This is a genomic window from Haloechinothrix alba (assembly GCF_900188115.1).
Taxonomy (GTDB): domain Bacteria; phylum Actinomycetota; class Actinomycetes; order Mycobacteriales; family Pseudonocardiaceae; genus Haloechinothrix; species Haloechinothrix alba.
This window is the reverse complement of the sequence record NZ_FZNW01000006.1, coordinates 1-51,754: the sequence shown is the minus strand read 5'-3', so window position 1 is coordinate 51,754 and position 51,754 is coordinate 1. Positions and strand designations below refer to the sequence as shown.

At 68.5% G+C, this 51,754-nt stretch carries 79 protein-coding genes, 3 tRNA genes and 1 pseudogene (1 of these 83 cut by a window edge); 61 read left to right on the top strand and 22 right to left on the bottom strand.

Annotated features, from left to right (window positions below):
• The 4 genes from infB to rimP form a co-directional block, all read right to left on the bottom strand.
• A protein-coding gene (infB, locus tag CHB84_RS06875) for a translation initiation factor IF-2 (protein ID WP_089300675.1) crosses the window boundary here: on the bottom strand, positions 1–833 show its beginning. It extends 2,179 nt beyond the left edge of the window; the window shows 833 of its 3,012 coding nt (coding positions 1–833); the start codon lies at positions 831–833; the stop codon falls past the left edge of the window.
• A gap of 87 nt (positions 834–920) precedes the next feature.
• Positions 921–1,235 carry a YlxR family protein gene (locus CHB84_RS06870; RefSeq protein WP_089300674.1) on the bottom strand — a complete coding sequence of 105 codons (315 nt, stop codon included), beginning with the start codon at positions 1,233–1,235 and terminating at the stop codon, positions 921–923.
• A gap of 82 nt (positions 1,236–1,317) precedes the next feature.
• Positions 1,318–2,373, bottom strand: coding sequence for a transcription termination factor NusA (gene nusA, locus CHB84_RS06865; RefSeq protein WP_089300673.1), 1,056 nt, complete (start codon positions 2,371–2,373; stop codon positions 1,318–1,320).
• A complete protein-coding gene (gene rimP, locus CHB84_RS06860; protein WP_089300672.1) occupies positions 2,370–2,966 on the bottom strand; it encodes a ribosome maturation factor RimP in 597 nt (198 codons plus the stop codon). Before rimP ends, nusA begins: the two co-directional genes overlap by 4 nt.
• Before the next feature lie 131 nt (positions 2,967–3,097).
• Between rimP and CHB84_RS22315 the strand changes: the two genes are divergently transcribed.
• Both CHB84_RS22315 and CHB84_RS06855 read left to right on the top strand, forming a co-directional pair.
• The gene (locus tag CHB84_RS22315) at positions 3,098–3,304 is read left to right on the top strand and encodes a hypothetical protein (protein WP_141134600.1); all 207 of its coding nucleotides are present in this window, start codon (positions 3,098–3,100) and stop codon (positions 3,302–3,304) included.
• The gene (locus CHB84_RS06855; RefSeq protein WP_089300671.1) at positions 3,294–4,247 is read left to right on the top strand and encodes a ferritin-like domain-containing protein; all 954 of its coding nucleotides are present in this window, start codon (positions 3,294–3,296) and stop codon (positions 4,245–4,247) included. Before CHB84_RS22315 ends, CHB84_RS06855 begins: the two co-directional genes overlap by 11 nt.
• A 33-nt stretch (positions 4,248–4,280) precedes the next feature.
• Here the strand turns inward: CHB84_RS06855 and CHB84_RS06850 are convergent, their stop codons facing one another.
• The 3 genes from CHB84_RS06850 to CHB84_RS06840 form a co-directional block, all read right to left on the bottom strand.
• Positions 4,281–4,997 carry a hypothetical protein gene (locus CHB84_RS06850; RefSeq protein ID WP_245818597.1) on the bottom strand — a complete coding sequence of 239 codons (717 nt, stop codon included), beginning with the start codon at positions 4,995–4,997 and terminating at the stop codon, positions 4,281–4,283.
• Between the two features lie 75 nt (positions 4,998–5,072).
• The gene (locus tag CHB84_RS06845; RefSeq protein ID WP_342743937.1) at positions 5,073–6,674 is read right to left on the bottom strand and encodes a PH domain-containing protein; all 1,602 of its coding nucleotides are present in this window, start codon (positions 6,672–6,674) and stop codon (positions 5,073–5,075) included.
• Positions 6,671–7,156, bottom strand: coding sequence for a PH domain-containing protein (locus CHB84_RS06840; RefSeq protein WP_089300670.1), 486 nt, complete (start codon positions 7,154–7,156; stop codon positions 6,671–6,673). Before CHB84_RS06840 ends, CHB84_RS06845 begins: the two co-directional genes overlap by 4 nt.
• Positions 7,157–7,430: 274 nt before the next feature.
• On the opposite strand from CHB84_RS06840, the pseudogene CHB84_RS06835 reads away from it, so the two are divergent.
• From CHB84_RS06835 to CHB84_RS06810, 7 genes and pseudogenes are all read left to right on the top strand, one after another.
• Positions 7,431–8,288: pseudogene (locus CHB84_RS06835) on the top strand (ABC transporter ATP-binding protein); the annotation flags it as partial.
• Between the two features lie 200 nt (positions 8,289–8,488).
• A complete protein-coding gene (locus tag CHB84_RS22790; protein ID WP_342743936.1) occupies positions 8,489–8,689 on the top strand; it encodes a DUF397 domain-containing protein in 201 nt (66 codons plus the stop codon).
• Between the two features lie 447 nt (positions 8,690–9,136).
• The gene (locus CHB84_RS06820) at positions 9,137–9,943 is read left to right on the top strand and encodes a TetR/AcrR family transcriptional regulator (protein WP_089300669.1); all 807 of its coding nucleotides are present in this window, start codon (positions 9,137–9,139) and stop codon (positions 9,941–9,943) included.
• Entirely contained in the window at positions 9,936–10,061 is a 126-nt protein-coding gene (locus tag CHB84_RS23770; RefSeq protein WP_281251735.1) for a hypothetical protein, read from the top strand. The genes CHB84_RS06820 and CHB84_RS23770 overlap by 8 nt, the downstream gene beginning before the upstream one ends.
• Before the next feature lie 84 nt (positions 10,062–10,145).
• Positions 10,146–10,703 (top strand): sigma-70 family RNA polymerase sigma factor, encoded by a 558-nt coding sequence (locus tag CHB84_RS23445; protein WP_245818596.1) that lies wholly within the window; start codon positions 10,146–10,148, stop codon positions 10,701–10,703.
• Positions 10,700–11,047 (top strand): nuclear transport factor 2 family protein, encoded by a 348-nt coding sequence (locus CHB84_RS23440; RefSeq protein ID WP_245818595.1) that lies wholly within the window; start codon positions 10,700–10,702, stop codon positions 11,045–11,047. Before CHB84_RS23445 ends, CHB84_RS23440 begins: the two co-directional genes overlap by 4 nt.
• Positions 11,019–11,651, top strand: a complete 633-nt coding sequence (locus tag CHB84_RS06810) for a peroxiredoxin-like family protein (protein ID WP_342743946.1) — start codon at positions 11,019–11,021, stop codon at positions 11,649–11,651. Before CHB84_RS23440 ends, CHB84_RS06810 begins: the two co-directional genes overlap by 29 nt.
• A gap of 21 nt (positions 11,652–11,672) precedes the next feature.
• Here the strand turns inward: CHB84_RS06810 and CHB84_RS06805 are convergent.
• From CHB84_RS06805 to CHB84_RS06795, 3 genes are all read right to left on the bottom strand, one after another.
• A tRNA-Leu gene (locus tag CHB84_RS06805) sits at positions 11,673–11,739 on the bottom strand.
• Between the two features lie 36 nt (positions 11,740–11,775).
• Positions 11,776–12,978, bottom strand: a complete 1,203-nt coding sequence (locus tag CHB84_RS06800; protein ID WP_176439821.1) for a tyrosine-type recombinase/integrase — start codon at positions 12,976–12,978, stop codon at positions 11,776–11,778.
• A 279-nt stretch (positions 12,979–13,257) separates the two neighbouring features.
• A complete protein-coding gene (locus tag CHB84_RS06795; RefSeq protein WP_176439820.1) occupies positions 13,258–13,656 on the bottom strand; it encodes a helix-turn-helix domain-containing protein in 399 nt (132 codons plus the stop codon).
• Positions 13,657–13,872: 216 nt separating this feature from the next.
• Between CHB84_RS06795 and CHB84_RS06790 the strand changes: the two genes are divergently transcribed.
• The 22 genes from CHB84_RS06790 to CHB84_RS06685 all read left to right on the top strand — a co-directional run bounded on the left by CHB84_RS06790 (position 13,873) and on the right by CHB84_RS06685 (position 23,990).
• A complete protein-coding gene (locus CHB84_RS06790; protein ID WP_141134598.1) occupies positions 13,873–14,136 on the top strand; it encodes a helix-turn-helix domain-containing protein in 264 nt (87 codons plus the stop codon).
• Positions 14,129–14,329: a helix-turn-helix domain-containing protein gene (locus CHB84_RS06785; RefSeq protein ID WP_089300664.1), complete on the top strand. Its 201-nt coding sequence runs from the start codon at positions 14,129–14,131 to the stop codon at positions 14,327–14,329. Before CHB84_RS06790 ends, CHB84_RS06785 begins: the two co-directional genes overlap by 8 nt.
• A 70-nt stretch (positions 14,330–14,399) precedes the next feature.
• Entirely contained in the window at positions 14,400–14,900 is a 501-nt protein-coding gene (locus tag CHB84_RS06780; RefSeq protein WP_089300663.1) for a hypothetical protein, read from the top strand.
• Between the two features lie 288 nt (positions 14,901–15,188).
• Complete coding sequence (locus tag CHB84_RS06775) at positions 15,189–15,767, top strand: hypothetical protein (protein ID WP_141134597.1); 579 nt, start codon at positions 15,189–15,191, stop codon at positions 15,765–15,767.
• On the top strand, positions 15,764–16,444 hold the full coding sequence (locus CHB84_RS06770; RefSeq protein ID WP_089300661.1) for an ERF family protein: 681 nt from the start codon (positions 15,764–15,766) through the stop codon (positions 16,442–16,444). The genes CHB84_RS06775 and CHB84_RS06770 overlap by 4 nt, the downstream gene beginning before the upstream one ends.
• Positions 16,441–16,794 (top strand): hypothetical protein, encoded by a 354-nt coding sequence (locus CHB84_RS06765; protein WP_089300660.1) that lies wholly within the window; start codon positions 16,441–16,443, stop codon positions 16,792–16,794. The genes CHB84_RS06770 and CHB84_RS06765 overlap by 4 nt, the downstream gene beginning before the upstream one ends.
• A complete protein-coding gene (locus tag CHB84_RS06760; protein WP_089300659.1) occupies positions 16,791–17,144 on the top strand; it encodes a hypothetical protein in 354 nt (117 codons plus the stop codon). Before CHB84_RS06765 ends, CHB84_RS06760 begins: the two co-directional genes overlap by 4 nt.
• Positions 17,128–17,610: a single-stranded DNA-binding protein gene (locus CHB84_RS06755; protein ID WP_089300658.1), complete on the top strand. Its 483-nt coding sequence runs from the start codon at positions 17,128–17,130 to the stop codon at positions 17,608–17,610. The genes CHB84_RS06760 and CHB84_RS06755 overlap by 17 nt, the downstream gene beginning before the upstream one ends.
• A 73-nt stretch (positions 17,611–17,683) precedes the next feature.
• Positions 17,684–17,962, top strand: coding sequence for a WhiB family transcriptional regulator (locus CHB84_RS06750; protein ID WP_089300657.1), 279 nt, complete (start codon positions 17,684–17,686; stop codon positions 17,960–17,962).
• The gene (locus tag CHB84_RS06745) at positions 17,959–18,843 is read left to right on the top strand and encodes a hypothetical protein (RefSeq protein ID WP_089300656.1); all 885 of its coding nucleotides are present in this window, start codon (positions 17,959–17,961) and stop codon (positions 18,841–18,843) included. Before CHB84_RS06750 ends, CHB84_RS06745 begins: the two co-directional genes overlap by 4 nt.
• Positions 18,840–19,301 carry a zinc finger domain-containing protein gene (locus CHB84_RS06740; protein ID WP_089300655.1) on the top strand — a complete coding sequence of 154 codons (462 nt, stop codon included), beginning with the start codon at positions 18,840–18,842 and terminating at the stop codon, positions 19,299–19,301. The genes CHB84_RS06745 and CHB84_RS06740 overlap by 4 nt, the downstream gene beginning before the upstream one ends.
• A gap of 53 nt (positions 19,302–19,354) precedes the next feature.
• On the top strand, positions 19,355–19,858 hold the full coding sequence (locus tag CHB84_RS06735) for a hypothetical protein (RefSeq protein WP_089300654.1): 504 nt from the start codon (positions 19,355–19,357) through the stop codon (positions 19,856–19,858).
• Between the two features lie 2 nt (positions 19,859–19,860).
• Positions 19,861–20,418 (top strand): crossover junction endodeoxyribonuclease RuvC, encoded by a 558-nt coding sequence (locus CHB84_RS06730; RefSeq protein WP_089300653.1) that lies wholly within the window; start codon positions 19,861–19,863, stop codon positions 20,416–20,418.
• Positions 20,419–20,442: 24 nt separating this feature from the next.
• Positions 20,443–20,667, top strand: a complete 225-nt coding sequence (locus CHB84_RS06725) for a hypothetical protein (RefSeq protein WP_089300652.1) — start codon at positions 20,443–20,445, stop codon at positions 20,665–20,667.
• 184 nt (positions 20,668–20,851) lie between these two features.
• Complete coding sequence (locus CHB84_RS06715; protein ID WP_089300650.1) at positions 20,852–21,031, top strand: hypothetical protein; 180 nt, start codon at positions 20,852–20,854, stop codon at positions 21,029–21,031.
• Positions 21,028–21,462: a helix-turn-helix domain-containing protein gene (locus tag CHB84_RS06710; RefSeq protein ID WP_089300649.1), complete on the top strand. Its 435-nt coding sequence runs from the start codon at positions 21,028–21,030 to the stop codon at positions 21,460–21,462. The genes CHB84_RS06715 and CHB84_RS06710 overlap by 4 nt, the downstream gene beginning before the upstream one ends.
• On the top strand, positions 21,459–21,743 hold the full coding sequence (locus CHB84_RS06705; protein WP_089300648.1) for a hypothetical protein: 285 nt from the start codon (positions 21,459–21,461) through the stop codon (positions 21,741–21,743). The genes CHB84_RS06710 and CHB84_RS06705 overlap by 4 nt, the downstream gene beginning before the upstream one ends.
• On the top strand, positions 21,740–21,994 hold the full coding sequence (locus CHB84_RS06700; protein WP_089300647.1) for a hypothetical protein: 255 nt from the start codon (positions 21,740–21,742) through the stop codon (positions 21,992–21,994). Before CHB84_RS06705 ends, CHB84_RS06700 begins: the two co-directional genes overlap by 4 nt.
• Before the next feature lie 162 nt (positions 21,995–22,156).
• On the top strand, positions 22,157–22,525 hold the full coding sequence (locus CHB84_RS06695) for a hypothetical protein (protein ID WP_089300646.1): 369 nt from the start codon (positions 22,157–22,159) through the stop codon (positions 22,523–22,525).
• On the top strand, positions 22,515–23,012 hold the full coding sequence (locus CHB84_RS06690) for a hypothetical protein (RefSeq protein WP_141134596.1): 498 nt from the start codon (positions 22,515–22,517) through the stop codon (positions 23,010–23,012). Before CHB84_RS06695 ends, CHB84_RS06690 begins: the two co-directional genes overlap by 11 nt.
• Positions 23,012–23,188, top strand: coding sequence for a hypothetical protein (locus tag CHB84_RS22785; RefSeq protein ID WP_176439818.1), 177 nt, complete (start codon positions 23,012–23,014; stop codon positions 23,186–23,188). The genes CHB84_RS06690 and CHB84_RS22785 overlap by 1 nt, the downstream gene beginning before the upstream one ends.
• Entirely contained in the window at positions 23,181–23,990 is an 810-nt protein-coding gene (locus CHB84_RS06685; protein WP_089300644.1) for a MerR family transcriptional regulator, read from the top strand. Before CHB84_RS22785 ends, CHB84_RS06685 begins: the two co-directional genes overlap by 8 nt.
• A 168-nt stretch (positions 23,991–24,158) precedes the next feature.
• Here the strand turns inward: CHB84_RS06685 and CHB84_RS06680 are convergent, their stop codons facing one another.
• The 5 genes from CHB84_RS06680 to CHB84_RS06660 form a co-directional block, all read right to left on the bottom strand.
• Positions 24,159–25,157: a DUF932 domain-containing protein gene (locus CHB84_RS06680; protein ID WP_089300643.1), complete on the bottom strand. Its 999-nt coding sequence runs from the start codon at positions 25,155–25,157 to the stop codon at positions 24,159–24,161.
• Positions 25,158–25,254: 97 nt separating this feature from the next.
• Positions 25,255–25,557, bottom strand: coding sequence for a hypothetical protein (locus CHB84_RS06675; RefSeq protein WP_089300642.1), 303 nt, complete (start codon positions 25,555–25,557; stop codon positions 25,255–25,257).
• A gap of 30 nt (positions 25,558–25,587) precedes the next feature.
• Positions 25,588–25,800, bottom strand: coding sequence for a hypothetical protein (locus tag CHB84_RS06670; RefSeq protein WP_089300641.1), 213 nt, complete (start codon positions 25,798–25,800; stop codon positions 25,588–25,590).
• Between the two features lie 118 nt (positions 25,801–25,918).
• Positions 25,919–26,257 (bottom strand): hypothetical protein, encoded by a 339-nt coding sequence (locus tag CHB84_RS06665; RefSeq protein WP_089300640.1) that lies wholly within the window; start codon positions 26,255–26,257, stop codon positions 25,919–25,921.
• Between the two features lie 70 nt (positions 26,258–26,327).
• A complete protein-coding gene (locus CHB84_RS06660) occupies positions 26,328–26,585 on the bottom strand; it encodes a hypothetical protein (protein WP_089300639.1) in 258 nt (85 codons plus the stop codon).
• Positions 26,586–26,680: 95 nt separating this feature from the next.
• Here CHB84_RS06660 and CHB84_RS06655 point away from each other — a divergent pair, with 95 nt between their 5' ends.
• From CHB84_RS06655 to CHB84_RS06515, 29 genes are all read left to right on the top strand, one after another.
• Positions 26,681–27,343, top strand: coding sequence for a ParB N-terminal domain-containing protein (locus tag CHB84_RS06655; protein ID WP_089300813.1), 663 nt, complete (start codon positions 26,681–26,683; stop codon positions 27,341–27,343).
• On the top strand, positions 27,340–28,059 hold the full coding sequence (locus CHB84_RS06650) for a hypothetical protein (RefSeq protein ID WP_089300638.1): 720 nt from the start codon (positions 27,340–27,342) through the stop codon (positions 28,057–28,059). Before CHB84_RS06655 ends, CHB84_RS06650 begins: the two co-directional genes overlap by 4 nt.
• Positions 28,056–28,946, top strand: coding sequence for a hypothetical protein (locus CHB84_RS06645; protein ID WP_089300637.1), 891 nt, complete (start codon positions 28,056–28,058; stop codon positions 28,944–28,946). Before CHB84_RS06650 ends, CHB84_RS06645 begins: the two co-directional genes overlap by 4 nt.
• 17 nt (positions 28,947–28,963) lie before the next feature.
• Positions 28,964–29,392, top strand: a complete 429-nt coding sequence (locus tag CHB84_RS06640) for a hypothetical protein (protein WP_089300636.1) — start codon at positions 28,964–28,966, stop codon at positions 29,390–29,392.
• The gene (locus CHB84_RS06635; RefSeq protein ID WP_089300812.1) at positions 29,379–30,635 is read left to right on the top strand and encodes a PBSX family phage terminase large subunit; all 1,257 of its coding nucleotides are present in this window, start codon (positions 29,379–29,381) and stop codon (positions 30,633–30,635) included. Before CHB84_RS06640 ends, CHB84_RS06635 begins: the two co-directional genes overlap by 14 nt.
• Complete coding sequence (locus CHB84_RS06630; protein ID WP_089300635.1) at positions 30,622–32,127, top strand: hypothetical protein; 1,506 nt, start codon at positions 30,622–30,624, stop codon at positions 32,125–32,127. Before CHB84_RS06635 ends, CHB84_RS06630 begins: the two co-directional genes overlap by 14 nt.
• A gap of 1 nt (position 32,128) precedes the next feature.
• Complete coding sequence (locus CHB84_RS06625; protein ID WP_089300634.1) at positions 32,129–33,238, top strand: phage minor capsid protein; 1,110 nt, start codon at positions 32,129–32,131, stop codon at positions 33,236–33,238.
• Positions 33,239–33,341: 103 nt separating this feature from the next.
• A complete protein-coding gene (locus CHB84_RS22780) occupies positions 33,342–34,121 on the top strand; it encodes a hypothetical protein (protein ID WP_089300633.1) in 780 nt (259 codons plus the stop codon).
• Between the two features lie 33 nt (positions 34,122–34,154).
• Complete coding sequence (locus tag CHB84_RS06615) at positions 34,155–35,072, top strand: major capsid protein (RefSeq protein WP_089300632.1); 918 nt, start codon at positions 34,155–34,157, stop codon at positions 35,070–35,072.
• Positions 35,073–35,162: 90 nt separating this feature from the next.
• Positions 35,163–35,486, top strand: a complete 324-nt coding sequence (locus tag CHB84_RS06610; protein WP_089300631.1) for a hypothetical protein — start codon at positions 35,163–35,165, stop codon at positions 35,484–35,486.
• 50 nt (positions 35,487–35,536) lie between these two features.
• Positions 35,537–35,770: a hypothetical protein gene (locus CHB84_RS06605; protein WP_089300630.1), complete on the top strand. Its 234-nt coding sequence runs from the start codon at positions 35,537–35,539 to the stop codon at positions 35,768–35,770.
• 3 nt (positions 35,771–35,773) lie between these two features.
• Positions 35,774–36,133 (top strand): thermonuclease family protein, encoded by a 360-nt coding sequence (locus tag CHB84_RS06600; protein ID WP_089300629.1) that lies wholly within the window; start codon positions 35,774–35,776, stop codon positions 36,131–36,133.
• A complete protein-coding gene (locus CHB84_RS06595) occupies positions 36,133–36,537 on the top strand; it encodes a hypothetical protein (protein ID WP_089300628.1) in 405 nt (134 codons plus the stop codon). Before CHB84_RS06600 ends, CHB84_RS06595 begins: the two co-directional genes overlap by 1 nt.
• A gap of 7 nt (positions 36,538–36,544) precedes the next feature.
• On the top strand, positions 36,545–36,856 hold the full coding sequence (locus CHB84_RS06590; RefSeq protein WP_141134593.1) for a hypothetical protein: 312 nt from the start codon (positions 36,545–36,547) through the stop codon (positions 36,854–36,856).
• A gap of 10 nt (positions 36,857–36,866) precedes the next feature.
• Positions 36,867–37,133, top strand: a complete 267-nt coding sequence (locus CHB84_RS06585; RefSeq protein WP_089300626.1) for a hypothetical protein — start codon at positions 36,867–36,869, stop codon at positions 37,131–37,133.
• Entirely contained in the window at positions 37,120–37,455 is a 336-nt protein-coding gene (locus CHB84_RS06580; protein ID WP_089300625.1) for a hypothetical protein, read from the top strand. Before CHB84_RS06585 ends, CHB84_RS06580 begins: the two co-directional genes overlap by 14 nt.
• A gap of 2 nt (positions 37,456–37,457) precedes the next feature.
• Positions 37,458–37,805: a minor capsid protein gene (locus CHB84_RS06575; protein ID WP_089300624.1), complete on the top strand. Its 348-nt coding sequence runs from the start codon at positions 37,458–37,460 to the stop codon at positions 37,803–37,805.
• On the top strand, positions 37,802–38,233 hold the full coding sequence (locus tag CHB84_RS06570) for a minor capsid protein (RefSeq protein ID WP_089300623.1): 432 nt from the start codon (positions 37,802–37,804) through the stop codon (positions 38,231–38,233). Before CHB84_RS06575 ends, CHB84_RS06570 begins: the two co-directional genes overlap by 4 nt.
• Before the next feature lie 28 nt (positions 38,234–38,261).
• Positions 38,262–38,708, top strand: coding sequence for a phage tail tube protein (locus tag CHB84_RS06565; RefSeq protein ID WP_089300622.1), 447 nt, complete (start codon positions 38,262–38,264; stop codon positions 38,706–38,708).
• Positions 38,708–39,154 carry a hypothetical protein gene (locus tag CHB84_RS06560; RefSeq protein WP_089300621.1) on the top strand — a complete coding sequence of 149 codons (447 nt, stop codon included), beginning with the start codon at positions 38,708–38,710 and terminating at the stop codon, positions 39,152–39,154. Before CHB84_RS06565 ends, CHB84_RS06560 begins: the two co-directional genes overlap by 1 nt.
• Positions 39,155–39,348: 194 nt before the next feature.
• Positions 39,349–41,118: a hypothetical protein gene (locus CHB84_RS06555; protein ID WP_089300620.1), complete on the top strand. Its 1,770-nt coding sequence runs from the start codon at positions 39,349–39,351 to the stop codon at positions 41,116–41,118.
• A gap of 16 nt (positions 41,119–41,134) precedes the next feature.
• Complete coding sequence (locus CHB84_RS06550) at positions 41,135–41,989, top strand: phage tail family protein (protein ID WP_176439816.1); 855 nt, start codon at positions 41,135–41,137, stop codon at positions 41,987–41,989.
• A 9-nt stretch (positions 41,990–41,998) separates the two neighbouring features.
• Positions 41,999–43,339, top strand: coding sequence for a glycine-rich domain-containing protein (locus tag CHB84_RS06545; RefSeq protein WP_141134592.1), 1,341 nt, complete (start codon positions 41,999–42,001; stop codon positions 43,337–43,339).
• Between the two features lie 12 nt (positions 43,340–43,351).
• Complete coding sequence (locus CHB84_RS06540; protein WP_089300617.1) at positions 43,352–44,491, top strand: hypothetical protein; 1,140 nt, start codon at positions 43,352–43,354, stop codon at positions 44,489–44,491.
• 102 nt (positions 44,492–44,593) lie between these two features.
• The gene (locus CHB84_RS06535; protein ID WP_141134591.1) at positions 44,594–45,259 is read left to right on the top strand and encodes a hypothetical protein; all 666 of its coding nucleotides are present in this window, start codon (positions 44,594–44,596) and stop codon (positions 45,257–45,259) included.
• A 36-nt stretch (positions 45,260–45,295) separates the two neighbouring features.
• Entirely contained in the window at positions 45,296–45,634 is a 339-nt protein-coding gene (locus CHB84_RS06530; RefSeq protein ID WP_089300615.1) for a hypothetical protein, read from the top strand.
• A gap of 11 nt (positions 45,635–45,645) precedes the next feature.
• Positions 45,646–46,326, top strand: coding sequence for a peptidoglycan-binding domain-containing protein (locus tag CHB84_RS06525; protein ID WP_089300614.1), 681 nt, complete (start codon positions 45,646–45,648; stop codon positions 46,324–46,326).
• Positions 46,327–46,336: 10 nt separating this feature from the next.
• Entirely contained in the window at positions 46,337–46,582 is a 246-nt protein-coding gene (locus CHB84_RS06520; protein ID WP_089300613.1) for a hypothetical protein, read from the top strand.
• A gap of 51 nt (positions 46,583–46,633) precedes the next feature.
• The gene (locus CHB84_RS06515) at positions 46,634–46,852 is read left to right on the top strand and encodes a hypothetical protein (protein ID WP_141134590.1); all 219 of its coding nucleotides are present in this window, start codon (positions 46,634–46,636) and stop codon (positions 46,850–46,852) included.
• Positions 46,853–46,942: 90 nt separating this feature from the next.
• On the opposite strand, the gene CHB84_RS06510 is transcribed toward CHB84_RS06515, so the two are convergent.
• The 4 genes from CHB84_RS06510 to CHB84_RS06495 form a co-directional block, all read right to left on the bottom strand.
• Positions 46,943–47,122: a hypothetical protein gene (locus CHB84_RS06510; protein ID WP_089300611.1), complete on the bottom strand. Its 180-nt coding sequence runs from the start codon at positions 47,120–47,122 to the stop codon at positions 46,943–46,945.
• Positions 47,123–47,144: 22 nt separating this feature from the next.
• The gene (locus tag CHB84_RS06505) at positions 47,145–47,330 is read right to left on the bottom strand and encodes a hypothetical protein (protein WP_089300610.1); all 186 of its coding nucleotides are present in this window, start codon (positions 47,328–47,330) and stop codon (positions 47,145–47,147) included.
• 166 nt (positions 47,331–47,496) lie between these two features.
• Positions 47,497–47,570: transfer RNA gene (locus CHB84_RS06500), tRNA-Ile, on the bottom strand.
• Positions 47,571–47,896: 326 nt separating this feature from the next.
• Positions 47,897–47,968: transfer RNA gene (locus CHB84_RS06495), tRNA-Asn, on the bottom strand.
• A 140-nt stretch (positions 47,969–48,108) separates the two neighbouring features.
• Between CHB84_RS06495 and CHB84_RS06490 the strand changes: the two genes are divergently transcribed.
• Entirely contained in the window at positions 48,109–48,321 is a 213-nt protein-coding gene (locus tag CHB84_RS06490; RefSeq protein WP_089300609.1) for a hypothetical protein, read from the top strand.
• Between the two features lie 6 nt (positions 48,322–48,327).
• Here CHB84_RS06490 and CHB84_RS06485 read toward each other — a convergent pair whose 3' ends face one another.
• The 3 genes from CHB84_RS06485 to dnaG are packed head-to-tail and all read right to left on the bottom strand — an operon-like array spanning position 48,328 to position 51,540.
• Positions 48,328–49,089 (bottom strand): trans-aconitate 2-methyltransferase, encoded by a 762-nt coding sequence (locus tag CHB84_RS06485; protein ID WP_089300608.1) that lies wholly within the window; start codon positions 49,087–49,089, stop codon positions 48,328–48,330.
• Positions 49,090–49,114: 25 nt separating this feature from the next.
• Positions 49,115–49,636 (bottom strand): hypothetical protein, encoded by a 522-nt coding sequence (locus CHB84_RS06480; RefSeq protein ID WP_342743933.1) that lies wholly within the window; start codon positions 49,634–49,636, stop codon positions 49,115–49,117.
• Complete coding sequence (dnaG, locus tag CHB84_RS06475) at positions 49,633–51,540, bottom strand: DNA primase (RefSeq protein WP_089300607.1); 1,908 nt, start codon at positions 51,538–51,540, stop codon at positions 49,633–49,635. Before dnaG ends, CHB84_RS06480 begins: the two co-directional genes overlap by 4 nt.
• Positions 51,541–51,754: the final 214 nt, after the last annotated feature.

Below are 51,754 nucleotides of genomic sequence, written 5' to 3'. Positions count from 1 at the left end.
CCGCCGGGTCCGCCACCGGGACCACCTCGGCCACCGCCGCGACCGCCACCGGGGCCACCGGCAGACTTGGCGGGCTTGGTCGGCATCATGCCCGGGTTCGGCCGGGGCGGCATGTTGCCCGGCGACGGCTTGTCGCCTGCCGGGGCCTCACCCTGCTGCGCAGCCGGCTGCTCGGTACCGGAGCGGCCGCCTCGGTCGCCACCACGACCGCCGGAGCGCTCGCCACCCTGGCCGCCGGACGGGCGCTGCTGCGGGGAACCGGCACCGACCCCGAACGGGTTGTTGCCCACACGGGGCTGCCGCGGACCGGGCTTCGGCCCGCCGGACTTCGGTCCCTGCGGCTTGGGCGGGACCACTCCCCCGCCGTCCTGGTCCTCCTTGGCCCCACCCGGAGGTCCGGGCTTGGGCGCGTTCCTGGCCGCAGGCTTCTCCGGCTCCGCCGGTGGTGTCTCCGGTTCGGCCTTCGGCTTCTGCGGCTCAGCCTTCGGCTTCTCCTGCTCGGGTTGCGCCTGCTCGGCCGCCGGGGCCGGGGGGCCCGGCTTCGCCTGGTCGTCCTCGGTCACCGAGGGCTTGTCCGCCACCGGTACCGCCTCCGACTGCTGCGCCTTCTCCCGGGCCGACTTCTGCCCCGACCTCGGCCCCGGCTTGCCCGGGGCGCTCTGTTTGGTGTCGGCTTCCGGGAAGGCTTCACGCAGCCGCCTGGCGACCGGTGCCTCCACTGTCGACGACGCCGACTTTACGAACTCGCCCTGGTCTTTCAGCTTGGCGAGTACTTCCTTACTCGTGACGCCGAGCTCTTTCGCGAGCTCGTGCACGCGGGCCTTGCCTGCCACTACTCTCCTCGTCCGGTGAGGTCGGCGGCTAGCCCCGCAGACCTCGTCCTATTGTCGCGCGTTCATGGCTTCAGCTTCACGGCTGACTCATGACGGGTCGACCTGCTTTCTCTCTTCCCGGCACGACGCGGGGGATCCCGCGCCACTGCTGTGGTACGGCGCGCTCGCGAGGCGGCCCCGGAGGTACTCTCCGACGGCCTCGCCGTCGAGCGGCCCAGGAACCCGTAATGCCCTGGGGAACGCTCGCCGCCGCGTCGCGGACTCCAGGCATCCGGGATCGGCGTGCAACCACGCACCCCGACCCGGGCGTCGCCGCCGTTCGTCGACGACGAGGCGCCCGTCTACCGCGACAACTCGCAGCAACTCGCCGACCAACGCCCGCCCCCGGCATCCGACGCACATACGAACGGGGCCAGCGGTCCCTTTCGAGCGCGCGCGATCCGCGGTAGAGCGTTGCACCACCTCGAGTCTATCGTCTGTCCCGTTACTCGGACGAACCGGTTATCACTGTCTGCTGAGGTTGTTCGCCAGGCTTGGCGTCGGCGGGGATCACATGGCCGCTACTGGTGTCGGCATCGCTGCGGATATCGATGCGCCACCCGGTCAGCCGGGCCGCCAGCCGGGCGTTCTGCCCCTCCTTGCCGATGGCCAAGGAGAGCTGGAAATCGGGCACGATGACCCGCGCGGTCTTGACCCGCTCATCGATCACGCGCACCGAGACCACCTTGGCCGGGGACAGCGCGTTGCCGACGAATGCGGCAGGGTCGTCCGCGTGATCGATGATGTCGATCTTCTCCCCACCGAGCTCGCTCATCACGTTGCGAACCCGGGCGCCCATCGGGCCGATGCAGGCGCCCTTGGAGTTCACGCCCTGCACCGTCGAGTGCACCGCGATCTTCGACCTGTGACCCGCCTCACGTGCCACCGAAGTAATCTCCACAGTGCCGTCCGAGATCTCGGGCGCCTCCAGCGCGAACAGCTTGCGGACCAGGTTCGGGTGGGTCCGCGACAACGTGATCTGCGGTCCACGCGCACCGCGCGACACACCGATCACGTACGCCTTGATCCGGCTCCCGTGCTCGTAGTTCTCCCCGGGCACCTGCTCGGCAGGCGGGATCACACCCTCGGTGTCGCCGAACGCCACCACGACCGTGCCCCGCGCGTTGGCCCGGGCGTCCCGCTGCACCACCCCGGCGATGATCTCGCCCTCCTTGGCGGAGAACTCGCCGTAGGACCGTTCGTGTTCGGCGTCGCGCAGCCGTTGCAGGATCACCTGGCGCGCCGTCGTCGCCGCGATCCGCCCGAACCCCTCGGGAGTGTCGTCCCACTCCTCGGCGACCTCACCGTGCTCGTCGAGCGAGTACGCGATGACGCGCACGATGCCCGTCTTGCGATCGATGTCGATCTTCGCGTGCCGCTGATGCCCCTCGGTGTGCCGGTAAGCGGTCAGCAGGGCGGACTCGATGGCCGACAGGACTGCTTCGAAGGGGATGTCCTTGTCTCGTTCGATCGCGCGCAACGCCGCGATGTCGACGTTCACCTCGGCTCCTCCTTCGACTGTGTTCGGTTCTTCCGGGGCCGGCCACCACTGGTACCCGCCGAGCCGGTCGGCAGGGCATCGGCGGCGTTGCCGATCTCCGCGGCGTCGTCGTCGAGCCGCTTGAGGTCCTCGCTCGGCGGTTGCTTGAACTCGACCTCGATCGTCGCATGAGCCACGTCCGCGTAACGCACGTCCCGAATCTGCGAACCGACAAGCAGCCGCGCCGCGTGCTCGCCGGCGTGACCGACCCGTCCGGTGAACTCCTGCCCCTGGTTAGGGGCCACCCGGACACGCCGGTACCTGGCACGACGCCAGTGCCGCTGAGCCGTGAGCGGCCGGTCCAACCCCGGCGAGGTCACCTCGAGGGTGTACGAACCAGCCAACAGGTGGTCGTGCTCGTCGAGGCGAGCCGAGACGGCGCGACTGATGTCGGCGACCTCGTCGAGACCGACACCGTCGTCCGAGTCGACGACAACCTTGACTACCTTACGCCGCGCCGCTTGCTGAACGTCAAGCGCATCCAGTTCGAACCCCACACCGCTGACGGCGTCAGCCACGATCGGTTCCAGTCGCCTGGCGAGATCATTCGGCACCTTCGACTCTCCCCTATTCAGCTACGTCGTCCGCGGTGGCTGACCGCTTCGCGATCGGGGTCAGCACTGTCGTAAGTCCAGCTTAGAACAACGACGCCAGAGGTTCCGGCCGGCTGCCCGGTGGCACGCCGGTGGCCAAGCGGGGGGCACGGCGCGGCACGGCGGGGCACGGCGCTGCCGCGGCATACCGCACCCGCGAGCGCGCCGGCCTCGCCGCCCAGGTCACGCGGCGGTCCGGTCCGCAGGGCGGCGCGTGCCACCCGGCACCCGGCGCGCTCGCCCCACCACTGCGGGCCGACACCATCTCACCTGGCAGGATGACGCCTCGTGGGGACTGAACCGAACCGGCGAGTGGCCCGTATCGGGCGTCGCCGCCTGCTCCGCGTCACCGCGCTCGCGGCCGTGTCCGGGTCGCTGGCTGCCTGTGTCGAGGGGTACGACGCGACGCCCGATCCGCTGGTGCCACTCGCCCGTGATGCCCGGTTCGACGCCGCGGCCGCCGATGACCTCGCAACCGCGTCGGCAGACCGGGACGCCGCGCTCGCCGGGCACGTGGCCCGCGTGCGCGCCGCCCACGCCGATGCGCTGCGCGCCGAGGTCCGCAGGGCGAACCGGCCCGCGCCGGAGCACGAGCCGGAACCTGCGTCCGAGGTCGCCGGGATCGGTGACCTCGGACGGCGGCTGGACGCCGCCGTCGACCGCGTACGCGACGTGCTCGGCGGCGTCCCCCGCCATCGCGCCGCCCTGCTCGGCTCGGTCGCCGGTGGCTGCGCCGCCGCGCGGGCGCTGGACGAGCGGCTCGGCGACGCCGTCCCTGACGAGTTCGCCGTGCGGGCACCGCAGGACGCCGGCACGGAGACGGTGCCTGCCGTGCAGGAGGCACTGGCAGCCGAGCACGCTGCCGTGTGGGTCTTCGACCTGGTCCGCGCGTTCCTGCCGCAGGACCTCGACACGGCCATCGACCACTCGATCGACCAGCACCGGAGGCGGCGAGCGGGGTGCAGGGAGCTGCTGGTCGCGCTCGGCGCGACACCGGTGCCGGCCGAGCCGGGCTACCGGCCGCCCGACCCGGTCACCGGCGCCGACTCGGCGACCCGGCTGGCGATGCAGGCCGGGGCAGAAGCGGGACGCGCGTGGCGCGGCGTGCTGGAACGTACGGATGACCAGGCTGTTCGCCGGTTCGCGCTGGACGCGCTGCTGTCCGCCGGGGCGGAGAGCAGCCGCTGGCGTCTGGTGGCCGAGGAGAACCCGCAGCCGGACGCTCTGGTCGGCCAAGCCTAAGCACGCACAGCAGCAGTGTCAGCTACGTGGCCCTCAGCTCCCGCGCAGCTCGGTGGCCAGCAGCAAGGCCTCGTCGGCGACGTCCGCGAGCTCGGTGCTGTTCCGGTGGCCGTCGAAGAACGCGGCCTCGACGATGGTCACGTCCGTCCCGGTCACGTCCGAGGCGTACTCGCCACCTGCGACCTGGGGCGCGTCGTCGATCCCCGCCGAACCGTCCCTGACCATGTCGGATACGTTCCCGGCTCCCGTGGTGTCGGTGAGCGCCCGCAGCTCGGCCGCACCACGCTCGTCCGGCATCGTGACCACCACGACCGACACGAGTGCCCGCGCCCCGTCGGCGCTGGTCTCGTACAGACCGCGGACGACGCGGTCACACGGATGCTCGGCGAGCCAGTCGCGCACGTCGCCGTAGGAGACCGCCGCGCAGTCCGTGCCGACATCCGGGGCGGTGGCCGAGTCGAACACGTACTCGCCCGAACCGGTGGTCTCCGGCGCCGTGCTCGATGTGTGCTCGGTGGTGGCGGTGGCCGTCGCCTCCGCGGGAACGGCTGTCCCGCCGACATCGGCGTGACCCGTACCCAGGTCGTAGCGCACCAGCCACCACACGAACCCCGCAAGCACGGCCACGGCGAGCAGGCCGATACCGGCGAGGAGCGCGGACCCGCCGGTGAGTAGCACCCGGGGTCGTGACCCGCCTACCGGGGCGCCACCACCGTCGCCTGGGTCACCAGGGGTGTTCGCATCGCGCATGGTGGGCACACCGTATCGGATACCCGAACCGCGAGACAGCGGCAGCCCACCACCTGCTGCCCGCGGCACGCCGGGTCAGGGCCGCGCTGTGCGCTCGACGAACGGGCCGAGCAGGTCCGGAACGGCCTCCTCGGCGAGGCGCAGCCCATCGGCCTCGCCGATATCCCGCACCTGGTAGCCACCGGACCCGGCCGCGGTCGTCGCCGTCACGGTCACAAGCCCCACCCGGCGCTGGAAGATCGACTGGCGCACGGTCCACCCGATGATCCCGCTGCGTTGCAGCGCCACGGTGCTGCGGCGCACGGCCCCGCGACGGCTGACAAGGTAGCGCCCGGCGAGGGCATGGCCGAGGTTGCGGTAGGCGTCCCAGGCCAGCAGCGCGGCGATCGGCACGCCACCGAGCAGGCACAGCCACATCGCCATACCGGCGAGATCGGCGCGCCATCCCTCGGTCAGCGACGCGGCGACCCCGGCGCCCGCCGCCACCACCAGCACGGGTGCCAGCGACCAGCGAAGCCTCCTGACCAGCGCGGCCCTGGGGTGCCCCGACAGCGGCACCCCGGTCGGCGCGTCCGGTTCGTCGAGCACCGCCGATGTCACCCGGTGTACCGTCCGGCGGGGCGCGGCGGGCAGCAACGTCTTGTGGTCGGTTCGTTCCGAGCTCCCGCTCTGCTGCATGCCGGTGGCGACGGCGTCGACGCGGCCGGCACGCGCCAGCCGGATGCCGGGCGCCTCGATGAGCTCGACGCCCCTGAGCCTGCGTTCCTCGAGCGAGATGGATCGCGTGGTGAGCAGCCCCCGGCGTACCCGCAGCGTGCCATCGGACTCCCGGTCCAGCCGGTAGCCCCACCACATCTCCACGAACAGGAGTACGGCCCCGACAGCGCCGGCAGCTGCGACGAACAGCACCAGCGTCACCAGCGCCAGCACCACAGCCATCGTCCCGCCGACGGCCACGTCCGCGATCGCCTGCCGGGCACCGTCCCGTGCGTCGTCGACGAGACCGCCGACCGGGCCGAACAGGCTGACCACGTTGGCGAGGAAGCCGATCACGGCCGCACCGAGGGCGGGTGTCAGGAACGACAGCGGTGCGTATCCAGCCCAGCGCCAGTCCAGCGTCGCCAGGGGGGCCTGCTGCTGTGCCGGCTGCTGGCCCAGCGCCTCGTCCTCCGGCTCGGCCGCAGGCGTGCGCCGCAGCAGCTCCACCCGCAGTGCCTCGGCGCGCGTACGGGCCACCGGGTCGAGCTTGACGCTGGCCTCCCCGGAGGCGGCCTGCTGGCCCGTACCGATCACCACCGTCGCCAGGCCGAAGATGCGGTGCAGCGGGCTCGCGGTGATGTCGACGGTCCGGATCCGCTCGCGTGCCAGCGACCGCCGCCGCGTGACGACCAGCTGGAATCGCCACTCGAACCGTTGTGCGGTCGTACGGAACCGGGTAGCGCGCCACCGGAGGTACTCCCCGAGCACCGTGGCCAACACGATCGCAGCGACCCCGCCGGCGACGATCCCGAGCGCGCCGGGGATCGAGCGGCCTTCCGCGTGGATCCCCACTCCGGCAGGCACCGCCGCGATGAGCACGATGCCGGAGGTGACCAGCGTGCGCATCACCACCATACGCCGGTCGAGCCGCTCGAACGTACCCTCTGCCCGCACCCCCTCGTCCGGCCGTGCCGTCACGTGGCGTCCCCCGGAGTCGCCTGCGTCGTCTCGGTGAGCTCCTCGGCAACGGAACTCGCCAGCTGCGCGTCCAACCCGGCGATCTCCACGGCCCCCTTCGCCGATGCGGTCGTGACGGTGACGGTGGCCAACCGGAACAGTTGCTGTAACGGCCCCCGTGCGGTGTCGACCGTCTGGATCCGCGACATCGGTGCCACGCGCCATTCCTGCCAGAAGTACCCGGTCCGGGTATACACCGCATGGTCGGTGACCTCCCAGCGGTGCACCCGGTACCACCACGCGGGAAGGAGAACCAACACCGCAAGGCCGACCACCGCGATTACCGCGGCCAGTATCAGCAGGGCAGGAACGAGCAGGATTCCCAGCACCGCCGCGACGACCACGGGGGGAAGCACGACGAGCGCGAACCGGACACGCCACCAGGCAAGGCAGCGGGGGTTCAGCCGGTTGGTGGGTGGCCTCAGGCGTACCGACTCCGTCATGCGCTCGACCCTATCCCTCCGGTGTGCCCCCTTGCCGCTGATCGGGCTCAGCGGTCGGCGTCAGGGTCATCGACTCACAACCTCTGTCCTGATCGGCCTGTGGCAGGACCGGCGCGGCCCTCGCCGCGCACGGGGCGGATGCCGGTGACGAGATCCCGGTAGGTATCGAACGCGACCTCCCCGCCACAGGGGACGCTACGGCGGCCGCCTACATCGAGCGATTCCTGGTCAGTGGCCTCACTGCGGGTAGTGTCAAGTAAAGGAGGACATCGCGATGGCTACGGTGCACTATGACGGCGCGACGCGGTGGTACCAGGGAACCGAGCGATCGGCGGTGGACTCGCTGGACCTGCGGATCGAGGACGGCGAGTTCCTCGTGCTGATCGGCCCGTCCGGGTGCGGCAAGTCCACCAGCCTGCGTATGCTCGCCGGCCTCGAGGACGTCGACGCCGGGCGGGTGCGTATCGGCGAGACCGATGTGACCGAACTACCGCCGAAGCAGCGGGACATCGCGATGGTGTTCCAGAACTACGCGTTGTACCCGCATATGAACGTGGCCGACAACATGGGTTTCGCCCTGAAGAACGCGGGCAGGTCCAAGGACGAGATCAGGCAACGGGTCCGCGACGCCGCCCGGCTGCTGGACCTGGAGGACTACCTGGACCGCAATCCGAAGGCGCTGTCCGGGGGGCAGCGGCAGCGAGTCGCCATGGGCAGGGCCATCGTGCGCCAGCCCCAGGTCTTCTGAATGGACGAGCCGCTGTCCAACCTCGATGCCAAGCTGCGCGTGTCCACCCGCACGCAGATCGCCGCGCTGCAGCGCAGGCTCGGCACCACGACGGTCTACGTCACCCACGACCAGGTGGAAGCCATGACGATGGGCGACCGCGTCGCGCTGCTCCACGAGGGGATCGTGCAGCAGTGCGGCACGCCCCGGGAGCTCTACGAGCGACCGGCCAACGTATTCGTCGCCGGGTTCATCGGCTCGCCCGCGATGAACCTGCGCCAGGGGCGCCTCACCGAGCAGGGTGCCGACATCGGCGGCATGACCGTTCCGGTGTCCAGGCAGGCGCGTGCGGCCGCAGCCTCCGACGGGGACGGTACCGTCACCGTCGGGATCCGGCCAAAGGCGAGACGGTCCATCTCCGCGTGCGCCCCGACGAGCCGCACGTCTTCTCCACAGCCACCGGCGGCCGGATTCCCGGTTGACCGACGCTCGGGCGCCCGCGCGACGCAGCGTGACATCGGTCGGCCTGACACCACACCTCCGGGGGCTACGCTCGCTGTGTAATCGGGGCCACACTGAGCGTGACTACATTGCAGGAGGGCATCATGACCTGGCATACGACGATGACCGGCTGGCGGACCTCCACTTATACCCACCACGAGGAGAACGCCTGCGTGGAGGTCCGGCACTGCCCGGACCTGGTCGGCATCCGGGACACCAAGCAGGCGGCGGTACCGGAGGAGGCCCGACCCGTCCTCGTCCTGCCCCCGCAGGCGTTCCACGCCTTCGTCACCGCCGTGCGCTGAGCGCGCTGCCGGGCCGCGTCGGTGAACAGCCCGTTCACCAGCTGCTCGAAGGTGATCCGCTGGATGCCTTCGCGGTCCTGCGCGGACGGCACCTGGCAGCGCAACCCGTGCGCTGCCAGCTCCCGGGGGTACAGCTCGGCCTCCATGGTCCAGCGCGTGCCCAGCACCTGCTGCCCGTGCTGAGCCACCGCCTGGAAGCACTGCGCGGATCCGGGCACGCTGTGGGTGACGATCCCGATATGGCGCATCTTCCGCTCCACCACCCGTGTCTGTCCCTCGGGCATGCCGTGTTGGGCGTTTCGACATTCACCACCGTCCCAGCCAATGCGGCGACGACGGGCGGAGTGCCGCGCTCCGGTTGTGTCGCCGGCGGGGACGAGGCTCGTAAGGTGTACGAAACGATGCGAGCCGATCGTCGAGCTACGGCACCAGCAGGAGGAGCAGCGCATGCCGGCATCGATCGAGTACAGCGGTGGTAGCGACCCGGATCGCATCCTGCCCATGCTGTGGCGGAGGGCCGCCCCCGCGAGCGCCGCGCCGCCGAACGTGCGGGAAGCGCGGTTGAGCATCGACGACGTCGTCACGGCCGGCATCGAGATCGCCGACTCGCACGGCCTGGGGGCCGTGTCGTCGTCCCGCGTAGCGGCGACCGTCGACGTCGACGTCCCTACGCTGCACACCTACGTTCCGTCCACAGCGGACCTGCTCGACCTCATGGTCGACCAGGTGCTCGGCGAGCGCGCATTTCCCGCACCCGGCGAGCCTCGCCCGGACGGTTGGCGTGCTCAGCTGGAGGACTACATGCAGCGGACCCGTGCGATGTATCGCCGGCATCCGTGGCTACGCCACGTCTCGATGGTGCGGCCGCCGACCGGACCCGGCATGCTGGCCGGCTCCGAGTACGTCCTGTCCGCGCTGGCCGGCACCGACATGACACCGCACCAGCTGGCTGACGCGGCGAACGCGATCATCGCGTTCGCCGACAAGGTCGCGGGCGCCGAGGCCGACAGCGAGCAGCTCGAACGGTCGTCCGGGCAGACGAACGACGAATGGTGGGGCGAGCGGTCACAGCTGTGGGAACGGTACTTCGACGCCAACCGCTACCCGACGACGACGTTCGTCTACATCAGCGGCGGGTTCGGCGACTCCGCACTCGAGGCGACACCCGGCGCGCACGACTTCGGCATGCGGCGGCTGCTGGACGGTATCGGGGCGATGGTGGGCCGCGGCGGGCACGATCCCGCGGGTGGCTGACCATCAAGGATCCCGGCTGCGCCACCCAGTACCCCGCCGACTGGCCACCCTCGACCCCGACGACTACGAGGTCACCCACCACGCGGTCGCCACAGGAGCCGCGTTCACGTGCATGTGAAACAGATCACATTCCACCGATCGGTGTCACAGTCCGGCCCCTCGGGCCCCTCTCAGGGTGTGAGCGCGGCAGAGGAGGCCCACATTGTCGGACACGGAGCCGGGCGCGGCAGCTGACCCGGCGACACGCGTGTTCATGGACAACCGCGAGCTGCTGTTCTCGATCGTCTACAACATGCTCGGCAGTGTCGCCGACACGGACGACGTGCTGCAGGAAACGTGGCTGGGGTGGGCGTCCAGGTACCGGCAACCGGATACCGAGCCGATCGAGAACCCGCGTGGTTACCTCGTGCGGATCGGGGTGAACCAGGCACTCGCCCGCCAGGCGGCCGTCCGGCGTCGCCGGGAGACCTACGTCGGGCCATGGCTTCCGGAGCCGCTGGCCACGGGCGACGACACCGCCGACCGCGGAGCCGGCTCCGAGCTGGTTTCGATGGCGCTGCTGGTGGTACTTGAGTCGCTCTCGCCGCTGGAACGCGCCGTGTTCGTGCTGCACGACGTATTCGGCTACAGCTATGCCGAGATCGCAGGCACGCTCGCCCGCCGCCCGGCCACCATCCGCCAGCTCGGGCACCGTGCCCGTGAGCACGTGCAGGCAAGGCCCCCCGGTTCCGTGCGGACCCGGACGTTCAGCGGCACGTGACCGAACGGTTCATCGCCGCGGCGCTCGGCGGCGATCTGGCGTCCCTGCTCGAGCTGCTCGCCCCGGACGTGACGATGTGGAACGACAGTGGCGGCAAGGTAGCCAAGGCATCGATGCATCCGGTGCACGGCCGCGACAAGGTCTCCCGGATGATCACCGGATTCGCCCGCACCTCGGCCGGCGTGGGCGTCCATTATCGACAGGTCAACCACGACCCGGCTGCGGTCGTGTTCGACGGGGACGACCTCTTCGCCGTGATGGTTCTCGACCTGACGCCGGACGGCGAGCAGATCAGCGGCGTCTACACCGTCGCCAATCCCGACAAGCTCACCCACCTGGACTGAGCACGACCGAACGAGGAGGACTCATGCCATTAGCCGGAAGCACCGCCCGCGTGTCACCGGGCGAGGTCGTCGAGCGCGCGCGCTGAAGACCATCAACGCACAGCCCGTACAGGTACCCGCTGCCGACGCCCTCACCCATCTTCAGTTCCGGCGTTTCGCCGCGTGCCCGATCTGCAACATCCACCTGCGCTCGACCGCCCGCAGGCACGACGAGATCGTCGACGCGGGGATCCGCGAGGTCGCGGTCTTCCACTCCCCCGTCGAGGACATGCTGCCCTACCAGGGTGAGTTCCCGTTCGCCGTGCTCGCCGACCCGGACAGGGAGCTGTACTCCCGGTTCGGTGTGGAGTCCTCACCGAGGTCGAACCTGCACCCGCGCGCCTGGTCGACGCCGCTGAAGTGGCAGTCCTGGTCCGTGGTCGTCCGCGGTGTGCGCGCCGGAGGGAAGGTGGGGCCGCAAGGCGAGAGCATGACCGGCCTGCCGGCAGACTTCCTCATCGACTCCGGTGGGCGCGTACTCGCCGCGCAGTACGGCAGCCACGCGAACGACCAGTGGTCGGTCGACGAGCTGCTGCAGCTGGCGCGGACGGTGCGGAAGCCGTGACTGCCCGGCCGGACGGTTCTGTGGGCCGGGCGGGACTTGAACCCGCGACCAATGGATTATGAGTCCATTCCTGGTCTCCTGCCACCCCATGACACAGGTCGCCACGAGCTACCTCCGCAGCAGGTCATTGGGCATTATTGCCCTCTCGTTTGCTGCCGTTGTTGACCACCAGTGACAGCCGCGCTGCCCCCACATCTGCCCCCTGCCCGCCGGAGGCGGAGCGGGCAGTGTTCGCGGCAGACCGCCCGTCGTGGAGGGCGCCGCGCACTTCCTCGTGCCCGTCATCCATCAGGTGTGCGTACCGCTCGGTCGTGGTGATCGACGCGTGCCCGAGCAACTTACTGATCCGCTCGAGCGTGACCCCTTCCTGGATAAGCCACGAGGCATAGGTATGGCGTAGGTCGTGCGGCCGCGCGTGCCCGATCTGCGCGTCCTTCACCGCGCGAGACCACGTGCGTTGCGTGAAGTTGTGCGGGTCGATGGCGCTCCCCCGCTGCCCCGTGAGTACCAGCCCACCACGGCACTGGTCGCCCTCGTGCTTGTAGCCACACTCAGCGCTCGGCGGGTGCGCAGACAGCCAATCGTCGAGCCGCTGAGCGAGATGGTCGCTGATAGGCACGGACCGCCGCTTCCGGCCCTTCGGGTAGGGGCGCATCACGTGGTTCTGGTGGTCATACACGTGCACCACGTCGATGCGCCGTTCGGCGATCTGGGCACGGTCAATGTGAAGGGCGCAGGCCTCCGAGATCCGCATGCCGGTACCGACCAGTAGCTCGGCGAGCATACGGTGCGGACCGTGAAGCTGGAACAGCACCCGATCGACCTCTTGCCGTGAGAGGTACCGCTCCTTCCCCACCGGCAGCGGGGGCAATGTGACTCCCTTGCATGGGTCAAAGTCGATGAGTCCGTGCACCTGCGCCGACCGGAGCGATGACGCCAGCAGGTAGAAGCATTGCCGCACGGTCGAGGCCGAGCGGCTGCGGCCGAGCTCGTTGACCCACTCCTGTATATCGACGGTCTGCATCTCGCCGAGTCGTACGCTGCGCCAGCGCGGGCGGACGTGGGTCTCGAAACGGGAAGTGTCGGCACGGTGCGTGCTGTCCTGGGTGGCGCGGCTGGGCCACCATGTGTCGGCCCACTCCGCCCAGTACATGCGCGGTCCGGATGGGTCGACCATGATACGGCGCCGAGCCTTGTCCTCCGCCTTCGCTGCCGCACGCTCGGCCTTGGGCTTGTGGGGGAATGTTCCTGCGCTGCGTTTCCTCCCCTGGGCGTCCCGGTATACGCCCTTCCAGCGCCCGTTATGACGCTGCTCGGCCCAACTCATGCTGCTCCCCTTCGTTCTCTCCTTCCCGAACCTGCCAGTCCAGTTCCGCCGCATTCATGACCCGACGCATGGTCGATGTGGATAGTCGACGATCCAAGACCACCGTGGTGCGGTCGTGATGATGGATCACGATCGCATCGGGGGTAGGAAGGTTGGTAACGGCGACACGGATAGGCACTTGCGACTCCTTCTCAACGTTCGACCAGCACACGCTATTAGCAGAGCCGCTCATCCGTGCCACCAAGATCACCCCATCGTTACGGGATGGTGCCTTACTCGCTAGTTGCCTGGTGCGTCCGGGTGATCTTCTCGCTGCGCGTCGAGCGCGGCGGCGACGGAACGAGCAACTTCCAGAAGCTTGTCGACCTCATCGTCGGAGCGGTCCCCAGTGAGCGCCATCCAAGAACGGACGCGGTAGCTATCCGTCGGACTGCGGTCGAGCTTTACCCCCAGAGATTCGGCTGCGGAGTCGAGCACGTCCGTGGGTGACACGTCGAGCGCTACGGCGAGCCCGTTGATGGTGTCGACGCGTGGCCACTCGTGCATCGGGTTCTTGGTGAGCGCGTGAATGGTCGCGCGGTTGATGTCGTATCCGGATCGTCGGGCACGGTCAGCCATCGCTGCGAAGCTCAGGCCTGACTCTGCCTTCTTCTTCTTGATCAACTCGTCGAGCTGCATGGTGTCCCTTGCGGTTGTCAAGCGGCCGTTCAGGGGTCGCTTGGCGTTCATGGCGCTCGCCAAAGTATGTCACTTGCCGGTTGACAGCAACAGACGTAAAGCTATGTCCAGCACAAACGGACTAATGTCAACTACTAATTGACACACGCAGGGTTACCGCCTTACCGTTGTTTGCGATACGACATACGTCAAACAGCAGACGACGAAAGGAGGGGCATGGCGCAAATGACCGTCACCGCGCGAGACCACGCCCTGCTGCGGGCGCTCATCGCGCGGCATTCGTACCGCGCTCTCGCCGAGGAGGTGGGCTGCTCCCACGCCACCATCGGCTATCTCGCCAAGCAACCCAAGCGCCGCGTCGCCCTCGAACTCGCTGGGCGGCTCGAGAGCGCGCTCGGGGCCCGCCCAGGCGACCTGTTCACCTTCAACGCCGACGGCAACGCAGCAGCTTACGCCGCCAAGGGGGCGAACGATGGATGACCTGCACTGGCTCAGCCTCGACGAAGCCGCAATCTATACCCGCTCGTCCAAGCGCACCATCTACCGCGCCGTACACCGCGGAGACCTGCTCAGCTACCAGCGCACCCGAGGCGGCAAGCACCGATTCGCCACCGAAGACCTCGACGCGTGGGCACGGGGTGAGCGCCCCCTGCCGCTGCAAGTCGTGTCGTGACCAGGCGCAAGTAAAGGGCCGAGCGCCTACCCACGCCCGGCCCGAGTCACCACCCAGGAAGGAGCTATTCATGCCCAGGAAGGTGAACAGCATCGATCGTAACCTAGCAGCGTTCCAGGGGGCCAGCCGACGATGCGTCACCGTGTCGGACCTGCTGCGGCGGGCCGCCGATGAGATCGAGCACGCAGGCGGGCTCGAGGCGATGGCCGGCTCGATCGGCGCCCATGCTCACGGGCGCGTGCTTTGCCGCCCTGTCGCAGGTGGCCACCGGGCCATTCTGGACTGGTACGACAACCTCGCCAACCGCTCGCTGCACGGGTTCACTACCCGCGACGGAACGGCCTTCATCACCGCCCGGGGCGACCTCATTCCGGCGCTGCTTCCGGTGGATATCACCAGCGAGGTACCTCTCTCCCCTGGGCTGTTCCCCTCGGATACCGACCCGTACGAGCGCACAACCCTCGACCCGGACGCTCTGCGCGTTGTGGCCGACCGGTGGGAGCAGCAGCGCCGCGCCCATCGCCGCTACCTCGACGCGCTCTACGCGCGCAACCAGGGCGGTGCCCGATGACCGCCCGGCACAGCCGTCGCCGACTCGGGCCGCTGGGCCGCTACGTCGCCGGTATCGCCGCGATCAGCGCAGTAGTGGGGTTTCTGCTCGCCGTAGCCCTGCTCGCCGTATCCGCCCTTGTGAGGTCCTTATGAGTGCCCCCGTTGGTCAACGCGTCCGGGTACCGGCGCCGGTGTGTTCGGTCTGCCACCGGCCCGCGCTGTACCTGACCCTGCCCGACCGAACCGTGCACCACAGCCACGGCATCTGCCCAGTGCCGTCTCCCTACCCAGGAAGGAGCAACAACCGATGAGTATGAAGCAGCACGCCCTCGCGCAGGCGGTCCTCAGTGAGGTCGCCGCCCGCGCCTATCAAGCGCGGGATGAGCACCGCGCGCAGCTTCGCGCCCAGTTGGACCGGGGGGACGGGATCACCGCCCGCTCCCCCATCACCGGCGCCAAGCTCGGCAAGGCCACCCTCACCGACCCGAAGCCCAAGGCCGCGGTCAGCCGGGGCGAAGACCTCGACGCGTGGATCCTCGAGCACTACCCCGAGTACGTAGAGCAACGTGAGCGCATCGTGCCCGGCGCCGAGCGTGACGCCATGCAGGTACTCACCGAACACGCCCCGCACCTGGTCGAGACGTACCGGCAAGTGCCGCAGTGGGCGCGCGACAAGGTCGTGAAGTCCTCCCAGGCCGCCGGGCAGCCGTGCGGCCCGGGTGGCGAAGTCGACGTGCCGGGCGTTGACGTCACCGTCCCGGACGCGTCGTTGCAGTACCGACGCGCCGAAGATTCAACCGCCGAGATCGAGCGGCTGGTGCAGGCCGGGCTCGTTGACCTCGCCACCGGCGAGGTGCGCGAACTCGAGGCGGGTGAGGCGGCATGACCGACACACTCACCGTGCAGCAGGCTCTCGTCGCCGTGATGCGGGACGTGCGGGCCCTCGAGAAGGGTGACCGAAACAACTACGCCGGGTTCAACTTCCGTGGGATCGACGCCACCCTGAACGCGATCGGCCCGGCGCTGCGGGACCACGGCGTGGTGGTGCTGCCCGAGATTCTCGACCAGCACGGCGAACTCGTCGAAGTCGGCAAGGACCGCAGCCGTATGCGGATGGTGACGGTGCAGGTCCGCTACACGTTCGTCGGGCCGGGCGGGGACAGCCTGGTCACCTCGAGCGTGGGCGAAGCGATGGACTCGGGGGACAAGGCCGCCCCGAAGGCCATGTCTGTGGCGATGCGTACTGCCCTCCTGCAGACGTTCGCCCTGCCGACGCAGGAAAAGGACCCCGACGAGGACACATACGAGCACGCTCCGTCCGTGCCCGCCCAACCGGCTTCGCAACCCCGTCAGGAGCGGACGAAGGCCGATGCCGCGCGGGACTCGCTGCTGGAGCACTGCACCGAGAAAGGCCTGGAACCGCCCAAGGTGGCCGAGGCCTACGCCGCCCGCCACAACACGTCCCTGCGGGAGGAGACCAACGCAGACAACATCATCGCGTTCATGAATGACCTCGAGGCCGACCCGGACAAGGTGCTCGGCAGGAAGGAGGTCCCGGCGTGAACTCGCCCACCACGCACAGCGTGATCTCGCGGCTGGTGGCGTTGTCGGACGAGCTGGACCGGCTCGACGAGGATCTGGACCGGCTCGACCGGGAGGCGACCGAGGCTGCCCACACGTACGAGGTGTCCTACGCGCGGGTGTTCCTCACGGCGGCAGGCAGCGTCGACTCGCGCAAGCAGCAGGCTGTGCTCGCCTGCCAGAACGAAAAGTTCGCGAAGGAGGCCGCCGAGCAGGCGCTCCGCACGGCCGAGCGAAAGTTCCGCAAGCTCACCCGCCAGCTCGAGGTCGGTCGGTCGTTGAACGCGGCTGTCCGTACTGAGTGGACCACTCAGGGGGTGGGGCAGTCATGACGGCCCAGGAGCAGAAAGTGCGGCTACTGACGAAGTGGCGATCGGGCGGCATGTGTGAGGTGTGCGCGGTACAGCGGGCCACCACGTTCCATCATCGCCTCCCTGAGGGGCAGGGCGGGCCGTGGCGCAGCGCCAACGGACTCCACGTCTGCGGTGACGGCACTGTCGGCTGCCACGGCTGGATCGAGCATCACCGCGCCCGGGCCTACGAACGCGGGTGGCTCGTGCACTCGTGGGACGACTTCTACGCCGTCCCGGCCCTGCTCCGCCTGCACGGCGGGTGGGTCTACCTCCATTGGGACGGCAAAACCACTACCTACGACAGGAGGACAAGTGTCTGGGCTCCCTGACACCAACATCGTCGGCACTCTCACCGCCGACCCCGAGCTGCGGTTCACCCCACGGGGGAGCGCGGTCGTGAACTTCACGGTGGCCTGCAACAAGCGGTTCTACAACAAGGAGACGGGCCAGTGGGAAGACCGCGACGCGACGTTTCTGCGCTGCAACCTGTGGAACCAGGCCGCCGAGAACGTGGCCGAGTCTCTGTCCAAAGGGCAGCGGGTGATGGTCATGGGCGAGCTGAAGCAGCGCTCGTTCGAGACCAAGGATGGCGAGAAGCGCACCACATTCGAGGTCGAAGCCACCGAGGTCGGCCCGTCGTTGAAGTGGGCCACCGCCACGGTCAACAAGGTCTCCCGCAACGGCGGTGGTGGCGGGTTCGCCCCGGCCCCGGCCGAGGACCCGTGGGCCGCGCCCCCCGCGTCGAATAGCCAGGGCACGGCGTGGACTCCGGGTCCCGACGAACCGCCGTTCTAGCTAGTTCCACGGGCTGGGGGCGTGAGCGGGGGCGCGCCCCCAGCCCGCTTCGTTCAGGAAGGAGCAACACGCGATGGAGAGGCGACCGAGCTGGTTCTTGGAAGGGCTCGTGCCCGAACTCCCCGAGGCTCGCTGTGCGGAGGCCACGGAGCCGCTGTGGGACGACACTGTGCACGGCGAGAGCGCGGAGCGGCAACGCGCCCGGCACCACGCTGCGCAGCGCATCTGCGCGCAGTGCCCGGTGCAACAGCGCTGTTACCAGGTCGGGGCCGAGCTGCAGGCCCCAGGAGTGTGGGGCGGTGTGCTGTTCGAGGACGCCACCGCGTACGGCAAGCGGGAGGCAGCGGCATGACCTGGTTCAAGGTGGACGACGGGCTCGCCCTGCACCACAAGACGGTGCGCGCGGGTAACGCCGCGATGGGCCTGTGGGTCCGCGCCGGGTCCTACGCCAGTCAGCATCTCACGGACGGCTGGGTGCCCGACGAGATTGTGCGCACACTCGGCACCCGGGCGCAGGCCAGAAGGCTGGTGGCCGCGGGACTGTGGCTCGAGGACGAGGGTGGTTACTGGTTCCACGAGTGGCACGAGAACGGGCAACCGACGCGCGAAGGCGAGCTGGCACGTCGGTCGAACGGGGCCGCACGGCAGCAGAAGCACCGCGAGAAGAGCCGCCGTAGCGCGAACGTAGATCAGCCCTCGAACGGTCCGGGATCAAACGAGGACTCTCCCCCGGTCGAACAACAACCGAAAAATAACCCGCCAGATTCGGAAGAATCGCAGGTCACCAAGGACAGTAATGCGTTACCCCTCGAGGTGCGTAACGCTCCCCCCGACCCGGCCCGACCCGACCCCGTACTCCCTAGCGGGAGTACGGAGGGGGGCACGCGCGCAGCGCGGCCCCGCGCGACCCGCATACCGGACGACTTCACCGTCACCGACGACATGATCGCTTGGGCCCGGACGAACACCCCGGACGTCGGCCGTATCGAGACCGACAAGTTCATCGACTACTGGCGGGCCAAGGCCGGTAAAGACGCAACGAAGGTGGACTGGGTGAGCACGTGGCGGAACTGGATGCGCAAGGCGCAGCAGGACGTGGAGAATCGCCGGTCGCGTCCCGCCGCGCGGCCCGGCAAGCCCACTCAGGACGAGAAGATCCGCAACTTCCTCGGGGCTACCGGCACCGACGACCCTCCTCCCCCGCTTTATGCGCTGCCTGGGGGTGAATCATGAGCCTGACCAAGGACGAGGTGCGGCGACTAGTTGCGGTCGCGATGGCCTACGACAACCGCAACGCTGGCGAGGCGGTCGTGCTCGCGTGGTCGAGCGCGGCAGAGCTGGCCCGCTGGACGTACGACGAGGCCATCGCGGCGATTCACCAGCACTACGCCGAGCGGACGGACTTCATCCAGCCGGGCCACATTACCGGGATCATCCGTGATCGCCGTCGAGATGCGGCGATGCGGCGGCAGCTACCGGCGAGCGAACCGGCCTCTTCGGGCACACGGGAGCGGGCCATGGCCGAAATCAGGCAGGCGCTCGGTACCGGCGCCGAGCAGGATGCAGTGCAGGTGGCGTGCCCGGCCTGCGGGGCGGAGCCGGGGCAACAGTGCGTACGTCGAGACGGCAGCCGAGATCCGTTGCGCACATTCCACAGTTCGCGTCACGAGGCTCTGTCAATTGCTACTTGACATTCATCCAATCGCAATACACAATTGGGGTCAGTCGAAGGAAGGAGAACACCGTGACCAGCACCGACACCGCCGACCCCGGCGCACTCGTATGGATCACCTGCGAATGCGGTCAGGAGTTCGGCACGCCCGCTGGCCAGGGCGAGCGCGAGTGCGGCGTGTGCGCCATCGTCATGTACCACCCGGGTGACGTGGTGCAGTTCAACGGCAGGCGCTGGACCGTCGTCCGGCACGACGCCAACAACCGGGTCGTCATCTACTTCCACCCGGTACCCAACCCCACGGCCGACTCGCCCGTCGTGAGCCGGGTCGTCGCCCCGGGGCAGCTCACCCTCCTGCGCCGCGCAGGCGGCGAACGGTACGAGCGCGGCGATGTGGTGCAACTCGGTAAGGGACACCAGCAGTGGCACGTTATCCGTCACAACGATGACGGCACCGTCACAGCCTCGGCCGACCCGAGCCGGCAGACCGTCGCCAGCGGCTCCACCCCGCAGGTGCGGCACCTACCCGAGGAGCGGTTGACGCTGCTGCGCCGCGCGCACACGGAAGGCCGGTAAGCATGCGCGTCGTCGGCATCGACCCGTCGCTGACCTCCACCGGGCTCGCGTGGCTCGAGGAGGACTGGCCGGAGCCGCGCACCACGACGGTGCGTAGCTCCGGCTCCCGCGACCACGGGCTGGAGCTGCGCGCCCGCCGCATCGGCGACCTCGCCAGCGAGGTGCTGCGCACCGCCGCCGACGCCGCGCTGGTCGTTGTCGAGGCACCCTCGTTCGGCTCGGCGGGCGGCTCGTCGTGGGACCGGGCGGGCCTGTGGTGGCGCATCGTCGGCTGCCTCACCTCCGCAGACACACCGGTCGCGCAGGTCGCCCCCCGCACCCGGGCTCGCTGGGCCAGTGGCACCGGCAAGGCCGACAAGGCAGCCGTATCGGCGGGTGTCGCTCGCCTGTGGCCCGGGGTGGATATCACCACCAGCGACGAGGCCGACGCGCTCGCGCTCGCCACAATGGGCGCCCAACACCTCGGGTGGGACGTGCCCACCCTCGCCCGCCACCACGACCCCCTCCAGGTCGTGCGGTGGCCCGCAACCCTATGCGCCACCTACCCCACCGGCGCATAACACCACCCAGGAAGGAGCAACCCCATGGACCCCAACCATCACCCCCAGGAGTACTGGGCCGAAGAAGCCGCCCGCGAAGCCACCAACGCTCGGTTCGAGCAACCGCAAGACGCAACCGTGCACGCGCTGCTCGCCGTCCGCGCCGAACTCGCCGCCCTCCGGTATGGGCTCGTCGGGCACGAGCAAGACGGCAACGACAATCAGCTCGGCGAAATCGCCCGCGCCGCCCGCAAGCCAGGGGGACGCTGATGCAGGTCACTACCTCCAACCCAGGGGTCACGGTGCTGATCCGCCCCGAGTGGTGGCCCTACTCAAGCTGCTGCCGGGCGGGCACCGGGCGGCACCGCGTGATCGACGACGGCGACCACACTTGGCTCGGCCGCGCCCTCGACGCCACCCGCCGCAGCCTAACCGCAATGCGGGGGTGGTTCCTGTGAGCGCCGAAACCCTCATTCGCTGCGACGACTGCGGCGGCACCACCACCGCCCCCAACGAGGCGCGCTGGGCGGCCCGCATGAACGCCGCGCATAACGGCTGGCACTGCGACGACACCGCCGACCGCTGCCCCTCCTGCCAACACGACCACCAGTACGGAAAGGCCACCACAGCATGACCACCACCGCCAACGGGCACCGCGCCCTCACCCCGCAGGCGATCCGCGAGCTGCCCGCGATGGTCGACGCACCGACCGTCGCCCGTGCGCTGAACATCTCCGACCAGCACGTGCACAATCTCTACCGGCGCGGGCAGCTCCCCTTCGCGGCCCACAAGCTCGGCCGTCGCCTGCTCGTTCGCCGCGTCGACCTGTCCGCCTACCTCGGCATCAACGAAGACACGACCGACGATCGGCGCATCGTTGACGTCACTGAGGCCGAAGACTATCGGGCCGCGTGCGAGGTTGCCGACAACTACCCGTTCCGGCAGCTCATATTCGCCGCGATGATCGCCGCCGACCCCGAACAACTCGAGCCGCTGGAACTGGCCTTCCCTGAGATGTACCGCACGGTGGACGCGCTGCACAGCATGAACGGGGGCGAGGGATGACCACACCGTCACAGAGGGAGACGATCGCCCGCGCGGTCGAGAGCTGTTCCACCTGCGGAGCCTCGGTCGTGTGGGCAATCACCCACAACGACAAGCCCATGCCCGTCAACGTCCTGCCTAGTCGTCGCGGCAACGTCTCCCTCGCGTGGGACGGGAAGGCCTTGCGGGCGACCGTGCTGGGGCGCAACCAGGCCGCCGGGGCTCGCGAATACGGACTCGAGCTGTACACCAGCCACTTCACCGACTGCCCACAGGCGACGCAGCACAGGAGGCGGCGATGAGCCCGGCCCGCCGAGTAGTCGCCTGGTACCGGCGCCCACTGGCCGACTGCGGCCCCGCATGGTGGGGGTGGCGCGCGTGCCTCGTCCTGACGGTGACCGCTGCCGCAGCCGTGTTGGTGTTGGCGCTCGGGTCGAGCGCGGTCGACCGGCTGCATGACGCCCCGGTGGTGGGGCAGGAGCCGACGGTGGAGCCGAGTAACGAGTCCCCCGACCCCGGGCTCGTCCCGGACGAGGAGGCGCCCGATGGGTGACCGAGCCGAGTTGGATGCGAAACAAGTGCTCATGGAGCAAGGGTTAAGCGCGCCCGACGCAGCGCTGTCAGCACAGATCATGCGCGCACGCGGCCTGTTCGCCACCCCACCGGAGGCCAGGACGTGTTCGTGCGGCTGCGGCGACCTGGGCGGGGGTGACCAATGAGTGACCGAAACGAGCTGATCCTGCGGGCACACAGCATCCTCGCACCGTTCGAAACCACCTACGACCGGCACGAAGCGGCGAACCAAGGGCTGCAGCCACCCATGTACGCGCCCGCCGCCGCGTTCGTCGATGCGGGCTGGCGCCCGCCGGAGGCCGACGCCGAGACCGTCGCACGGGACTTGCGGTGCCCCTACTGCTCCGGCGAAATCACCGTCGAAACAAGCCGCACACCAGGCTGGGACGGTGGCGACGACGTGGAGGGCATCGAATGCAGGAACTACGAGTGCGAAGCCACATGGAGCGAATTCAACGGCGCCGCACGCGACCTTCCCCGGGCCATGCGAGGAGACACCGATGGCGAATGACCCGAAAAAGCTAGTCGCGCACTACCGCCAAGCCTTGTCGTACGACTCGATTGGGCACGGGGCCGCACTAGCCTTCACCGCGCTAGAACGAGTGCTGGACCTCCATCCACGCTCGACGTTGCGTGCCGCTGTCATGCCGGAACGGTTCGGCGAAGGCCGCTGTGCATGTTGTGCCCGCAGCGAGCTGATCTGGGAGGGCAGCGGATATCTCAACGACGGTAGCCGCAGGTATCTGATGCATGAGCACCACGACCCGGACCCGCACTGTTCTGCATGTCCGGAGGGATACCCGTGGCCGTGTCCGACTGTTCGGGCGATCACTGAGGCACTGGAAGGGGAGCCGCCGCACCCGGTCGAGCTGCACGGCCGCGTGTCGCAGGACTGCGCACACGGGTGCGCTTGGGGTGGGCGCTGCTACAGCAGCGACATCGTGCCGCCGTACTGCGAGCGCGGCTACGAGGAGACCTACGAAGGGACGTGGGACTGATGGGTGACTGCGTCACGTGCAACGACCACATCCCCGACCCCGACCTGCTTGACCACCTGCGGGTCATGCATCCCGACGAGTACGCCGAGCCCGAGCGCTGGCCGGACGGCATGCCCGTGGTGGAGCAGGAACCGACTGACGTGTTCGAGGCGTTGGAGGGTGAGGCCGATGATTGACCGCTGCGACTTGTGCTCGCGCACCCTCGAGGCCACCGGCGTAGCCTGCCCGGGCTGTCTCGAGGGCATTGGCCGCACCCTCGCCGAAATCGGCACCCTCTACCAACGACTGGATCCCGCCCCGGGCCGCGCCAGCAGCTCCGCCCGGGGCGCCCCCGGATTCCGCTCCTCCTCCCCCGCCCGCGACGAGGTGATCGTACTGACCGACCCCGCCAGCAAAGCGGGAAACGAGGGGCCGCCCGCCGTGCTGAACGTGCTGTACGGGTGGTGGGACGCGCTCCGCGACGCCGGGGCCGCGCCTCCCCCGGATGGCGCCTCGGTCGCGCGAGCGGTGCAGGTGCTCGCCGCGGACGACACCTTGTCCGCCCTGGCCCAGCTTGAGCTGGCGCGCCCCATGAGCGACGAATTGACGGAGCTGCGTCGGGCGCTGCGCCGCGCATGCGGAGTCGACGACCCCACTACCCCGCTGGGACAGTGCCCGATACAGGGGGAATCTGAGTCGCCATGCGGCGGAGTAGTGCGCGGTCGCGCCTGGGGCGATCCCGCCTGGTGCACCCGGTGCGGCACAACGTGGGCGCCCGGCCAGGAGATGCGTCGACTGGCCACGCAGCTCGGTGGGGCGCTGGCGGACGCGCCCGGCGTGGCCCGGTATCTCGACGTAGCGGTCTCGACGGTGCGCACATGGGCACAGCGGGACGGCTGGACGGTGCATCGGCATGGGCGTCGTCGTCTGTACTCGCTGGCGGAGGCCCGTCGGTCCCTGCACCTGAGGATGGAACTCGCCGGGGTGGGTCGTTACTGATCTGTTGCCCGCCCGGTTGGCGAGCTGACCTGCTGAGACGTATATTGGTGTTTGATGGGTGTAGTGCAGCGCTTGACACTTGTGGTGGGTGGCGAGCGCGCCCACCCATGACGAGGCCCCCCGACGATTACTCTCCTTCCATCGGGGGGCCTCGCGCACTATCCAGGGCTACGCAGGAACTCGTAACTCGTGGAACGCGCGGGACTTCAGCGACGTCAGGCCAGACACAGCCCGCAGTGCCCGACGCTCATCATCGTCATCGCGGGTAGGAGCGTAGTGGTCGACGTACTCGACGATGGCTTGATAACCAGCCCAGCGGGTACCCCGAATGTTCTCCTGGGTGTCTGCGGTCGAGTACAGCCCCCGTATCGTGTCGAGCTTCTCGATCTTCTGCCGCTGCCGCCCCTGGGGCTTGTCCTCGTCCACCTCGCCGAACAACCGTGCGAGAGTGCGCTCCCATTCACGGTTGCTGAGTTCCTCCTGGACCATCCGCTCGGCCTCGGCCTCGAACTCCTCGGCGTAGCTCCACGACAGCTCGAGCGCCTTCCGAGCCTCCTCGATGGAGGATCTTGCTCCGGCGGTGTGCCGCACGGTCCAGGACTGTTGAGCACTACGAAGCGCCGCGAACTGCGTGTTCGCGCACACGATCCGCACGGGCGACACAATCGCCCTGAACCCGGTCGAACCGTCGTGGCTGTTCATCGCGGCGATGTAGAGGTCGATCTTGTCGGTGCCGCCGACGAGCATCCCTTCCGGCAGCTTGCAGGTCACGAATACCTGCCGCCCGCCGCGTAGCGAGCCGGCTGTCTCGAGGTGCGCCCCGGTGGAGTCGGTGAGCGCGTCGAGGAAGTCGGCGTGTTCCTCGTTCTGCACCGGCTCGTACGACGAGCCCACCACACCGAGCGGCTCAGACGCCCCGGTAACTGGGTTGGTGCGCAGGGTGGAGTACTGGTTTGGCACTTCGATCTCGCTCACGCCGCTGTCGGTGATCTCGTGCGTGACCAGGGGGGCCTTGCGCACGTTCCAGCCACCCAACCGGGCGTGCTTCATCGCCTGCTCGGCGGTAAAGGTGCCCTCGAAGACGGTGCCGAGCCGGTGCCAGGCAGGCTGTCGAGCGGATACGAACCCGTGACTGCCGTCGGCGAAGGTTTCGATCTCGTGAGCCATGATGCTCCTTCCTGTTTGGGCGCCGCGCGGGTAGGGCACGGCGTGGCCTGACGGCCAGCCCACCGCCCGGACCGGAGCCCGGGCGGCAGACAAGCAGTCAGTCCTTCAGATCGATCCCAGCCACGACGGCCAACTGTCGGGCGTAGGCGGCGTGGGTGTGGTATTCCATCGCCGCTACGGTCACCCGGCTCTCCGACTGCACCGGGCCGAACTCATTGACGCGGTGCCCGTTGTCGAGGCAGTCCAGCGCTCGCTCCGCTTCTTTGTGGACGTCCTCGAGTGCGCGCCGGAGTCGCTTCTCCGCCAACTCGGTCTGGTGGGCGGCGTGAGCGAACGCGAGGTGTGCTTGGTTCTCCGTGTCGATCTCGACGGTCTGTCCGAGGAAGTTCTGGGCGGCCATTGGGATGCTCCTTCCTGGTAGTGGAGTTGATCAGAGGGCGATGATGCTGGCGATGTCGTTGGTGTCGTAGTGGCGAATGCCCTTACCGGTCAGGGGGCGGATGCCGATCTCGTTGCTCATGTGCCGGGTGGTCTTGGGGCGGCCGGTGGCCTTCCCGGCGATGCGGCTGCCGTTCTTGAGGGTGATCGCGAGGCGGGTGCCTCGGGTGATCTCGTGGATGTGGATGTTTGTGGTGAACGGCATTGTGCCCTCCTTGTCGTGTACCAACCAACTAATGTCAATTCTACATTGACAACTCGGCCAGTGTCAACTGTCAATTGACACCTAGTTGGAAACGAGGGGCCGCCCTACGGCGCGGCCCTCACCATCCGCCCCGCAGCTCCGCCTCAGCCTCCTGGGCTCGCTGCTCCGCCCGGTCGAGCTGCAGCCGCACCGCCGCCCGTTCGCGCACCACCTCGTCGAGGTACGCCCGCGCCTGCCCGAGCTGATCGTTGAGTCGGGCGCGCTCGTCGTCGAGGTACTGGATCCGCGTGCGCTGGTACTCGATGCTCACGCCCCGCTCGCGGGCCAGCGAACGCCACCCGCGCATCAGGCGAACAGCTAGCTTGCACAGTTCCCAGCGCGAACGGGTGCGCTCACGCTGCTGGCACCAACGCGCCTGCCAGTACATCCGCTGCTGCTGCTCCACCGCTTCGGTCACGACTGCACCTCCTCGTGCAGCGGCCCGCAGGCCGGGTCGTGCTTGTGCATGGTGCGCTCCTTCCCGGGTGTCAGCTGATGGGTTCGCCGTCGGGGAACTGCCCCTGCCGGAACCGCGCGGCCCCCCACACGAACCCGAGCCGGTAGCCCTCGTACTCGTCCTGCTGCACGTCACCGACCACGCCGCGCCTGGGGGGTTCCTTGGGGAACCGGTGCCCGTGCACCGCGTCGCAGACGTTGGCCGCGTCCCAGCCGTCCTGGAGGCCGCGCATACGGCCCCGCTGGTACGGGGTGTCAGCTCGGTACGGCTCGGCGAAGATGCTGCTCATGGGGGTACTCCTTCCCGGGTGTCTATCGATACATGACAACCGTAAATCCGTGTCATACGCAGTGTCAACCAACGATTGACAATATGGAGCAAGGGATGACCCACGACCTCACGACCGACACCGCCCCCGTCGCTGAACTCCGCGCCTACCACCGCAACCCCCGGCAGGGCGACACCCGCGCCATCGCCGAAAGCCTCCGCGTCAACGGCCAGTACCGACCGATCGTCGTCAATCGAGGCACCCACACCGGCAGGGCCAACGAAGTCCTCGCCGGGAACCACACACTCGCCGCCGCACGAGACGAAGGCTGGGCCGAGATCACCGTCTGCTACGTCGACGTGGACGACGACCAGGCCGCCCGCATCGTCACTGCAGACAACCGCACCGCCGACCGCGCCAGCTACGACGACCGCATCCTCGCCGAGCTCCTGACGGACCTACCGGACCTCGACGGGACGGGCTACGACCCCGGCGACCTCGACGACATCCTCGCCCGCATCGACGACACGGTTATCGAGACACACCAGGACACCGACGCCGACTACGCCGAATCCCCCGAGGAGACCCAGGCCCGCCAGAACGCCACCGAGGGAGAAACCCGCGCCGAGCGCGGCCTCCGCGAGATCATCCTCGTGCTGCCCAACGCGGACGCGGACGAGGCCGACAGCCTCATCGATCAGCTCCGCCCCGACAGCGACACCACCCGGGGCCAGGTCGTGCTCGACGCGCTCCGCGCTGCCGCCGGGAGCGAGGCATGACCGGCTGGGGCGTGTACTGCATCAGCGCCGGGCGCCCCATGAACGTCCCCCAGGTGCACAAGGCCATGCGCCCCCACCCGGTCACGTGGGTCGTCCCCCAGGCGCAGGCTGCCGACTACCGCCTCACCGGCGCCGAACACGTACTGCCAGTCCCCCCACCTGCCGACGGGCACTCGCTGCCGGTGCAGCGCAACACCGCCCTCGACGACGCCTTCAACCAGGGGCTCGGCTGCATCCAGACCGACGACGACCCCGCCAAGCTCGAAACGCTCAGCCCCAATGGCAAGGCCGTCCACGCCACCCTCGACCACTACATCGAGACCTGGAACCGTGCGCTACGGGACACCGGCGCGTGCCTCGCTGGCTGCTCCCCCACCCCGAACCCGTACTTCGCCCGCGACCGCGTGGCGACCGGACTGTTCATCATGGGGCAGCTATTCGCGGCCCTCCCGAGCGAGCTGCGGTTCGACCCGCAGCTACCGGTGCGTGAGGACTACGACTACACCTGCCAGCACATGCAGCAGCACGGCGCCGTCGCCCGGGCGGACACGCTGCTACCCAGCTACGCCCACTGGACCAACCGAGGCGGCTGCCAGGACTACCGCACTCCCCGGCTCGACCGGCGCGTCAACACAACGCTCCTCGAGCGCTGGCCCCGCCTGCTCAAGCCACACCCCCGCCGACCCGGAGAGATACTTCTGCGAGGCAACCGATGATCGACCTACGGCTCCGATCCCGCATCAGCGATGGCGAGCTCGACCAGAAGATCGGCAAAGTCATCACCCCACGGGACTGGAACCTGGTCCTCACCGGACCCGCCACCATCCGCAAACCCAACGGGCACCCGCTGTGCGTCTACCTCCCCAAGGCACTCGACGGCATCGTCACCCGCGACATGTACGAGGTGCTGCACGGACTCCGCGGGGAACGCACCGAGAACCGTGGCATCGCCTCCGGCAGCCCCCGCGTCAGGCGCGGAAACCAGAAAGCGACCTACTCCCGCCGCGTCCCCAGCGCCATCATCGGCGCGTTCGACGCCGCCGGACGGGAGAAGTACTGCCGGCTCACCGCCTGGACGGGCCGCAACCTCCCCCAGTGGCAGACGCTCCATCCGCTACTGCGGGCGATCGCCGGGAATCTTGAGCAGCACGTCCCCGACCGGTACGCGGCGCAGCTCGCCGAAGCGCAACGCACCCACCAGGAGTGGGTCGTTCCGGACACGCCCTTCACCACCGTCACCGTCAACAACACCTACCCCACCGGAGTGCACACCGACGCCGGGGACCTCGACGCCGGGTTCAGCACCCTCGCCTGCCTCCGCCGAGGTACCTACACCGGCGGGCACCTGTGCTTCCCCCGCTACCGCGTCGCCGTCGACATGCACGACACCGACCTCATCCTCATGGACGCCCACGAATACCACGGCAACGCCCACGTCACCTGCACCTGCGGCACCCAACTCAACGGCATGTGCGACACGTGCGGAGCCGAACGCATCAGCGTCGTCTCCTACTTCCGCACCAAGATGACCGCCTGCGGCACCGAAGAGGAGGAGCAGCAGCGGGCCGTCCAGCGCCGCGAGAACCGCAACGCCACGCGGTAATACCCAGGGGGGCCGTAATGCCCAAGAAACGCACCGCCAAGAGCGTGGAGGTCGCCAAGCGCCGCGCCAAGGCCATGGACCTCTACCGCATGGGCTGGACCTACACCCGCATCTACGAGGAGGGAGAGCTCGGATACAGCGACGTGCAGCACGTCCGCACGGACATGCACCGCGCGATCCAGGACGCCCGACGCTCCGCCCGCGAGTACGTCGACCTCGAGTCGGCCCGCCTCGAGGGGTTGATGGAGAGCTTCTACCTGGACGCGCGTAGGCGTGATCCCCGCGCCGCTGATCTGGTGATCAAGCTGCATGACCGGCTCGCTTCGCTGCACGGGCTGGACGCGGCCCGCGAGGACAACGCCGCCGAGTCCCGCTCGATGGTGGGGGATCTGATGGACCGGCTGGGGCAGCTCTACCGGGGTGGCAGCGACGATGCCCGAGGCTGACCTGCCGCTGCCTCTGTCGGAGAAGCAGGTCACCTCGATCGTCGAGTCCACCGCCCGCATCAACCTGTGGGAAGGAGCCATCCGCTCCGGCAAGACCGTAGCGTCGCTGCTGCGGTGGCTCGGCTACGTGGCGGACCCGCCGCGCGGGGGCCAGCTCGTGGTCGCGGGCCGCACCCGCGAGTCGATCGGCCGGAATCTGTTCGGCCCGCTCACCGACCCGACGGTGTTCGGGCCGCTCGCCAAACAGGTGCACTACACGGCAGGCGCCCCCACGGCGGACGTGCTCGGCCGGACGGTGCACGTGCTCGGCGCGAACGACGCCAAGGCTGAGGCCAAGCTCCGCGGCATGACCTGCTCGGGCGCCTACGTGGACGAGGTGACCGTCCTGCCCGAGTCGTTCTTCCGGCAGCTACTCGGGCGTATGTCGGTTCGGGGCTCGCGCCTATTCGGCACCACCAACCCCGACAACCCCTCGCATTGGCTACGGCGAGACTTCCTCACCCGCGCCGACGCTCTCAACCTCGCGTCGTGGCGGTTCCGGCTCCACGACAACCCTCACCTCGACCCCGACTACATCGCCAGCCTCGAAGCCGAATTCACGGGCCTGTGGCACCGGCGGTTCGTGCAGGGCGAGTGGGTGGTCGCTGAGGGCGCCGTGTACGACATGTTCGACACCGACCGGCACGTAGTGTCCGAACTCCCCCCGCTGGACCGTGTGGTCGGCGTGGGCGTCGACTACGGCACCAGCAACCCGTTCGCCGCCCTCATGCTCGCCCTCACGCGCGACGGGCGGCTCGTCGTCACCCGCGAATATCGGCACGACCCGAAGACCGCCCGCCGACAGAACACCGACACCGACTTCACCCGTGCGCTGGCCGCCTGGATCGGAGACGAGGAACCGCGCTGGTTCGCCGTCGACCCTTCAGCAGCGAGCTTCAAGCTCGAGCTGCACCGCGCCGGGTTCAAGTCCGTAGCCGACGCCAACAACCGCGTCCTCGACGGGATACGCCTCGTCTCCTCCCTGCTGTCTCGCGGCCTGCTGCTCGTGCACGAATCCTGCACCGGGCTCCTCAACGAGATCCCCGGCTACGCCTGGGACGACGCGAAGGCCGCCAAGGGGGAAGACGTGCCGATCAAGGCGAACGACCACTCGTGCGACGCGCTGCGCTACGTCGTCACCACAACCCAGCCCGTGTGGCGACCCCACCTGCGAGAGGAGGTAGCCGACCGTGCCGCTGCCTGAACCCGGTACACCGTGGCCCCCACCGCAGTGGGCGAGCATCTACAGCGCCTACAGCCAGTGGGACGCGTGGTACTCCGGCGACGTCGACAAGCTCTCCACCGTGTACGGCGCCACGTCCGGATGGGCCCCCGACCCGAAGGGATACAACAAGCCGAGCCAATACTCCGACGGGATGGTTGGGCGGCTGTCCCGCTGGTTCTGGGGCACTCCGCAGCGGCAGATCAGGTCGAATAAACTGCACGTTCCGGCCGCAGCAGATATCGCCTCCACCAGCGCGGACCTGCTGTTCTCGGAACCGCCGAGCGTCAAGGTCGGCACGCGGGACACCGCCACGCAGCAGAGGCTCGACGACCTGTTCGGGCCGGAGATGATCGTGGCGCTGCTCGACGGCGCGGAGGTCGCCGCTGCATTGTCGGGCGTGTTCCTCCGCGCCGGTTGGGTCGGGAGACAGCCGGTCCCGAGCGTTGTGCATCCCGACGCCGCGATCCCGGTGTTCAAGTGGGGCACGCTCGCCGAGGTCACGTTCCACCGCGTCGTGCAGGAGTACGACGGGAACGTCATGCGGCACCTCGAGCACCATGTGCCGGGCGGGGTGCAGCACGCCCTCTACCTCGGGGATAAGGACCGACTCGGCCGTACTGTGCCGCTGACCGAGCACGAGGACACGGCGCAGCTCGCGGCGGGCTTGGCTGAGGATGGGCAAACGATCCCGACCGGGATTGACGACCTCACGGTGGTGTACGTACCCAACGCCACACCGAACCGGCAGTGGCGTACCCACCAGCAGGCAGCGCACCTGGGGCGGTCGGACCTGTCTGGCATCGAGCCGGTGATGGACGCGCTCGACGAGACCTACACCTCCTGGATGCGCGATATCCGGCTCGCGAAAGCGAGGATCGCGGTACCGGAGTCGTACCTCGAGACCGGCGGGCGCGGCGCTGGCGCGTGGTTCGACGCTGACCGGGAGGTGTTTACCGGGCTGAACATGCTGCCGGGGCAGGACAGCTCCCCGATCAGCGCGCACCAGTTCGCGATCAGGCACGAGGAGCACCGACAGACCTGCAGCGAGCTGTGGGAGAAGGCCGTGCGTGGCGCCGGGTATAGCGCGCAGACGTTCGGGCTCACGAGTGAGGTCGCGATGACCGCCACCGAGTCCAACGCCCGCGAACGCAAGACGCTCCTCACCCGGGGCAAGAAGGCCAGGTTGTGGCGGATGGCGCTCGGTAAGCTCGCCGAGCTGCTGCTGCGGGTTGACCGGGCGCAGTTCAACGCGAGCGTTACTCCCCAACGGCCCGACGTCGAATTCCCCGCAGCCGTGTCGGAGCAGCCACGCGAACGCGCAGAGACCGCCCGACTCCTCACCGAGGCCGAGGCCGTGTCGACCGACACCAAGGTGCGGATGGTGCACCCCGACTGGGACGACGAGCGGGTGAAGCAAGAGGTGGAGGGAATCATGTCCGACCGCCCGGAGGGCCCCGAGATGAGGGTGTGACATGGCGATCTCACCGGAAGACAGTGCTGGACCGGCGCGGGCGGTTGCCCGCATCTACGGCGCCGCTGAGGAGGCGATCCTCTCGATGATCGCGCGGCGGCTCGGGCGCGGGCTCGACTCCCCGAACTGGATCAGGCGGAAGGCCGACGAGGCTCGTTCTGTGCGCCGCGAAGCCTCCAAGCACGTACGGCAGGCCGAGCGGGACGCGGAGAAGGCGTCGCGGGAAGCGGTCGCAGAGGCCGCCGACATGGGCGCGCGCGAGGCTGCCAGCGATATGCAGCAGGCCTCGGGGCGGAGCCTGGACGAGCTGCGGGAGCAGGTGCTGCAGAAGGACCGGCTCGACGAGCTCGCCGACGCTACCCTCACGGACGCGACCCCGCCCAGCCGGTCGGTGCTGCGGACGGTTGAGGACTCGTTCCGGCGCATCACCCAGGACTCCTCCGCCGGTGCCCTGTCGGGGGTGGAGACGCGGCGCCAGTCGGCGCAACGCGCCTTGTGGAAGGCCGCCGACCAAGGCATCACCCGGTTTCGGGACAGCTCGGGCCGCAACTGGGAACTGGAGTCGTGGGCCGAGATGAGCATCCGCACGGCAACGGCCCGCGCCTCGCTGGACGCGCACACCCGTTCCCTGCGTGAGTTGGGGCAGGACCTTGTGATGATCTCGGACGCCCCGCAGGAGTGCGACCTGTGCCGCCCGTGGGAAGGCGCGGTCCTGTCAGTGTCAGGCACCCAGGTCGGCACCATCGAGGTCCCCTCCGCTACCGGAGGCCCGCCGGTCACGGTGCAGGTCGACGGGTCGCTGGATGAGGCTCGCGCGGCAGGGTTGTTCCACCCCAACTGTAGGCATAGCGAGTCTGCCTACATCCCGGGCGCCTCGCGCCAGCCCACCAACACGCAGGACACCGAGGGCGATGCGGCGCGGCAGAAGCTCCGTCAGCTCGAGCGACAGGTCCGCAAGTGGAAGAAGCGCGAGGCGGCCGCGATGGACGAAGCCTCGAGGCGTCAGGCGCGGGACAAGGTGCGCCACTACCAGCGAGAGATCAGAGACCACACGTCGAACACGACGGCGAAGCGGCAGCGGCAGCGGGAGCAGGTCTCCTCCGCCCGCTGACCACCGGTTGTAGTGCCGCCCAGGTGGCGGCGGAATCCACACGTCGGCTCGAGGCCGACAGCGCGGCGACAGGTGCGTCGTGCCGACAAGTCAGGAGGCAGCTATGAGCGTGCGCCGGGAGCGCATTTCCGTAGACCCCAGCACGATCCTCGGCTACCGCGCCGATGGCCGCCCTATCTACCCGATCGCCGGGGGCGATGGAACGGGCGAGGGCGGCTCCGGTGAGGGCGGCGAGGGCGACCCTTCGGCCGGTAATGAACCGGGCGGTAGCGGGGCAGCCAGCGACCCCGGTGGCGAGTCGGGCTCGGGCGGCGAGGGCGACGCCGGTGGTTCCGGCGGCTCGGGCGGCAACGGCGCAGGCGGGGCACCTACTGAGGCTGACCTCAAGAAGCTCCGCGATGAGGCTGCCAGCCGACGGTCCCAGCTCCGCGAGGTTGAGCAGGAGCGGGACCAGCACAAGAAGGTCCTCGAGCAGCTCCGACAGGCGCTCGACCCGAACGCGAAGGGCGACGAGGACCCGGCAAAGGTCGCTGAGCGCGCCCAGCAGGAGCGCGACCAGAAGGACCAGGAGTTGCGTGAGCTGCGCGTCGAGCGGGCCGCGGAGAAGTCCGCGCGCACAAACGGGGTGGACCCCGACGCGCTCACCGACTCCCGCAGCTTCGCCCGTCAGGCGGCGAAGCTCGACCCCTCCGCCGACAGCTTCACCGACGACGTAGACGCGCTGGTGAAGCAGATGGCGGAGGACAACCCGAAGCTCAAGGTTGCCCAGGGGGCACCGGCGAGCGGCTCCGAGTTCACCGGCGGGTCCGGTGGCGCGAGCAACAGCAAAACGCCGAAATCGGGCGACATCGGCGCGTGGCGCAAGTACCTGCGCGGCGAGTGACGCCCACGACCCGCAAGGGAGTGACAGGCCGCTATGGCTAACACGATTCTGACCCCGGACGAGATCGCGGACGCCGCGATCGCGACCCTGTACGAGAACGCGGTGATGGCCGGTCTCGTCAGCCGGGACTACGACGACGACTTCGCCAACCGCGTTGGCGACACGATCACAATCCGCGAGCCCGCGACGTTCGTCGCCAACGACTTCGACCGGTCCAGCCCCGGCATCACGATCCAGGACGCGACCGAGGGCAGCCAGACGGTCACCCTCGACAAGTTCAAGGACGTGTCGTTCGCGGTGACCGCCGAGGAGCTGACCCTCGAGATCCGGGACTTCGCCGAGCAGCTGCTCACCCCGGCGATGGAAGCGCTGTGGCAGCAGATCGACGTGGACCTACTGGCCCTGCGTGGTGATGTGGTCAACGCGGTCGGCAACAGCACGGACGACTCCAACAGCAAGTACAGCTGGGACGACGGTCGGGTGCTGATCGACGCCGGTCGGGTGCTGAACAAGGCGAAGGTGCCGGTAAGTAACCGCCGCGCCGTGGTGGGCCCGATCGCGACTGCCGGGTGGCTCGGCACGAACCTGTTCCATGAGGCGGACAAGCGCGGCGACACGGTTGGCCTCACCGAGGCCGAGCTGGGCCGCAAGTTCGGGCACGACAACTACATGGACCAGCACGTTGACGACCTGAACGGCACGGTCGCGGCCGACGAGGAGGTCGGGGTGGCGTTCCACCGGGACGCCTTCACCCTCGTCACGCGGCAGCTCTCCCTGCCTCGGGGCGCACAGAACGCCGCAGTCCGCAACTACAAGGGCTTCGGCCTTCGGGTCGTGTACGACTACGACACCGACAAGAAGCAGGACGTGGTGTCGATCGACTGCCTGTACGGCACGAAGACCCTCGACCCTGACCGGGCTGTTCTGATCAAGCCGGCCGACGCCGCGTAACACGCGGGCCGCTAAGTCGTGGGTGGCGCGGGTGTTGGTCCCTTGCGCCCGCGCCACCCACTCCCACCCTGCGCACAAAAGGAGTGGCGCATGACGTATATCACTCGGGCCGCGTCGTTCGATGGTGTGTCCGTGGCGGCGAACGGCTCACTGAGCAGCCGAGAAGTTTCCGGGGTGACGGCCCGCCGGGTTCGGCTCATGGTGACCTCCGCCGGGGCGGACGTCTCGGTGGCGTTGGAAGCGTCACCCAACAACGGCGGTGACTGGCTCGAACTGTCCTCTACCTCCGGCGGGGCCACTGGCGCCCAGGCCGTCGAGGAGATGCCCGGGCTGCTGCTCCGGATGACGGCGAGCAACGCCAATGACACGAATTCGCAGAACGTGACCGCGTACTTGCTGCTCGACCGAGACTAACCGCCCACGTGAACCACCTGTTTGACCCTACGACCCGCGAAGGAGCGGCCATGTACGTGTACGAGAACAAGCACACTGGACAGAAGGTCCGGCGGGAGACAGCCGTACGCCGGTTCGATCGATCCGACCGCTGGAATCTCATCGAGAAGCCGAAGGGCCAGCCGAAAGCCAAGCCGAAGGGCAAGTCCGGCGAGGGCAACACCGGTAGCTCCGGAGAGGACAACTCGGAGGGCAAACCCGACGAAAGCGCGGCCGAGGGCGCCGAGCCGGGCGCGGAGGCCTGACCCTTGTACCGGTACGCCCTGCTGGACGTGCTCGAGGTCGTCGACGGCGACACCGTGGACTGCCGCATCAGCCTCGGGTTCGGGCTCACTGCCGCGCTGCGGTTCCGGCTCTCCGGGGTGGATTGCCCCGAGGTGTACGGGCCTGACGCGTCCGAGGCCGGGCAAGAAGCAGCCCGGTTCACGCAGGAATGGCTCGACACCCACAGCGGGATCGAGCTGATCAGCCACAAGGGAGCCCGCGACACCATCGGCATCGGCGACGGTGCGTTCGGCAGGTGGCTCGCCACAATCATTGCTGACGACGGCACGAGCCTCAACGTTGCCCTGGTCGGGGCTGGGCATGCGAAGGAGGTCGAGTCCTGATGGCACCTGTGTACGCCACGAAGGAAGACCTCGCCGAGTACCTCGAGGAGGACACCGCGCCAGACAACGCGGCCCACCTGCTGAAGCGGGCTTCGCTTCTGGTGGATGGGCTCCTGATCGGGGCGTCGTACAACACTGACACCAACGAACAGCCCACCGACGCCAGTGTGGCCGACGCGTTGCTCGACGCGACCGTGATCCAGGCCGCCTACTGGCACCACAACGGCCTGCCCGACGAGGGGGCGGGCAGGTACGGCTCGGTGTCGATCGGGTCGGTGTCGCTGTCGCGTGGGGAGGGCGCCCCGTCGGCGGGCTCGTTCGACGGCCAGACCGTCGCGCCGGGCGTGCGGACCGTTCTGCAGCTCGCTGGTTTGGTGCCTGTGCGTCCGCAGGTCGTGGGGTGAGGGGGTTATGGGAATACCTGCCTGGCTGCTCCGTCACGAGATCACTGTGGAGCCGTACGAGGGTTCCGGCGCGAACGGGCCGATCTACGGGGACGCGCGAACCGTCCGCTGTTTCCTCGATGAAGGGCGCACGGCGGTGCGGAACTCCGAGGGACGCGAGGTCACTGCTGAGGCGGTGGCGTATTGCCCGCTGGACGCGGGCATCGGCACTGAGGACCGGGTGACGGCGTTGGGGCGCGAGTCGCGAGTGCTGACAGTGAAGCGCCGCGACGGGGGCGGGTTGCCCACCCCGGACCACCTGGAAGTTGCACTGCAGTAAGGAGCACACGATGCCGGAGTATCGGCACAGGAGCAGCGGCGAGAAGGTGCGGACGGTGCCGGGCTCCCGCGAGGACCGGCGGCTCAGCCAGTCGGATGACTGGTCCCGCGCCGAACCGTCGACTGCGCAGCCCCAGTCCGGTGGGCAGCCGCCCGCCGAGTCCGACTTGAAGTCCGCGTGGGTCGCCTACGCACGCGAGCGCGGTGTGCCTTCGTACGAGATCGACGCGATGACGAAGGCCGAACTGATCGAGAGGTTGAGCGATGGCGAGGAGTGAGATCACGGCCCAGCCCACGAGCGCCCGGGATGGCCTCGAGCTGAGCTTTGAGAGCGCAAACGCGGACGGCAACTCCGTAGCCAACACCGGACAGCAGGTCACGGTAGTGCGTTCGTCCGCCAGCAGTGACCGCCTCGTCACTCAGGTCACCGGCGGTGTGGTCCGCGGGCTCGCCCTCAACGACCCAGATGTGACGGTGCCTGCCGGTTCGACGGTGGTCCTCGGCCCGTGGCCGACCATCTACAACCAGGACGACGGCACGGTGCACCTCGACTACGACGACGAGACCTCCCTCGAGGTCGCCGTGATCGAGGTCGGCTAGCCATGCCCGCGCCGGAGCTGAAACTCAACATCGGTGAGGTCAAGGAAGGGGCGCGGGAATCCGCTGCCTACGGGTTGCGACTCGCGGCCGAGCACCTGAAAAGCGAATCGCAGAAGCAGGTTCCGCATGAGGTGGGCGACCTTGAACGTTCCGCCGTGGCCAGCGTCGACGAGGGCGCGCTCGAGGCCACAGTCTCGTACGACACCCCGTACGCGGTGCCGCAGCACGAGGACCTCACGATGCGGCATGACGAGGGCCGGAAGGCGAAATACCTCGAGGACCCCATGAACGCCGAGGTCGACACGATGCGTGACCTGATCGCGCAGCAGATGCAGCAGGAGTTGTCGTGACGATTCTGGACGGGTTCGCCGAGTGGCTCCATAAGCAGGGGCATGGGGTGTACGCACCCGACCGCGCCTACGGGGACGACGAGATCGGGATTGTGGTGGGCGCGTCCCCCTCCTCGCCGGACGAGGTGATCGTGGTGGCGACGTATCAGGGGCAGGAGTCGGACTTCAAGCTCGGCTACGACGAGTCGCACATACAGCTACGGGTGCGGGGCACGCAGGACGCGTCCCGCGCGTTCCGGCGGGCTCAGGCTATCTACGACGACTGGCACGGCACCGGGTCGGTCGAGCTGCCATCCGGGCATCAGGTGCTGTCCGTGATCGGCACCCAGTCCGGGCCGATCCCCATCGGGCGGGATGACAACGGCCGGTTCGAGCACACCATCAACTTTCGCGCCGAGTGGCGCAACACGAGCAACAACCGCGCGTAGCGCGAGCCAGGTAGAGAGGTGATCCGTAATGGCGGGGACCAAGATCAACGCCCGGGATATCCACGTTGAGGTCCAGGACAGTGACGGCACGTGGCTCGAGGTGGACGGGCTGAACTCGGTGACGGTCAATCCCTCCGAGAACGAGCAGACCGCCGACACGACCGTCTTCGAGTCCGAGGGGCACTACGAGCAGGAGGTCATGCAGCGGGGCTCCTCCATGAGCCTTGAGGGCTTCAAGCTGAAGGATGCCACCGGCGCCCCGGACCCCGGGCAGGGGAGGCTCGAGGAGCTGGCGACCATGATGGCGGCGCAATCGCTGGGCGCCGTCAGGTTCCGACACCCGGATGATTCCGAGTGGACCGTGTGGGACGCGACGGTCAGCATCGGCTCGCAGGGCGGTAACAACAACGCCAAGACGTCCTGGTCCTGCACCCTCACTCGCTCCGGCAAGTCGACCACGAGCACGGTGGCCTGATGGCAAGCGAGGAGACGGAGCGCCTACGGCAGGAGGCTGCTGAGGCCGAGGTCGAGGACTTCGAGGCGTTCTGGAACCAGCAGGGCCGCCGTGGCGTGCGCCTGAACAACGTGTTCGGCGTGGATGTGGAGCTGCCTGCGCAGCTTCCGCTGCGGTACGAGTTCGAGGCTCGGGCGCCCCGGGGCGAGGAGTCCACGCGCCGCATGTTGTCGATCCTGTTCGGCGAGGAAGCGCTGGATACGTGGATCGAGCGCGGCATCGACGCCGAGCAGCTCGGCGTGCTGCTGCTGTGGGGCGCGGAGAACGCTGACGGCAACCGCATCAGCCTCGCCCGTGCGAGGGAGAAGTACCACCAGCGCATGAACCGTGCAGGTGAGCAGGGAAAAGCGGAGACGGGGAAGAACAAGACGACCCGTGGCGGCTCGTCATCCAAGGGTGGGCGCTGATCGTCGCCGACTTCCAGCGTGAATACGGCATCAGTCCGGATGATCTCGCCGAGCTGCCGTCCCGCTGGTTCTGGTGGTACCTGCGGGGCCTGTCGGAGCAGTCACGGTGGCGCGGATGGGCGTCGCAGCAGCCGCGCGAGATCGCTGGCGACGATGTGTCGAGGACTCTGCGGAACCTGTAGGAGGTGCGCGTTATGGCGCTGACGATTGGTGAGCTGACCGCGTACCTGACCGTTGAGGACGAACTCAGCGACGGTGTGGAGCGGGCCGAAAGCTCACTCACGGAGCTGGGGGATACTGCGCGGCAGGAGTCCGACCGCGCGGAGTCGTCACTCGAGGGCGTCGGCAAGGCCGCCGGGACGATGGATACCACCACCCGGCGGGCGTCGGACAGGACCGGGGAGTCATTCTCGCGTGTCGGGAAGTCCGCTACCGACATGGGCGACAGCACTGCCGAGTCGAGCGATCGACTCACGCGGTTCGGCGAGACGGCCGATGCTGCCGATGAGCGGGCGATGGGATTCCGGGACGCCCTGACCGGTGTGCAGGACACCATGCTCGGTGTCGGTGATCTCAGCCGGGGTCACACGATGGAGGGGCTGATGCTCCTCGGCACCGGGTTCGCCGACCTAGGATCCTCCATCTACAAGGGCGTCGTTCCGGCGATAACCAGCGTGCGGAACGGGTTCAAGGACCTGCGCACGTCGGGGTCGCGGACGCGGACTGTGCTCGGCAGGATCGGACGGGGTGCTGGCGCTGCTGGGCTCGCCCTTGGTGGTCTCGTCGCTGCCACGCACGCGGTGGGTGCCGCCTTGGGTGACGAGGTCAACCCGGACATAGAAGCGCTGGTGGTTGGGCTCGAGCGGCTCGAATCCGCGGGCGAGATCACCGGTCAGATGACGCGGCTGCTGGGCGAGGACTTCAACCTGCTCGATGACGCGATCAAAGCCTCGACGGACACGCTCGGCAACAACTTCGAGGAGTGGCTCGCTAAGACGACGGGCGTTGAGGACGTTGGAGAGTCGATCGCGAAGCTGCGGGGTCGGCTGGAAGATACCGATGAAGCGCTCGCGCGGATGGCGCAGGAGTCGCCGGAACGGGCCGAGCGGGCGTTGCAGCAGCTTGCGGACACCGCCGGGCTGAGTGACGAGCAGTTCCGGAAGCTCAAGGACGATTCGCTACCCCAGTACACGGCGGCGCAGGAGACCGCTGCCGCGAAGGCGAAGGAGCATAAGGAACAGCTTGAGCAGCAGGTTGAGGCGCTGAAGGCGGCGACCGACCCGGTGTTCGCACTTACCTCGGCGCTCGACAACGTAGAGACTGCCCAGACCGACTACAACGAGGCGGTCCAGAAGCACGGCGCCGAGTCGCAGCAGGCACAGACTGCTTCGCTTGAGCTAGCGGAGGCGGTCGCCGGGGCGGAAGCAGCGGCCAAGAACGGGGACCTGTCGTTCGACGAGTTCCGCAGCAAACTGGACCAGTGGGTGGCTCAGGGTGCGGTCACCGCCGGTCAGGCGCGCAACATCGCTGCCGAGGTGCGGGGCGCGCGGGGTGAAGCCGAATCCTACGGTGGCCACTACAACGCCAGTGTCGGCCTGCAGGGCCATTGGACCGTGAGGCAGCACCTCGGTGGGCTGATGGACTTCCTGGATGCGTTCACCATGCCGCACACGGCGTTCGTGAACGTGCAGACCTCGGGCGGCATACCCGGTCGCGCTTCCGGTGGCGATGTCACCTCCGGCCGTACGTACCTGGTCGGTGAGGAGGGGCCGGAGCTGTTCACCCCGGACCGTTCGGGGTACATCACGCCGAACGACAAGCTGGACCGTGCGGACGGTTCCCCTTCGGGGCGCGGGGGCCGTAGCGGCAAGGTGCTCCATATCGAGAACTTCACCGCGTCCGAGAACGCGCCCCCGTCCAAGGTCGCCAAGGAACTCGACTGGCTAGCCAAGAACCGGGGGTGAACCGATGGTCGGGGACATGATCACCCGCGATGGGCAGATCGAGTGGCGCGGGATGCTGCTCGGATCTGGCACCGCGTTCGGCCTCGATGAGCTTGAGGGCTGGTTGGATCTGCCGTCGCAGGATGGGTCCAACCAACCGTTGCCAGACCGACACGGCGCCTACCCTGGCAGGCTCCTGAGCGAGGAGCGAGAGATCACGTTCGACTTCAAGACGAAGGCGAAACCGGGCGAGTTTCGGGACGCGGTACACGCTCTGCGGCGGGCTACCGCACCGGGCGAGGATCCGGTGGAGGAACCGCTCGCGATCCGGCTCGATGGGCAGACGTTGATGTGCTGGGCGCGGGTGACGCACCGCAGCATCCCGACCGATAAGCGGTATGCGATCGGCTACACGGAGGGCGCAATCCGGTGGGTCGCCACCGATCCGCGCCTGTACTCGGCGGCAGAGCACACCAACGCGACCGGGCTCGCCCGCGCGTCCAACGACGGACTCGAATTCCCGCTGGTGTTCCCGCTCGACTTCGGTGAGGGGACGACCGGCGGTGTGATGTACGTCGAGAACAACGGCGACGTGCCCACCTGGCCGATCTTCGAGGTGGAGGGCCCTTGCCCCGGCCCGGTCATCCAGTACTCGGGGCGGTCGCTCGAGTTCGATTCAGACCTGACGGTGCTGCAGGGGCAGACGCTCGAGATCGATACGCAGCCGGGCAACCGGACGGTCGAGCTCGAGGGGGTGTCTCGCAGGCCACGCATGACCAGCGCTCAATGGACGCCGCTCGAGCCGGGGGAACGTACCGGCATCCGGTTCGACGCGGCCAGCTACGAGGAGGGCGCGCGCCTGCGGGTGCGGTGGCGCCACGCATATCAATAGGAGGACCTGATGGCTGAACGCCCCTCTTGGGCCACGATGGACGACACGAGCGGTGTCGTCGATGCGGAGGACGCGCGGATCACGCTCGGGATGCTGCTGCTCCCCAGCGCCACGATCACGTCGCGGGGCGGGTTCCGTCCATCGAGTGGGGATCCTGGCCGGGTGCGGGCATCATCCACCCCGGACACCCAGGTGCATACTGAGGAGTTCGCGCTGGCGCTGCCCCCAGAGCGGGGTACGGGTTCGTACTTCTGCGTGCTCGATGCGGAGAAGGACACCGACATTCTCGGGGACCACCCGGCGGACTCGACGGATGACCGGCACGACTTGATCGTGGTGCAGCAATCGGACACCTACTACGGCGACGCCGAAACCAAGCTGCTGGTGCGGCACGTGGTAGGCACACCCTCCTCCGACCCGCAGGATCCTGACGTCGACGGTTCGCCGGACTACATCCGACTGGCCCGCGTTCTGGTGCAGGCTGACGCTACCGAGATCACCGACAGTGATATCACCGACCTGCGCAGCGAGGACACAGGTGAAACGGTCGCGCTCGGCGGCACGCTGCCGGTCAATGATGACGTCGAGCGGGACGAGATCGCCAACCCGTACACGGGCCTGGGCGTGTATCGGAAGGACCTGCAGGCGATCGAGTTCTGGAACGGTAGCGAGTACCGCCCGCCGCACCGGCCTCCGCAGGTGGAGGTGTTCGAGGGGACATCCTCCGACGAGTCGTACACGTGGAACAAGCCGGCAGGCGTGACCTACGTGCTGGTGGAAATCGCTGGCGGCGGCGGCGGTGGCGCGGGCGCAGCCAGCACCGGCGATGGCGAGTACTCGTCCGGTAGCGGTGGTGGCGCTGGCGGCTACTCCCGGAAGATCATCCCTGCGGCCGACCTCGGTTCCTCGGAAAGCGTCCAATCTGGCGGCTACGGCTTCGGCTCCGGTTTCAGCGACGGGGGCGACGGGGGTGTTACGGAGTTTGGCACGCACTGCTCCGCGAACGGCGGAGAAGGTGGCACCGAGAGCCTCGGGACCGGCTCGTCCGGCGCCTCCGGCGGGCAAGGCGGCACCGCTACCGGCGGCGACGTGAACATTGAGGGCCAAGACGGCGGTGCCCGCTACCGCAACGGCGGCGCAGGAATCGTGTGGGGCGGTGGCGGTGGCTCCAACCAGCTAGGCGTCGGCGACGACCCAGGGCCGAAGTCCCCCGGCTCGACGTACTTCCTTGGCGACAACGGGAACGGGTACGGCTCCGGCGGCGGCGGCGCAGCCAACCAGCCGAACCAGGACTCCCACGCCGGTGGCGACGGCGCGCCCGGCGTCGTCTTCGTCACAAGCTTCTTCTAAGGCGGGGGTGGTATGGCACCGGTTTACACGTACATGGTGCACGACCTCCGCAGCAACGAACCCCTCGGAGAGCTGCCCCTCCGGAACGTGACCTACGGGTTCAAGCTCAACGACGCGGGCGAAGCCACAGGTCAGTTCCAGGTCGAGTCCCGCAACGCGCGGAAACGCATGGTCCGCGATCCCCACTACCTAACCGCGCCGTGCCGCCGCGCGCTGTACATCTACCGGGATGACCGCCCCATGTGGGGCGGAATCATCTGGACACGCCGATACGACTCAAGGTCTCGCACGGTACAGATCGGGGCTGCTGACTGGTGGTCGTACTTCAACCACCGGCGGGTTCTACCTATCCTCGCCGCCGACCCCGGTGTGGAGCACGTCGCGCAGCAGCAGATCCAGTTCGACAACACCGACCAGAACGAGATCGCCCGTCAGCTCGTCGCAAAGGCGCAGGACCACACCGGAGGCCACATCGGGATCGAACTCGACTCGAGCGAGTCCGGCATCCTCCGCGATCGCACCTACAAGGGTCACCAACTCAAGGAGGTCGGCAGCGCCCTGTCTGACCTCGCAGGTGTGACCGACGGGCCGGACATGATGTTCGGTGTTGGTACCGCCCTCGACCAAGATGGCCGCCCTCGGCGGGTGTTGCAGATCGGGGAACCGTGGCTCGGGCAGCAGGGCTCCCCTCACGTGTGGGAGTACGGCGGGAATCTCGTGTCCTACGTGTGGCCGTCGGACGGCACCGGCTACGCCTCACGAGCATTCGCTACCGCCGATGGGGCCGCGGAGGGTGTCGATATCGCCGTGGCCGAGGACGAGGCCCGCTACGACCTGGGCTACCCGCTGATGGAACTCGAGGAAGCCTACGACGGCGTAGTCAATGAGGGCACGTTGCAGGACCATGCGGACGAGGACCAACGCGCGGCGCGGCGCCCGGTAGTGCTGCCGGAGCTGACCGTGCGCGGGGATCGCTCCCCCCGCGTAGGCGAGTGGCGTGTCGGTGACGACGCCGTCGTAGCGATCGAGGACGACTTCCTCCCCGAAGGGGTCGAAACCACGATGCGGATCGTCGAGGGGCAGATATCACCCCAATCGGACTACGAGCGGGTGGACCTGGTGATGGCTCCGCTGCTGGACGACATCGACTAGTAGAGGGGGCTCGCCGTGGCGAAGGTGAACCAACCGAGCAACATCATCGATCGGCTGCGGCGAGTGGAGCGCCGAGTCGCGGAGGTGTGGAAGAAGGTAGGGGTGACCTCCGCCGTCATCCGCGACGGTGGCATCACCCTTCTCGAGAATTCGTTTCTGCGGATGGTGTCTTCCGACGATGTGGAAATCGTCTACATCGGCCCAGATTCGGACGGGCAGCAGATATTCCGGCTTCGCCGCGACAACGGAGAAGTCATGCTGCTCACGCAGAGGGTCGACGAGGGGCGCGACTTCTGGTCGCTGTGGGATAACGACGGCAACATCATAATGTCCGACGACGCCGCATCGGGTTCGGGGCTGGCGCGCCCGTGGCTCCCGGTGATCCTCTACCCGAAGTTCATCAGCAACACGACCGGTTCTGAGACCGGGCAACACATGGACTACTGGTCGTTGGGCAACGATCACATCAGCGGCGAGACCGAGATGTGGGAGGGCCGCGCCACCATCAGCCACCCCTACATCGAAGTCGACGGAACCTGGGGGCCTGCCTCGGGGTCGGCGACGGTGACGTACCGGCTGCGGCTCGACGGGACTGAGGTCGGCTCGTGGAGCGAGGGTAGCGGCGTCGTCACGGGCCGCCAGGGACCGTTCGATGTGTCGAGCTTCGTGCGCAGTGACCACGTGCGTATCGCCCTTACTGCGGAGGTGTCGACCACCACCGATTCTTCGGCGTGCAGCGTGTGGGCCTGCTACCTGCGCCAGTCCTGAGTTGACCCGCCCCCTCGTTGTGAGGAGGACCGACCTATGTCTGGCGACAGCGCGGGCGCGCCCAACGCGGTCTTCACGATCACCGCGAACCAGTTCTATGGCGAGCTGCAGTCGATCCACCGCGAGGTGGGCGGGATGCGCTCAGACCTGCAGTCCCTCTCTGTGCAGGTCAGCCAGATGTTGAAGCATCTCGACGACCACGAGCAGCGGCTCCGCAAGATCGAGCAATCCAAAGACGAAGACCACGAACACCGGATCAGCAAGCTCGAGCAGTTCCGCTGGCGCATGGCCGTGGTGTTCGGGGCAGTTGGCCTGGTGGCAGGCCTCGGCGGAGCCACCGGGATCGAGGCGATATCGCGATTCACCAACCTATAAGGAGGATACCCATGTCTTGGCGCGTAGCGCGGAGCCTGGAGACGTTCCGGAACCAGCTCGACGCGGCATACCCCAACCGGGACACAGCGTCGGATGGAACGATCGGCGACGAGGACCACCAGAACCGGCAGAGCGACCACAACCCGTGGTACGGGCCGGGCATCGTCACCGCGTTCGACTTCACGCACGATCCCGACGCCGGGGTCGATATCGACCGCCTGACCGACGAGCTCGAGCAGAGTCGCGACCCCCGTATCAAGTACGTGATCGCGAACGAACTGATCATGTCCGGCGCGGGCGGGCCGTCCCCGTGGGTGTGGCGCGCCTACAACGGGGTGAACCCGCACACCCGGCACGCGCACCTGTCAGTGGTGGCAGACGACCGGTGCGACGACCCGAGCTCGTGGAACCTGCCTTCGTTCGACAACGCGGGTGGCGGTTCGAGCTCGAGGCCGTACGAGGAACACCAGGACGCGAGCCCCGGCAGCCGCGTGATCTACGGCGGCCGCGACCAGTACGACACCTGGTCGCACGGTTCGGACGTGGGGTTCGTTCAGCGGTGGCTCGGCATCACCGACGACGACTACTTCGGCCCTGCCACGCATGAACGGGTGCGTTGGTACCAGGACATGCAGGGGATCACGGTCGACGGCGAGGTCGGGCCCGAAACCTGGTCCCAGATGGGCAAGTGAGGAGGCCCCAATGATCGCTCTGGTACGTACCGCCGTCCCTGCCGCATGGTCGGCGCTGGTGGCGTGGCTCGCGACCCATCTCGACCTGCCCGAGGAGGCGCTGACCCACCTCGGCGAGACGGGCAGCGTGGTACTGGTGCCGTTGGCGCTGGCCGTCATCTACCCCGCTAGCCGGTGGCTCGAGGCCCGATCGTGGTGGCCTGCCTGGCTGACCAGGATCCTGCTCGGGTCAGCCAGGCCGCCGAGGTACGACTGACGCTCCCATGCGCCTGGAGTGGTCGACGCCTGGCGGATTAGGCTGCGCCGCATGACGATATGGCACGAAGCAGCCGACTTGGCCAATGAGGCCGAGCGGGACATCACACACGACGCCCTGTCCCCGACACCAGACCAGAAGATCGCGCTGGCGCAAGTGCGAGCGACCCTATCCGTAGCTCAAGAGCTATCCAGGATGATCAACGACGAAGGCCTGTCCGTACGCGTTGACTCGACGCCGCCTGCAGAGCAACGCGGCGGAAGCGCGTAGCGCGAGCATCAATCCTGACGAGATGACCCCCGCTCTCCTACGGGAGGGCGGGGGTCTATACGTGTATCTGCCGGGCTCGTCCGCGGGTCGCTACTTGCGTGTCTGCTCCTGCTGGCGTGTGATCGCTTTGACGACCAGCCACACGACCCCCAGGCCGATACCGATCGGCAGGAACATCGACGCGCCCTCCCCCGCGAACGCCGGGATGAGACCGATGATGGCCGCGATGATGGCGAGCAGGGCGATCGCGTCGACGTAGTTGTTCCGCATGGTGCTCCTTCCTGGGGGTGTCTCAGCGGGCGGAGCCGCTGCCGTAGCGGCGCGGCGGGGTGCGGCCGCCGGGGCACAGCTCGACGCCGATGCGTTGCTCCTCCGATGGCCTGCCGTGGACGCGCAGCATCCCATCGGGATCGAGCTTCTGCTCGTACCCACAAGCGGGGCACTGGTCCCAACGCTCGCTGTCGGTGTCGTCAGACATGAGACTCCTTCCCCGGCTGAGCCCTATGATCTCCGTCGTCCACCAGGGTCGGCAACCGCCCCCAGGATCCCTGTAATCGGATTACCACGAAGCGTAGTTGCCCCCATTTTGCCCCCATACGGAGGGGCCGTTAATCCACTCTCCTCGTCCGATGCTGGTCACAAAGTGGGCCGGGCGGGACTTGAACCCGCGACCAATGGATTATGAGTCCACTGCTCTGACCGACTGAGCTACCGGCCCCAACGGTCCCATACCTTACGCAGTCAGACCGAAAGCCTGGTCGCTGGGCCGAGATATCGTGCGCGCCGCCCGGCCACCTTCCCGTGTCGGGCCCTTCGGCACGCTGTGTCGGGTGCTCGAGCACACCGCGTCGAGCGATTGAGCACACCTTGTCGGGCGTCGCTGCACATACCGGACAGCCGGCGCTCCACGCACACGGCACCGCACAACCGGAGGGCGGCGTCGCCGAGCCGGATCGGCTCAACGAAAGTAGCGAGTATCCGATCGATCCGGCCTCATTGCCCCCGGAACGTAAGAATGCCCAGGCTTGTCACCTGGGCAGGAAGCTCCCCCGACTGGACTCGAACCAGTAACCCTTCGGTTAACAGCCGAATGCTCTGCCATTGAGCTACGGGGGAATGGTCCCGCGCCGATTGATCTCGTCGGCAACCGCGTAACACTCTAGCGCATCGCTCACGTGGCCATGTGGGCACCCTCGGTTCGCGGTGATGGTGAACAATGGGTGTTCACCGAGTCAACGACGAGGAGCCGTGATGCCATGACGAAGTTCCTGCTGGGAATGGCCATAGGATACGTGCTCGGCAGCCGGGCAGGGCGTGACCGCTACGAGCAGTTCGTGCGCGCCTACCGCCGTGTTGCCGACCACCCCGCCGTGCAAGGTGCGGCCGGAGTGGCCAGGGCCAAGGTCGGAGAGAAGCTCGGCGAGCGGATCCCGCTGTCGGCGCAGCGGTACCGCGACCGCCAGGCATGACGCGCGTCATACCTGCCGTGCTACGACGAAGACACGACGGAACGGGAACCAGGTGGTGCCGTCCGGCCGCTGCGGGTAGGCCTCCCGCAGGCGCGGCGCGAGCTCGGCGCGGAACGACTCCCACCGGGCGTCGTCCAGCACGGCCCTGACCGGGCGCAACGCCGTCCCGGTGATCCAGTCGAGGACCGGATCGGGACCGTCCAGGCGCTGCAGGTACGTCGTCGACCACGCGTCGACCTCACAGCCCGCGTCGGCCAGCAGTGTGGCGTAGCCCTCCGGGCCGTGCACCGCGTCCTCCCCGCGCAGCACCCCTGCCAGATCCTCCGCCCATCGCGGCTCCGCCGCGAGCTCTCGGACGATGCGGTGGGACGGTGCGTCGAAGTTGGCAGGCACCTGCACGGCGAGCCACGCCCCGGACGGCAGCGCCGCCATCCAGTCCTCGAGTAGGCGGTCGTGCCGGGGCACCCATTGCAGGACGGCGTTGCACACCACAACATCGGTGTCGCTTCCCGGTCGCCACTCGGACACGTCGCCCGCGCGGGCGTCGATCCCGCGTGCCCGGGCCGCGGCGACCATCTCCGGGGCGGAGTCGATCGCCTCCACCACCGCGTCCGGCCATCGCCGGGCGAGTATCCCGGTCAGGGTGCCCGGCCCGCACCCCAGGTCGACCACGCGCCGGGGTGCTCGCGCGGCCACGCGGGCGAGCAGGTCGTGAAACGGGCGGGCCCGTAGCGATGCGTGGTCGAGGTACGTCGCCGGATCCCACATATCGCCTCCCAGTACGATCGTACTGCTAGGCTTGCTCTCCGGCCAGCCGCTCGGCTGCCTCGCGCGCGATACCGGCGACGGCGTCCCGGTCCGTCCCCGGCTCGGGAAGGGCCTGCAACACGACCCCACCGGTTCCCGGCACCCTGCGCTGGACGAACCACGCACCACCGCCGGGCAGCTCCTTGTAGTGGCGGGACCGGATGGAGGCATCGACCCGCTCGCGGACCACCTTCGGCACCTTTCCGGGGCGGTCCAGCCGGACGCGCACAGGCTGCCGGTCACTGAGCACCACGGCACCACCCGGCCGGGCGACCTCCTCGGCCTCCACGACCGTCAGCACCGGCTCCGCCCACGTGGCCTTGGCGATGACGTGCCACTCCACGCGCCGCGGCCCGTCGCTTCCGGGCAGCCACACGGCCTGCGATGTCACCACCACGGGCCCGTGGTCGGACACGCCCGACGCCAGTACGTGCTCGTCAGCGGCCAGCGTTCCGGTGAAGCCCGCCGGCAACCGGTCGCCTAGCAGGCGGTGCAGCCACCCGATCACGACATCCCCCCGACAGCCTGCTCACGCAGCGCCTTACGGTACTGCTCCAGTGCGATGAGGTCACCGAACAGGGCCCGGTACTCCTCGACCTCCTCTGTGGGAGACACCCGCTGCAACTTCGACTTCACCTCGGAGATCTGCCGCCCCACGAGCGCGGACTGCACCACAGCCAGCTCGGTGGCCACGTAGTCGGCGTCCACCTCGTCCTTGGCGTGGAGCGGCTCGACAGCGAGCTCGGAGAGCACCCGCCTGGCGGTCCCCTCCGGCGCGTGCTGCAACGCCGCGTCCAGCAGCGCGGGACCGGTGAGGCCGCTGGCCGTACCCCCTGCCGCGAGCACCGCGCGATGCACCGCGACATAGGCCGGATGCGTGAAAGCATCCTCGGCCAGCGCATCGTAGGACGGCCCGGCCAGCGCGGGCTCCTGCAGGGCCGCTTTGAGGACCTCCCGCTGCGCGCGCAGCCGCGGGTCCCGGGGGTCCGGGCGCGGCATGTCGGACTCCGCACCGGCGTCGTCGCGCTGCCCCGAGCCCGCCGACCGTTGCCGCGCCTTACGCGTACCGTTACCGCCTCCGTGCGCGGTCTCCCGCACCCGGCGCACCACCATGGACTCGTCGTGCCAACCGGTCCAGAACGCGAGCTTGACCGCGTAGCCGTCCCGCTTGGCGGCGTCCTTGATCTGCGCGACCAGTGGAACGGTGCGCTGCAATGCGGCCACCTGACCGTCCACCGAGTCCAGGTCGTAGGAACGCAGCATGCTCCGGATGGCGAACTCGAACAGCGGGACCCGCCGGGCCACGAGGTCGCGTACCGCGGCATCGCCTTTGGCCAGCCGCAGCTCGCACGGGTCCATCCCCTCCGGGGCCACGGCGATATACGTCTGCGCGGCAAAGGTCTGGTCACCCTCGAACGCCTTCAGCGCCGCCTTCTGCCCCGCCTCGTCCGCGTCGAAGGTGAAGATCACCTCGCCCCGGAACGCGTCGTCGTCCATCATCAACCGGCGCAGGACCGCCATGTGGTCGCTGCCGAAGGACGTTCCGGATGACGCGACGGCGGTCGGCACGCCCGCGGCGTGCATCGCCATCACGTCCGTGTAGCCCTCGACCACCACGACCTGGTGACGTTTCGCGATCTCGCGCTTGGCCAGGTCGAGCCCGAACAGCACCTGCGATTTCTTGTAGATCGGGCTCTCGCTGGTGTTCAGGTACTTGGCTTCGATCGGGTCGTCCTCGAAGATCCGCCGGGCGCCGAACCCGACGACGTCACCGCTGAGCTCCTTGATCGGCCACAGCAACCTCCTGCGGAAACGGTCAAGGGGTTTGCCGTGCCTGCTCTCCTTCGCCAGCTGCGCCTTGTACAGCTCGTCGACCTCGAAGCCCTTGCCCAGTAGATGCCTGGTGAGCTGGTCCCAACCCGCGGGCGCGTACCCGCAACCGAACGTCCGGGCCGCCTCGCGGTCGAAACCGCGCTCCTTCAGGAACTCCCGTGCGGGTTGGGCCTCCGGGGTCATCAGCTGCTCGGCATAGAACTCCTGCGCCGCCCGGTGGGCCTCGACGAGACGGGTGCGCGTCCCCCTGTCGCGCTGCACCGTCGTTCCCCCGCCGGTGTAGGTCAGCTGGATGCCGGCCCGGTCCGCCAGCCGCTCCACCGACTCCACGAATCCCAGGTGTTCGATCTTGGTGATGAAGGCGATGACGTCCCCGCCCTCGCCACAACCGAAGCAGTGGAACGTCCCGTGCGAGGGGCGCACGTTCAGGGAGGGCGACTTCTCGTCGTGGAAGGGGCACAAGCCCTTCAGCGCACCGCCCCCGGCCCGGCGCAACGCGATGTACTCGCCGATGACGTCGTCGATCCGATTGCGCTCACGGACCTCCGCGATGTCGCTTTCCCGGATCAGTCCCGCCACGCCCCCGAGTGTAGTGCGCGCCCTACGCGGACCGCGTGCGTGGTGAATGACGCCTTCACTCCGTGGGGGTGGCTGAATGACGCTTTCAGTCCCGGAGACGGACTGAAAGCGTCATTCAGGGGACTCCTCAGGTTTGTGTGGGGAGTGTGATGGTGATGCCTCCGGCGCAGAGGTAGATCATGGCGATGAGGGCGGTGGGGCTGTGGTGGCCGTA

Excerpts from the sequence above, each read along its gene's own strand:
- CHB84_RS06760 (WP_089300659.1), top strand. The coding sequence starts at position 16,791 with ATGACGGCCCAGGAGCAGAAAGTGCGGCTACTGACGAAGTGGCGATCG.
- CHB84_RS22780 (WP_089300633.1), top strand. The coding sequence starts at position 33,342 with ATGAGCGTGCGCCGGGAGCGCATTTCCGTAGACCCCAGCACGATCCTC.
- CHB84_RS06510 (WP_089300611.1), bottom strand. The coding sequence starts at position 47,122 with ATGCGGAACAACTACGTCGACGCGATCGCCCTGCTCGCCATCATCGCG.
- CHB84_RS06540 (WP_089300617.1), top strand. The coding sequence starts at position 43,352 with ATGGCACCGGTTTACACGTACATGGTGCACGACCTCCGCAGCAACGAA.
- CHB84_RS06850 (WP_245818597.1), bottom strand. The coding sequence starts at position 4,997 with ATGCGCGATGCGAACACCCCTGGTGACCCAGGCGACGGTGGTGGCGCC.
- CHB84_RS06695 (WP_089300646.1), top strand. The coding sequence starts at position 22,157 with ATGAGTGACCGAAACGAGCTGATCCTGCGGGCACACAGCATCCTCGCA.
- CHB84_RS06550 (WP_176439816.1), top strand. The coding sequence starts at position 41,135 with ATGATCACCCGCGATGGGCAGATCGAGTGGCGCGGGATGCTGCTCGGA.
- CHB84_RS06795 (WP_176439820.1), bottom strand. The coding sequence starts at position 13,656 with ATGCAGCTCGACGAGTTGATCAAGAAGAAGAAGGCAGAGTCAGGCCTG.
- CHB84_RS06545 (WP_141134592.1), top strand. The coding sequence starts at position 41,999 with ATGGCTGAACGCCCCTCTTGGGCCACGATGGACGACACGAGCGGTGTC.
- CHB84_RS06590 (WP_141134593.1), top strand. The coding sequence starts at position 36,545 with ATGGGAATACCTGCCTGGCTGCTCCGTCACGAGATCACTGTGGAGCCG.
- CHB84_RS06655 (WP_089300813.1), top strand. The coding sequence starts at position 26,681 with ATGACCCACGACCTCACGACCGACACCGCCCCCGTCGCTGAACTCCGC.
- CHB84_RS06515 (WP_141134590.1), top strand. The coding sequence starts at position 46,634 with ATGACGATATGGCACGAAGCAGCCGACTTGGCCAATGAGGCCGAGCGG.
- CHB84_RS06710 (WP_089300649.1), top strand. The coding sequence starts at position 21,028 with ATGACCACCACCGCCAACGGGCACCGCGCCCTCACCCCGCAGGCGATC.
- CHB84_RS06800 (WP_176439821.1), bottom strand. The coding sequence starts at position 12,978 with ATGAGTTGGGCCGAGCAGCGTCATAACGGGCGCTGGAAGGGCGTATAC.
- CHB84_RS06725 (WP_089300652.1), top strand. The coding sequence starts at position 20,443 with ATGGACCCCAACCATCACCCCCAGGAGTACTGGGCCGAAGAAGCCGCC.
- CHB84_RS06565 (WP_089300622.1), top strand. The coding sequence starts at position 38,262 with ATGGCGGGGACCAAGATCAACGCCCGGGATATCCACGTTGAGGTCCAG.
- CHB84_RS06770 (WP_089300661.1), top strand. The coding sequence starts at position 15,764 with ATGACCGACACACTCACCGTGCAGCAGGCTCTCGTCGCCGTGATGCGG.
- CHB84_RS06505 (WP_089300610.1), bottom strand. The coding sequence starts at position 47,330 with ATGTCTGACGACACCGACAGCGAGCGTTGGGACCAGTGCCCCGCTTGT.
- CHB84_RS06775 (WP_141134597.1), top strand. The coding sequence starts at position 15,189 with ATGAGTATGAAGCAGCACGCCCTCGCGCAGGCGGTCCTCAGTGAGGTC.
- CHB84_RS22785 (WP_176439818.1), top strand. The coding sequence starts at position 23,012 with ATGGGTGACTGCGTCACGTGCAACGACCACATCCCCGACCCCGACCTG.
- CHB84_RS06740 (WP_089300655.1), top strand. The coding sequence starts at position 18,840 with ATGAGCCTGACCAAGGACGAGGTGCGGCGACTAGTTGCGGTCGCGATG.
- CHB84_RS06580 (WP_089300625.1), top strand. The coding sequence starts at position 37,120 with ATGGCGAGGAGTGAGATCACGGCCCAGCCCACGAGCGCCCGGGATGGC.
- CHB84_RS06485 (WP_089300608.1), bottom strand. The coding sequence starts at position 49,089 with ATGTGGGATCCGGCGACGTACCTCGACCACGCATCGCTACGGGCCCGC.
- CHB84_RS06575 (WP_089300624.1), top strand. The coding sequence starts at position 37,458 with ATGCCCGCGCCGGAGCTGAAACTCAACATCGGTGAGGTCAAGGAAGGG.
- CHB84_RS06640 (WP_089300636.1), top strand. The coding sequence starts at position 28,964 with ATGCCCAAGAAACGCACCGCCAAGAGCGTGGAGGTCGCCAAGCGCCGC.
- CHB84_RS06635 (WP_089300812.1), top strand. The coding sequence starts at position 29,379 with ATGCCCGAGGCTGACCTGCCGCTGCCTCTGTCGGAGAAGCAGGTCACC.
- CHB84_RS06730 (WP_089300653.1), top strand. The coding sequence starts at position 19,861 with ATGCGCGTCGTCGGCATCGACCCGTCGCTGACCTCCACCGGGCTCGCG.
- CHB84_RS06585 (WP_089300626.1), top strand. The coding sequence starts at position 36,867 with ATGCCGGAGTATCGGCACAGGAGCAGCGGCGAGAAGGTGCGGACGGTG.
- CHB84_RS06790 (WP_141134598.1), top strand. The coding sequence starts at position 13,873 with ATGGCGCAAATGACCGTCACCGCGCGAGACCACGCCCTGCTGCGGGCG.
- CHB84_RS06490 (WP_089300609.1), top strand. The coding sequence starts at position 48,109 with ATGACGAAGTTCCTGCTGGGAATGGCCATAGGATACGTGCTCGGCAGC.
- CHB84_RS22790 (WP_342743936.1), top strand. The coding sequence starts at position 8,489 with ATGACCTGGCATACGACGATGACCGGCTGGCGGACCTCCACTTATACC.
- CHB84_RS06870 (WP_089300674.1), bottom strand. The coding sequence starts at position 1,235 with ATGTGCGTCGGATGCCGGGGGCGGGCGTTGGTCGGCGAGTTGCTGCGA.
- CHB84_RS06675 (WP_089300642.1), bottom strand. The coding sequence starts at position 25,557 with ATGGCCGCCCAGAACTTCCTCGGACAGACCGTCGAGATCGACACGGAG.
- CHB84_RS06670 (WP_089300641.1), bottom strand. The coding sequence starts at position 25,800 with ATGCCGTTCACCACAAACATCCACATCCACGAGATCACCCGAGGCACC.
- CHB84_RS06625 (WP_089300634.1), top strand. The coding sequence starts at position 32,129 with ATGGCGATCTCACCGGAAGACAGTGCTGGACCGGCGCGGGCGGTTGCC.
- CHB84_RS06750 (WP_089300657.1), top strand. The coding sequence starts at position 17,684 with ATGGAGAGGCGACCGAGCTGGTTCTTGGAAGGGCTCGTGCCCGAACTC.
- CHB84_RS06785 (WP_089300664.1), top strand. The coding sequence starts at position 14,129 with ATGGATGACCTGCACTGGCTCAGCCTCGACGAAGCCGCAATCTATACC.
- CHB84_RS06745 (WP_089300656.1), top strand. The coding sequence starts at position 17,959 with ATGACCTGGTTCAAGGTGGACGACGGGCTCGCCCTGCACCACAAGACG.
- CHB84_RS06615 (WP_089300632.1), top strand. The coding sequence starts at position 34,155 with ATGGCTAACACGATTCTGACCCCGGACGAGATCGCGGACGCCGCGATC.
- CHB84_RS06700 (WP_089300647.1), top strand. The coding sequence starts at position 21,740 with ATGAGCCCGGCCCGCCGAGTAGTCGCCTGGTACCGGCGCCCACTGGCC.
- CHB84_RS06560 (WP_089300621.1), top strand. The coding sequence starts at position 38,708 with ATGGCAAGCGAGGAGACGGAGCGCCTACGGCAGGAGGCTGCTGAGGCC.
- CHB84_RS06705 (WP_089300648.1), top strand. The coding sequence starts at position 21,459 with ATGACCACACCGTCACAGAGGGAGACGATCGCCCGCGCGGTCGAGAGC.
- CHB84_RS06685 (WP_089300644.1), top strand. The coding sequence starts at position 23,181 with ATGATTGACCGCTGCGACTTGTGCTCGCGCACCCTCGAGGCCACCGGC.
- CHB84_RS06660 (WP_089300639.1), bottom strand. The coding sequence starts at position 26,585 with ATGAGCAGCATCTTCGCCGAGCCGTACCGAGCTGACACCCCGTACCAG.
- CHB84_RS06680 (WP_089300643.1), bottom strand. The coding sequence starts at position 25,157 with ATGGCTCACGAGATCGAAACCTTCGCCGACGGCAGTCACGGGTTCGTA.
- CHB84_RS06595 (WP_089300628.1), top strand. The coding sequence starts at position 36,133 with ATGGCACCTGTGTACGCCACGAAGGAAGACCTCGCCGAGTACCTCGAG.
- CHB84_RS06555 (WP_089300620.1), top strand. The coding sequence starts at position 39,349 with ATGGCGCTGACGATTGGTGAGCTGACCGCGTACCTGACCGTTGAGGAC.
- CHB84_RS06650 (WP_089300638.1), top strand. The coding sequence starts at position 27,340 with ATGACCGGCTGGGGCGTGTACTGCATCAGCGCCGGGCGCCCCATGAAC.
- CHB84_RS06780 (WP_089300663.1), top strand. The coding sequence starts at position 14,400 with ATGCCCAGGAAGGTGAACAGCATCGATCGTAACCTAGCAGCGTTCCAG.
- CHB84_RS06520 (WP_089300613.1), top strand. The coding sequence starts at position 46,337 with ATGATCGCTCTGGTACGTACCGCCGTCCCTGCCGCATGGTCGGCGCTG.
- CHB84_RS06530 (WP_089300615.1), top strand. The coding sequence starts at position 45,296 with ATGTCTGGCGACAGCGCGGGCGCGCCCAACGCGGTCTTCACGATCACC.
- CHB84_RS06525 (WP_089300614.1), top strand. The coding sequence starts at position 45,646 with ATGTCTTGGCGCGTAGCGCGGAGCCTGGAGACGTTCCGGAACCAGCTC.
- CHB84_RS06820 (WP_089300669.1), top strand. The coding sequence starts at position 9,137 with ATGCCGGCATCGATCGAGTACAGCGGTGGTAGCGACCCGGATCGCATC.
- CHB84_RS06610 (WP_089300631.1), top strand. The coding sequence starts at position 35,163 with ATGACGTATATCACTCGGGCCGCGTCGTTCGATGGTGTGTCCGTGGCG.
- CHB84_RS06605 (WP_089300630.1), top strand. The coding sequence starts at position 35,537 with ATGTACGTGTACGAGAACAAGCACACTGGACAGAAGGTCCGGCGGGAG.
- CHB84_RS06645 (WP_089300637.1), top strand. The coding sequence starts at position 28,056 with ATGATCGACCTACGGCTCCGATCCCGCATCAGCGATGGCGAGCTCGAC.
- CHB84_RS06690 (WP_141134596.1), top strand. The coding sequence starts at position 22,515 with ATGGCGAATGACCCGAAAAAGCTAGTCGCGCACTACCGCCAAGCCTTG.
- CHB84_RS06840 (WP_089300670.1), bottom strand. The coding sequence starts at position 7,156 with ATGACGGAGTCGGTACGCCTGAGGCCACCCACCAACCGGCTGAACCCC.